We start from the raw sequence: 57,671 nt of genomic DNA on the forward strand, positions 1-57,671 counted from the left end.
TTTCTCAACAAAATCACCTATGAGCAAGAGTGTTAAATCTAACTCTTTATCCAGACTAGCGCAGGCATCGAGGAGAAATTCAATTCCCTTTTTGTCTCGGAATCTACCTGATGAACCAATAACGATACCTGGTAATTCGTTAACTAGAGGTGGGTTAGGGAATTGCTCAAAGTTGATAGGTGCGATGGAATTCCAAAAAGCTGATGATTTTAATTTCACACTCGGAGCAATGACACTAGCTCTTTTTTGCAAGTCCCGACTCACAAATGTTACCCAAGCAGAATTTTCTAAAATCCATGATATCTGAGCATGGTTCTTGGGATTAAAAACATGCTTGTGCAAGTCGCTACCGCGAACGCTATTGATTACCGGAACATCATTTTCTTTTGCTAAAAGTGTTGTTACATACCCTGTTTCATTCATGAAAAAGGCATGAAATAGGTCAAAGTTATATTTTTGATGCAGGCATTTAAGTTGAAAGTAAACATCGCTAAAAAAGTCTTGAATTTCTGTGATATTTTCACGAACAGCTGATTTAATCCGATGTATAAATACGCCATCTTGAAACGTTGTTGTGCAACTTGCTCGTCTACGGCTTCCATCAGAGACTAGCCGTTGTTTCGAGCGGAAAACCGCAACGTGAACTTCATAGCCACTATCAATTAGCATCTTGGCAATTCGATGTACTGATTCACCAACCCCGCCAATATCGGGGGGATATTCGAGTGTAGTAATGCAGATTTTTGGTTTATCCATGATTTTGTTCTCTGTAAATTTATTCGTGCTCCGTTATTTGATTGAATTTAAACGCAGAGGAGCGCGAAGGAACGCAGGGTTTATTTATGTACTAAGCAACTTTTTGTTTAACTGCTAGAGTTTTTAACAAGGCTGCTGTCTTTTCAACTCCGGCGAAGTCAAGGTTGATTTGATTGGGTTGTTCTTCAAGGTAATTGATAATTTTGAAAGCCAAGTAATCGGGTTGCAAATCATTAGGATTGAGTAGTCTAACAATTCCTAAATTGCTTAACTTCTCTGCTCTAATAGTTTGTTCTCTGTCTTGGTTGCCTGTAAAGGGAAGAATTATGGCTCGTACACCTGTGGTTAAAACATTCATTGTGGTGTTATAGCCAGACATACTTATAGAAAGTTCTGCTTTTTTCATGTAACTTAGCAAATATGGTGTATAGCGTCCAATACGAATATTTTTGCTATTTTTTGCCATTGCTTGCAGTTCATTAAATTTGTCTTCTGGCATGAATGGGCCCGTGAAAACTTGAATGTTATGCGGTAATTTTTTTCCAAGCCAAGGAGCTGTTTTCACTACACAATCAAGCAACTCATGACCGAATCTACCACCTCCGACGCTGACTAATATGAGGGGTTTATCAGAGTTAATCAATTCCTTTTCTTCATCGTTAAGTACAGGAGACATTGGAGGTTCTTGTACTACATATCCTGTATAATGTACTGCACACTTGAGGTCACTGACTCTAGAGAAAGTTTCTTCTAGAGGAACAAATTTAGGATCACCGTGAACTAATAACAGGTCAAAGTATTGATTGATTAAGTTGCAAACTTTTTCTTCATGTTTTACCTGTTTCTGTTGTTTAGTAACTACAATATCTCGCAGACTAGAAACAACTTTGGTTGAGCTTGCATTTGATTTTGCTCGTTCTAGCAAGGGAATTAGTTCAAAAGAAAAGCGTCTTCTGCCAAAAGGGAATAGCTCAATCATTAAAATATCAGGCTGGAACTGATCAAATATTTTTAGGAGTTGGTTTTTCCTAATTTCTTTGGCTTCGGTGAGACTAAAAATATCATCTACTACTTGTAGTTCTTCAAATTCTGTGTCGGTTTTAATTGCAGGCAAATTGATAACTTCAATACCAGCAGGAAACTCAAATTCTTTGATTATCTCACCACCATTGATAAAACAAATCTGGAAGTCTTTGGTTAAACCGCGGACAATTTCCATGCTGCGAACTAGATGACCCATGCCCAAAATATGTTGGCAGTAAAACATTAAACGTTTCATGACAATACCTCTGTAAATTTATATTGACTTAAACGATCGCAACTCTTGCTAAATCCCTTAATTGTTCCGGTGGCTGATAGGTTTTGCCAAATGGAACCACGCTCTTTTTTTTTACTAGTAAGGTGGAAATGTATTGGCTAATTTTGGGCAATGCATTCAAATCAATTGCCGGAGTAGAAATATTATGTTGTAGATTATTAAGTTGTTGCAGGAGCGATCGCATTAATATATCTGGAGTCAACTTGTCTGGATGAATAGCTGCCAAAACCCCCAGTTTTGTTAAATGTTCTGCTCGCATCCACTGTTCTTGAGATGGTTTAACTCTAGGTATCACTACTGCTGGTTTACTCACTGAGATAATCTCGCAGGTTGTATTGTAGCCACCCATTGCCACTACTACATCTGCTGCGGCGATGTAGCTCATCAAATCATCGGTAAACTCGCACATATGCACTTGCGGATATGCAGCCGCTTTTTGCTCTAGTGCTACTCGGTCTTTCAAGGGCATTTCTGGGCCACATATAATTAAACTTCGGAGTTTATGAGAGGTAGGCAGCAATGCCAAACTCGATAGATAGGTATCGATTAAGCTGTAGCCATCCTCGCCACCTCCCGGCGTGACTAAAATCAGCTTTTCTTCTGGGCTGAGTTGCAACTCATTACGAACAAGATTTGGACTTTTACGCCCTAGTTCTTTGCGGATATAGCCACAAAATTGTACCTTCTGTGCAACTCTTGGCGGTAGTTGATATTCTTGACGGATATCGAAAATTTCTGGAGTGCCAACGACAAGCACGCGATTATAAAATTTTTCAATCGCTTCGTAGTAACCGTGCTTTTGCCATTCTTGCATTGTCACATCTGGATGATCCAAAATGTCACGCAACAGCAGAAGTAGAGGAGTTTCTGGTAATTCTGCTTTGAGATATTCGATAGCCGTCTTCAATTCATTGCGGATGCCGTAGGGCTTTTTGTCTACCAGAAACACATCCGGTTTAAAATTGGCGATCGCAGATAAAATTAACTCTGAACGCAGTTTCACTGTTTCATCGATTGCTGTCCCCAAATACTTGGCAGACAACTCACCCGATGTTCCCCGATTTATGCAGGGTAGTTTAATGTAATCCAGCCTTCTTGGGAGACGAAAGCTGTGTAACATTGGCGAACCAGAAACAACCAAGATAGAAAGTTCTGGAATCGAATCTAGTAAGTGAGTGCAGATTGCCAGCATTCTGCGAATATTACCGAGACCAAAGCCATCGTGGGAATATACCATCAGTTTCATGGCTAAATGTCCCTCAATTATTCAGTGAATGGATGCCGTAATAATTAAGTTCTCAATCTTCCATGAGTCTTTTATGAAACTTTTATGAGAAAGTTCTCATGATATTTTTTATTCATCGGGCGTCAAAAGGGGCAAGAGAGCAGAGGGGCAATTTATGAATCATTGGTGTCAACTTAAGATGAAAAGCTTGATTGGTAATTGCTTGAAGTATTCTCGTTCACATCTTAAATAAAAGAGGGCTGCCGCCTTCTATTACAGTGAAGGCGGAGCCTCTAAAAAGCATTCCCAGCCGGAGGCTAGGAACGAGATAACGTCAGAATTTGCAAGTTAAGTTGGCACTAATGTTTATAAATTCCCCCTACGACAGATGTGGTTTTTCAAAATATTTTTGGTTAGAAGGAGCGATCGCCCAGACCTGTCCTAAGCTGGCATAAGCTGAATTGGCTGGCCAAGAATTTTCTCGATCATCTCTGATTGCATGGTCTGCAAATATTGGGGCACAAATTCCGACGGTAAAAACTCAAACAGGATGCGATTCTCTACCCAAAACTCGATCGCACTGAATGGGACGCCATCTCCCTGCTTGCGAGTCAGGACGCGCCATCCTTGGCGTTGCCCGATCTGCTCTATCTGCTCTTGAGTGGTGGGAACCGAAATTGCCGCATGGTTAGCCACCAACTTAATAGGTTCAGCGTGGAGTACCTGCGCTGATTCGGCATCAGTACCCGGAACCCACACATCACCTTCTTTAAACACCACAATGTGAGTACCATGCTTGTCAAAGGGCATCACGAGGTAACTACCAGGAGTGAAAAATTTATATACCTTGCCATTCAAAACTTCAGCTAGAGCAGTAGCAACTTGCAATGGATTATGAGCATCGATCGAAATATGCAAGATCATGAGAATAACTCCCTGAAAATAAAAACAAAATCGTGGGTTGTTGATTGAATTTGACCTACACGGCACAGATGAGTGTAAGATTATGACTAAGTGCCGAAGCGATTGCGATCGTGCAGTTCGTCCAAATCGATGATTGGCCCTTTCGGCACAATTCGATTGGGATTAATATCGGTCATACTCATGTAATAGCCGCGCTTGATATAGTCGAGATTGCACGTCACTTTGAACTCAGGGCGCTGATATAGATCCTTTAGATAATTCCAGAGGTTCGGATAGTCGATTATTCGCCGCAAGTTGCACTTAAAGTGACCGTAATACACTGAGTCGAAGCGATACAGTGTTGCAAACATACAAATATCGGCTTCAGTGAGGCGATCGCCACATAAATAGCGCTGCTTGCTCAGAACGGTTTCCCAATGAGCTAAACTTTCAAAGAGTTCTGTTACCGCATCTTCGTAGGCTGCTTGGGAAGTCGCAAAACCAGAGCGATATACACCAGCATTGATGGGCAGATAAATTGCATCGATCGTTTCATCAATCTTCCGTTGTAGGTCGCGTGGGTATAAGTCTACTTTTTGCGTTGCCAATTCCCCAAACTCTACGTCAAGCATCCGCATGATTTCGCGAGATTCATTGTTGACGATTGTTTGAGTTTGCTGATCCCACAACACCGGAACAGTGGCTCGTCCTGTGTATTTGGGATCGGCTTTTAGATAAATCTCTGGCAAATATTGAGCGTGACTCACCGAGTTAGCTATGGCTCCTGGTGGTGCAGAAAATCTCCAGCCTTTGTCGCCCAGAATCACATCAGCAATAGAGACTGAGATTGCATCATTCAATCCTTTGAGTTCTCGCATAATTAAGGTGCGATGCGCCCACGGACACCCCAAGGAAACGTAGAGGTGATAGCGTCCTGCTTCTGCCTTAAACCCGCTAGTTCCATCTGCGGTCACGCGATCGCGAAATGTTGTTGGTATCTCATGGAACTCACCGCTTTGATTCTGCTTATTTTTATCGGTTATCCATTTACCTGCGACCATCATTCCTGATGCCATAATTCTCTCCTAAATGTGATGGTGTAATTGTGCTGCCTTGAAAGTCTAATAGGTGGTGACAGGTCAGATCAGGAATGCCATAGTTAAGCGCGTTCGCGTAGCGTGCCGTAGGCGATCGCAGCAGCTAAAATATTTATCCGCTTGTAAACGAAAATTAACTTTTTTATTTATTTGTGAGAAATCCGGGTTTTGTAGTTGAATAACCTTTCAATCAAACTCTACGAGAAAAACTACATAAGCTTCGTTCTCTTGGACATACATTCATATTAGGATTTCCATCAGAAAGCAACATCTGAAAAAGGTCTTGAATACTTATCAACGAAATATATACATCCCCTCTGACTTTCGTTATCACCATAAGAAAATATTCTTATAACGAAAGTCATAGGCGGCTTTGTTGCATGAATACAGAAAAGGATACACCTAAAAACATCGTGGTGCTGAGTTACCAACTCCAAGACACCAGCATAATTGCTTATTAGCTAGATTACGTGTTGTTAGAAACATCTCAACCGTCGATTAAGGATTTTTCGCATCCTTAAAGAACAATTTTACATATACTATTTACGATAAGTTAGTGGCAAGGCGATTGCCTACGGCACGCTACGCGAACGCTCTTAACCCTGTTTTGTCACAAAAGTTTACTTAGCACTATTTATAACAAATTGCTTGAGCAGGAACGAGCCAAAGGAATACAACGCAAGGATGTACAAGCTGCCTAGGAAAGTTTTTCTGAGATTAATTGAATTAATCTCCTATAAATATAGAAATCTATCAACCAGTCAACTTAATAACACCTTGGCTCACTAGATATTCAAGCTGAGAATGGTGCTGTGTTTCCTCTCGCAGCAACTTGAGTTGTTCATAGCTAATAATGTGTAATCCGGGACGGATAACATAACCGTTAATGGTAATGCTTTGCGGCTGCTGGCTATCGGTGCGATTGTAGGTAATAGAAGGCATATTTGCAACAGGTGAGTTAGAAATGAGCAGTAGAAGAGATTTTGGCTCTAATCATTATTACAGCTTTACACAGGTTCCGTTATAAAAGGTGAATGTAGTATAAATGAGTGCCTAAGCGTACAGGAGATGCTGAAGAGAAGCGATGCTTTTAAGTGAGGGTTTTACGAATAGAGAGGAGCAAAGAATTACGTTACGATAGACTTACACAACAAACCTGCGCTAAGCTGACATGACTTGCAGGCTAGAGATTTGGAATAAATGAGAGGCAAACGTTATAGTAATTCAAAAACAACTAATTAACTCGCAGATTAGGTCAGATCAAGTCTTCTTGATTGACCACGAGAATAATAATCGTGGTTTGACCGACACACATGAGGCGTTAAAGTTAGCTGAAAGCTTAGAGCTTGATTTAGTCCTAGTGTCTGAAGGTAAAGACGCTCCGGTTGCAAAGATTCTTAATTATGGCAAACTTCAATACCAAAAGAAGAAGCGACAGGCACAGAGTGCTAGACCAGTAGTAAAGGAAGTTCGGTTCGGTCTAAACGTGGGTGTTGCTGATTATAAGTTACGTATTGAACAAGCAGTTAGATGGTTGAGTAAAGGCGATTCTGTGAAGTTTGCTGTTCGTTTACGAGGTCGAGAACATCAGTATCGTGAGCAAGCTGGAGAATTACTAGACCGGGTTGTAAATGATCTTAGTCAAGTAGGTAAAGTTCAATCACTTGATAAGCGTTCACTAATCGCTCTAGTCATTCCTGCCTGACATTAACGTGAGTCTCCAAGGGAGGCGCACGTTAACAGTTATCAGTTAACTTTAACAGTTAACTGATAACTGATTTAATGAGTATTAAAAACTCGTCAGCGAGTCCTATTTATCCCAATTCCCAAAATTACAGCTATAAATCATTCCTCGTCTCCCCTGTTCTGCCCTTCTCCTCTACTTCCTGCTCAGTTTCCACGAGTTGTGCTTGAGTGCGACGTAATTCCTCTAATGCCAACTCCAAGCGGTGATTTTTCTCATTTAATTCCCGCGCCCGTTCGCTCGCTTTCTTTTCTAGCACCTGGCTGTATACTTCTAGCTGTTCGTTAGCATCCTTTTGGGTTTTAATGAGTTGTTGAACTTCTTGAATCAAACGATTTAGGGAAGCAGCCAAAATTCCAACTTCATCATTGGTTGTCACAGGTGCTTGCAAATCGAAGTTAGATTCTTCGGTAACTTGTTGAGCAACATGGGTAACTGCTTGGATAGGATAGGCAATGGCGCGACTGGTGTAAATTGCTAATAGTGTGGCGATCGCGATCGATAGTGACAGGCTAGCGCCAATAATATACAGGCGTAATTTCTCTGCTGTTTGTAGTTCCTGTTTTGCTTGCTGATACTCTTGGCCTGTTACTTCAACCAGGCTTGTGATGTCATTGAGAAAATCATCAATTTTGAAAACTGACGAACCATGCATGAAATTAAACAGTTGAGTTTGTGCTGTCTTAATTTCGTTTGGTGATAACTTGCTGGGATTATTATCCTGAAATAAAGCTTCTGTGTGCTGTAAGTAAGCGCTAAAACCATTATGAGTCTGCAACAAACGGTGAATTGCTTTCTGTTCAATTACAGAATCATATATAGCAGATTTTTCAATGCTGTAGTTTGCTCCAAAATCAGACCAAATTTGTCGCGCTTGAGCAACATTTTTAAGCAACTGAGTGTATTTTTCTTGCCATATATTTGGTCTATCCATATAGTAAATTAACTTGTGTTGCTTAGTGCGGACACGAAACACACTAGTTTTGAGTTGATACACCTCATACAACTCTTCAATCGCCGCTTCTTCCCGTTTTTGTGCCTTGGACTTGTAGTGATCCGCAATCAGAAAACCAATAGTAGTTCCCAGTACAGCAATGCTCAAAAGCAGTCCATATCCAATACCGATCTTTTGACCAACCTTCAGGTGGCTAAACCAATGTCTAGAATTGCTTGTATGCAAATCTGAGTTACTTAATGGTTGCAAGCGGTGATTGGATTGTCCTGAAACCAGTTCATCAAAGTTACTGTGCTGTTTCATACTCAACCATGACTCAGATGAATTTGAATTCGTTCCAACAAGTCACTAAAGCGAAATGGCTTGGTAATATAGTCGTCTGCTCCATTTATGAGTGCAGTTGCTCGTTCGTAATTGTCCTTACGGGCTGTGACGATGATAATAGGTAGTGTCTTTCCTTGTCTACGAAGTTCTTTTAATACCGTCCAACCATCCACTAGTGGTAAACCCAGGTCAAGCAGTATCAAATCAAATTCATTATTCTGAGCTAGGAGGAGTGCTTGCTGTCCATCTTCAGCGATGGTGGTTGTGTATCCCTGTCTTTGCAACCCTTTTTCCAGAAAAGCGGAGACTCCTGCTTCGTCTTCAACAATCAAAATTTGATTCATAAGCCGACCTCAGCAGGTGGATTTAAATTAATTCGTAATTCGTAATGACGCTCCTGCGGACGCTCGTTCCTCGCTATCGCTTCGCTAACGCTAACGCTGCGCTAACGTAAGTCGTAAGTTGTAATGGGCTACGCCCCGTTGCGTTAACGTAATTAAGAAAGTTTTTTGTAGATTTGCCCTGCTACAGTATGATAATCATTGATGTAATCGCAAGAAAAGAAACATGAGAAAGTTCTCATCTTCGCAGGCGATAACCCATTCCTCTAACTGTTTCAATCACGTTGCTGCCTAGTTTTTTGCGGAGATAACCGACATAGACATCGACAATATTAGAACCTGGATTATAGTCGTAGCCCCAAACGTAATCTAGTAATTGCTCCCGACTGATAACTTGTCCTGGATGACGGCAAAACATTTCTGCCATTGTAAATTCACGAGCAGGTAATTCTACAAGGCGATCGCCTACTTTTACCTGTCGAGTTCGCAGATCAAGCTCTACTTTACCTGCTTTGAGAACAAACTCTTGGGCATCTCTGATAGGTTTAGCACTTCGTAAACGCACCCTTACCCGCGCTAGAAGTTCTTCAAATCGGAAGGGTTTGGTGACATAATCATCTGCTCCTCCTTCTAATCCAGCAATTTTGTCGTGGATGTCACTCCGAGCAGAAAGGATAATCACAGGTAAATCTTCTCCCTGTCCGCGCAGTTCCTCCAATACCTGAAATCCATCTTTTCCAGGTAATCCCAGATCCAAAATTAGTAAGTCAAAGGTTCCACTCTGTGCTACATCCAGCACATGCAGCCCATCGGCAACAACTGCGGTTGTAAACCCTTGCGATCGCAATCCTTTCTCAAGAAATGAGGCAGTCCTGGGTTCATCTTCAGCGATGAGAATGTTGGGCATGAGCACTTATTTCCTGTGGGGGATCAAGTGGTAAAACGATGGTAAACATCGAACCAGCTCCTAATTGGCTCCGAAGCAATACTTGCCCACCGTGAGCTTCTGCGATCGCTCGCACAATGGATAAACCTAGTCCAGCACCCTCGGAACGACGGCGACTGTTGGTAGTCCGGGCAAAGCGTTCAAAAATACGTTTTTGATCGACAAGGGGAATTCCTTCGCCTGTATCGCGTACCCAGAATCGTACTTTTCCTTTAGCGATCGTAGAACCTATAGAAATAGTATCACTCTCTTCAGTATGCTGAGTTGCATTCTGTGCTAGGTTCATCACAGCCTCAGTAATTCTTTGGCGATCGACTATAATCTGACCCTTTGCCACTGAGTCTAGTTGCCAGTCTCGCTCTGCCAGTGCTTGGGCTTTAGCAAATAACTCTTGGGTTAACTCTGCCACATTCACCGTCGCCAATTGCAAAAAATCCCAGCGTTCTGCTTTTGCCAGCAAAATCATGTCATCGACCAAACGGCTCATCCGGTCTAGTTCTCCGATGACCAGTGTCAAGGTTTCCTCTTGCTCTTGGGGGTCATCTCCCATCAATTCTAGATGTCCGCGAATGATGGTAATGGGAGTCCGCAGCTCGTGTCCAGCGTCGTTGACAAATTCCCGCTGAGTAGCAAAGGCTGCCTCTAGTCTGTCCATCATTTCGTTGAATGTCGTTGCTAGTTCTCCCAGTTCTCCCTGACCTCGCGCAGGCAAGCGCTGAGTCAAATCTGTTTCACTGATGGCATGAGCAGTAGTGGTAATTGTTCGTAAGGGAGCCAGCACCCGCCCCGCAGCTAACCACGCCAGAACTGACGACACCACAAACACTAAGCTGGAAACCTCAATAATTACGGAGACTGATTCCAGTGCCTCTGCACGCTCACCGGCTGCACTATGGGCAATGACAAAGACCCCCTGTGTTTCTCCATTAATTTGAATCGGTTCCACCATGTAAAGAACTTTACTAACATCAGGGTCAGAGAATTCTTTTTCTCCCTGCTCTGGTTGGGTTTGTTTGGCCCATCGTTGCATGAGTGATGATTCCTTCGCCAGTGGTTTGGGGCGTGCTCTGGGACTAGATTTGTAAAACTCACCATCAATAAATGTGATAAAGTAGGATTCATCCTCTGGCAGACGATACAACAGATAAGCTCTCAAAAGCAGCATTAAATCTTCTTTGGAGGCTGGAGGAGCGATTTGTTTTTTTCCAGAGAGCAACCACTTCAACTGCTCTGGACTAATCACTAAGTCTTCTGGATCATCCTCTGTAAGTGCATCGTCTGGAGCAAACGTTTCACCCTTAATCAACGCCTTGAAAGCTGCCATGTCTTCTACCATGTCTTGGCGAACGCGTTCATCAATGCGCTGGTATAGTTGGTAGCGAAATGCAGGAATGGCGATGAGAAACGTGATCACCAAAATCAGCAAATACCAGAATAAAATTCGGGTGCGTGCTTCTCCAAATATTTGCTGCCAACTTACAAACAGCTTAGGTATTTTAATGTTAAATGTGCGATCGCCGCGTCGATATTTTGTTGCACTGCTCATTTTTATTACCTTGGCAAGCAGGAGACAGGAAATGGGAGTCAGGAGATGGGAGCCAGGAGATGGGAGATGGGAGATGGGAGTCAGGAGTCATTAGTCATTAATTATTCTCTCCCCCTGCTTCCCCGGCTTCCCCTGCTCCTGTGCTCTCCCACTCCCCCACTCCTCTTCTAACTCGTCGTTTGCCGTTTAAAAATCACCATCTCAGTTCCGACAACTGGGTTACGAGCAATCAGCCTATTTTGAGAGTCGAGAATTTCTAAATGGGTAAAATCTAGTTCTTGAGAACGCTGTAATATCTCGGTGGCTAGTTTGTTCTGTTGAGATTCTTCGAGAGTATACCAATCGTTGCTAATTTTGAGAGTTAGATTGCTGGTGCGGAAATTGGCTTGAATTGACTTTATCAGACCAGAGGCAAAGCGATCGCTAATTTCTGCTACTTGATTTTCGATGGCTGCAATCAAGGTTTGTTCTGGTGTCAATTCTAAGATTGGTGTCGGCGTTGGCGAGGGAATTGGTTCTGGTTCTGGTTCCGGTAGTGACGGTGGAGTTTCTGGTTCTGGTGAAGGTGTAATTTCTTCTGGTGGCTGTGATGGCTGTGGTTCCGGTGCTGCTGACTCCGGTGGAGTAGTTATTGTAGATGTGGGTACAGGAACTTCTTCAACTGGGGGAACTGTTGCTACTTCAACAGGTTTACTACTAAAGACAGTTGCAGTTGTCCAAACTATCACTACAGCAATAACAGCAACTATGGCTGTCAAACCTGTATCTGATAACTTTGTTGACAAATTTGATGGCAAAAATAAGCGGATTGTCCTTAACAGTCCACCCCACCTCAATTGCAACTGCTGGAAAAAACTAGGCTTTTCTTCAGTACCAGCTGGTGGCGCTGTTTCCAGTTTCTCTACTGTCGCTTCCAAAACCCCAATTGTCCCTCGGAGAATCTGGATAATTTTAGACTTCCAAATTGGTTGAGTTCTCTGGTAGGGTTCTTGAGGAGACTGATTCGCTTCGGTTTCAGGAGACGAAGGCGGTTGTGAATTCTGATTGTCTTGTGACATGGTTTCACCAAAAGCAGCGAATCAAAAACAAATAATGCAAATTATTATAGGTATTGTCTCTACAGCCTTAATGTATCACTTCGTTGCACATTGCTTCGGCTAAACTGACTATTTATTGAATTTGGTGAATTTATGAACATGAAACGCCGTCAATTTTTATTTTTAGGTAGCCTCAGCGCCATTGGGACCGGATTTTTAGGCTGGATGTTGGCTCATCAAAACAGTCAAAGTGCCGATATTACTGATTTAACAGAAATAGCTGCTAACCCACCCAAAAAAGACTTGCTATTGCGTTTCGTGTCTGTGGCAGATACGGGGACTGGGGCTAAAGGACAGTATGCTGTGGCTAGAGCAATGAATTTTTATCACAAGCGAAATCCCTATGATTTAGTAGTTTTAGCTGGAGACAATATTTATAACAACGGTGAAATTGAGAAAATCGGCGCAGTTTTTGAGCGTCCCTATCAAGCTTTGCTCAAGCAAGGTGTGAAATTTCAAGCTTGTTTAGGTAATCACGATATTCGGACTGCTAATGGTGATCCGCAAGTTCGCTATTCTGGCTTTAATATGAATGGACGACGTTACTACACATTTAAACGTGATCGCTTGCAATTTTTTGCTTTAGATACTAACAGTAATGCTGATTGGCAAAATCAATTACCTTGGTTAGAGCAAGAATTAAGTCTGAGTAAAGCAACTTGGAAAGTAGTGTTTGGTCATCATCCGGTTTATTCATCGGGTCACTACGGGGTCAACCAAACTTTTGTTAAAGATTTTACTCCACTGTTTCAAAAATACGGTGTCCAACTTTACATCAATGGTCATGACCACAATTATGAGCGCACTCGTGTTATTGATGGGACAACTTATCTAGTTTGCGGTGCAGGTGCGGGTAGTCGTCCTGTAGGACGTTCAGAATGGACTGAATATTCTACTGAAAACTTGAGTTTTGCTGCGTATGAAGTGTACCCAGATAGAATAGAAATAAACGGTATTGGCACTAATAATCGGATTTTTGATCGAGCTATTATTCAATTGAAATCAGCATGAATCGGCAAGAGCTTCCACTCGCGATCGCCAATATTGTAGAATTGCATCAAGCACCAGATGCCCTATTTTCTGCGCTGTTGCCAGCTGTGGGTGAGTTTTTGCAGTGCGATCGCTGTTTTCTCTACCTACATAATCCCCAAACAAACCTCGGTAGAGTTGCCTTTTGTTGGGTTCGCGCTCCAGATATACCCACCGTCTACAATAAAAATTGGGAAGCGCAACCACCATCTTTACCAAAGGAAGATCCGATGTTTGCCGCTGCGCTGCGTGCTGAACCTTCCATTTTTGTAGAAGACGTTGAAATTGCCGATTCTCAAGTTTTAAATCGGCAATTTGAACAAGAAAATTTTGGGCATCGCGCTCTTATTCATGCTCATATCCGCCAAGATAATCAACTCTGGGGTATTTTACAACCCTGCGTTTTTGGTCATCCGAGAATTTGGACTGAATATGAGCAAGAGGTAGTTAATAATCTTATTCAAAAAATTACACCTTTTGCAGTTTCTTATGTCAAGTCTGCTTTTGATTAGCTCTTACAACTTGGCACAATAAATCAAAAACGTAGACGCGGAGCGGCTTCTTGAAGGTTAACGCCCTCCGGGTGACGCTCCTTCTCCCAGGGGGAGACGTCGCTCTAAGCGTAGCCATGCCGCAGGCTTTACGCTACGCTAACACCAGTCGCCTCCGGCGAGTTTCCCGCCGGAGAGCGCTGGTTCACCAAGTACGCCAAGTACGCCAATAAATAAGAAGAGATGAAAAGAGTTTGGCGCAACGGTATTACTCCTCAATACCTAAAGCCGCTTTGGCATCTGCTACTGTCACCATCAACGTCATCGGGGCGACGGGGGAAGCCGTAAAACCGCACTTTTCATAGAACTGCTTGGCTTCTTCGGAAATGGCATGAACCAGGATGGCACGGATGCCGACAATCTTTGCGGCTTGTAGCGTGCGAAGAACTGCATCCCGTATTAGAGCATAGCCGATTCCTTTGCCCTGCCATTGCTGATCAACAGCAAGCCGCCCAATCACCATCACCGGAATCGGATCAGGCATATTGCGGCGAACTCTACCCGATGCAATGCTGCTCAAAATACTGCCGGTTGCCAGACAATAATATGCAATGACTTTTTCTCCAACCAGCACCACATAAGTTCGGGAAGCATCCCCACCTTCGTTTTTCAGCGCGCGCTTTTTCAACCAGTCATCCAATTCAAGGCTGCCAGAATAAAAATCCTCTAGCTGATGACCTGCGCTGATAGGTTGGGGAGCCTGCATGGGCTGATTGTGTTCGCCTGATGCCGTCACTCCCAAGGTGCTTTGGTGGTTAGCACTTTGCGAAGGTTTTCATTGCTGGAAGGTGGTGTATCAAGAAGTTCCATAAACTGATGAAATTTATCTTCTTCCAGCACAAACAGCCGACGATCCAGCAATACTGCTTCGGCTTCCCGGCACGCTGTTTCCAGCATGAAATCTGAACGGTTCTTGCCCAAAGCCTCGGCAGCATGGTCAATCAAATCCCGCTGCGTCTGATGCGCCCGAATGTTGATGGTTATATTACGGTTGCGATTAGCTGATTCGGAGAATTGCGGTTGCATTGATCATGTCCTTCACTGCCCTTACTATAGACTATACAAGTTTTGTATATACAACGTCAACACAAAACCGAAGATAGACTTGCTCGCCTGATCCATCCAATCCTTTTTTTTGCTAAGGGCTTTGCTCTTGCGCGCGCAAGGTTTCCCTAATGGCTCTGCTTGCCGTATCCCCGTCTTTCGCTTCGCTGTCAGATGGGAGATACCGTTTTGTGCTATAATTACTAACTATTTTTGAAAATACTCATTAATCAACTCTTTGCAATTGCGCTACTCTGGGGTCGATGATTTTTTGCCCCAAACTGGCAAATTTAATCGCCACAGACATCTTATTACCAGTTCCGAAAACGTGAGTTATTTCACCAACACCAAAAGTTTTGTGTAATACTCGATCGCCTACTTGCCAATTTTGGGCTGTACTTTGCTTCCCATTAGGTGCAGATGCAGTTTTGGTATAAGTTTGACGGCTCATCTGTTGAGCAGTTAATAATTCTTCGGGCAATTCGTCAAGAAATTGCGATCGCATTGCAGGTTCACGTGAACCATACAAGCGGCGTTCACGAGCGTGTGATAAATATAACCTTTCTTGAGCGCGAGTAATACCTACATAACACAGGCGGCGTTCTTCTTCCAAAGATGCAGGATCACTCAGGGAACGGTAGCCGGGAAATAGTCCCTGTTCTAATCCCACCAAAAACACTACGGGAAATTCCAGCCCTTTGGAAGCGTGCAAAGTCATTAGTGAAACGGCTGTTTGTCCTTCTTTCAAATTATCCAAATCGGAACTTAGGGCAGCGCTACTGAGAAAGTCTCTTAAGGAAACCTCTTCGTTTTCTTCTTGAAATTGCAGTGCTGCGTTGTAAAGTTCCTGGACGTTTTGTACTCGATCTGTGGCTTCATCTGTGCCTTGATTCATCAAGTCTTGGACGTAACCAGAGTCTTCTAATATTCCTTGCAAAACCTCAGTTACGGGAACCGTGGCGACTTGTCCTTGCCAACGGCTAATCATCTCGGCAAAGCTATTCACAGCTTTAGTTGCTCGTCCAGCTAATGTATTAACTGATGTTTCATCGCTAAGTATTTCCCACAAGGTTGTTCCTAATTGCTGGGCGGCGTTCACCAAAGCGTCAATCGTGGTTTTGCCAATTCCTCGCCGGGGAGTATTGATAACTCGCAATAAACTAACTGTATCAGCTGGGTTAGCGATCGCTCTTAAATAAGCGATGACATCTTTAATTTCTTTGCGATCGTAAAACTTCATTCCTCCCACAACTGTGTAAGGAATTTGATATTTTACTAATAATTCTTCAAACGGGCGAGATTGGGCGTTTGTTCGATAAAGTATGGCAAAACTACCCCAGTTTAATTCTGGGTTTTGGTGTTCTAAAGTGCGAATTTGACGAATTACAAAGTCGGCTTCTTCTAGTTCATTATCGGCTTTGTGGGAATAAATTTCCTCACCCGCCCCACGTGTAGGTTTGAGAACTTTATCAATTCGTTGGGTATTATTTTCAATTAGTTCGTTAGCCGCTTGTAAAATATTTTCACAAGAGCGATAGTTTTCCTCAAGTTTTACCATCGTGCGGGTATCATCATCTGGCAAACCATCGCCAAAGTCGTTTTGGAATTCCAGCAAAATGGTGAAATCTGCCATTCTAAAACTATAAATAGACTGATCCGCATCACCTACAACAAAAACTGAGCGATTCTGCCATTCCCATTCGCTCTTTCTGTCTTCACCATTTGTCACCAACAAGCGGATCAAGTCGTACTGAGTGCGGTTAGTATCTTGATATTCATCTACAAGGATATGGCCAAATTTGCGATGCCAGTAACCTAATACATGCTCGTTTTGTTGAAACAGTTTAGTTGGTGTGAGAATTAAATCATCAAAATCAAGTGCGTTATTTTCTGCTAACTTATCTTGATATAAGCTGTAAACTTCAGAAATTACTCGTCCGCGATAATTGGGTTGTTCTCGCTCAAATTCTTGGGGTGATAAACCTTGGTTTTTAGCGTTACTAATTGCGTAGCGGACAGAACGAGCCTCGAACTTTTTATCGTCTAAATTTAGCTGTTTATTGACGATTTCTTTAACCAAGCTTATAACATCAGATTCATCAAAGATAGAAAAATTACGATTCCAGCGGCGTCCTTTTTCGTCTTCGTATTTGTCGATATCAAAGCGGAGAATCCGAGAAAATAGACTGTGGAAAGTACCACACCACAAATCTTTGATAGTAGTTTTGTAAACTTGCGATCGCAGTTTAGTTTGTTCATATTCTGGCAACAAATCTAACCGCTGACCGTGTTCTTTCATTGCCAATTGTTCAGCAAACAGCCTTTGAATCCGCTCTTTCATTTCCCGTGCAGCTTTGTTGGTGAACGTCACCGCCAGGATATTTTCTGGATTCACTCGGTGTTTAAGAATTAGGTTGGCAATGCGATAAGTTAGCGCTCGTGTTTTACCGGAACCTGCACCAGCAACAACTAGCAATGGGCCGCAGTAGTGTTCGACGGCTTGGCGTTGGCTAGGGTTAAGGTGACTGAGAAAGTCAATGGTTGTTGTCATAGATGTGAAAAAGCGATGTCTGTCTTGAAAAGTGACGCTCCTGCGGACGCTCGTTCCTCGCTATCGCTTCGCTAACGCTAGCGCTGCGCTAACAGAGACGCTCGCAGACTCGCACTCCGCAAGCTAACGGCGGAAGCCGCAGCTCCGACGCCAGTTGCTTTAAGCCGGGGAATCCGTCCAACGCACTGGCTCGACTTTGCGCTATGACTGACGGGCTACGCCTACGCCTGGCGTCACATCAATAGAGAGTTGCTATTGCCCAGGTTACAATATCCTAACGAAACTTGGTCAATAAAGATAATGTGGCAATATTGTGAACCAGAATGGTACTCTATCATGATTTATATAGAAGCAACAAAAAGCTGTGCTATCAGTCAAAGGTACATTTCAAAACGGTGTGGTTCATCCTAGCGAACCAATTGAAGGGCGTGAGGGGGAGTCAGTTATAATCAATCGTATTTGTAGAAGAAGAATACACACCTGAGCCAGCAACGCAGGAAGATTCAGATTGGGATAAGCTCAGACAGTTGATTAAAAACTGTGCAGTTGACATAGATATTGACGATTTGGCGCACCAGCATGATCATTATCTCTTCTATTTTTTGTACATAGTGTAAATATTTACTTATTACTAATTCCTTGAGTTGTGCAAAAACATCAATATCGGAAGATGAAAATTGGTTGTGCTTTTTTCCTCTTCCGTTACTGGGGTGCTTATTCTTAGAGGCATCCCTTTATTTTTTGTCCGGCTTTTTAAGTCCCCTCGCTCATCTTTACTCTAAAGTCGAGTTAGAGAAGTCGGTAATTTTATTTTTGCAATTTATATCTGTAATTATGTCACAAGATAGATGGAATTATGTACGCATCAGTATGATGAAAGTTAGATGCTAAACACATCAGAAAAATAAAAAATATCCTAATGTTTTGTAAACACATAACACAATGATTGATAAAAATGACCTTCATTCTGGATTAAAAGCTAGACAAAAAATTGTTGGTGTTTTTAAGAAAGTAAGCTGGCTTTGTTTTTGGTTACAGTTAGTTTTGGCTGCTGTAAGTATTTTAATTCTATTGTTTGCGATCGCTGACCCGAATTTCAATATTAATCTCAAATCTGGGCTAGGGATGCTTTCTACTGTTGGTGGAATAGGTGCATTAGGTTTGGGCGTTTACTGGACTTTTCACTACACTCGTCTTGCACAACGTTTACAAGTATCCGAACCAGGTATTTATCCTAGTCGCAAGGAAGTAGTTCGAGATTTACACATTGGAATTACTATTCATTTCGTCGGGGTGTTACTAACTTTAATTGCAACGCAAGTAATTGTTGGGGCACTTTTAGTCAAAGTAATAACTCTCTCTCCAGGAATGACTATTTATCAATCTCGTCAGCTTATTGAGCCGCTTGATATCTTTGTAATTCAAGCTAGTATTTTGATGAATACTGCTCTATTTATAGGAATTGGCTGTGCATTTTGGTTACTCAAGCAAGTCAATCAGGCACAAACATGATAGCAAAAACATGGGTAATTAAACACTAATTATTAACTTATTAAATCTTTCTACAGTTTCATAAAAACTGGAAATAGTTTGCTGATCATTAAAAGGGCATTTTCTAGTCTTTATCTCAACACGTAAGTCCTCATGGCTAAAATTACGAATTACGTTAGCGTTGGCGTTGGCGAAGCCTCTCGTAGAGAAGCCTCTCATAGAGAAGCGGTAGCGAGTCTTGCCTACGGCACGCCAAAGGCGAACGAGCGTCCGTAGGAGAGTCATTACGAATTACGAATTACGTTAGCGCAGCGTTAGCGTTAGCGAAGCGATAGCGAGGAACGAGCGTCCGCAGGAGCGTCATTACGAATTACGAATTACGAATTACGAATTACAAATTACAAATTACAAATTACAAATTACGCCTTTATTCTTGCACAGTCATTGGTAGGCGAACAGTAAAAATAGAGCCAACTCCCGGCTGACTTTTGACAATAATCTCACCCCCCATCATCTGACAGAAGTGGCGGCTAATTGCTAAACCTAGTCCAGTACCACCATACTTTTTCGTAGTTGAGGTATCCCCTTGGGTAAATGGTTGAAATAATTGTCGCTGTTGATTGTGAGACATACCTATACCTGTATCGCTGACGGTGAAAGTAATGATGCCAAAAGGAGCCTCTGGTAGTAAGTCTTCTTTTTCGCTCTTGACTGTCAGCATTACCTTGCCGTTGGTGGTAAATTTAGCAGCATTGCTCAGTAAATTTAACAACACCTGCCGCATCCTAGTTTGATCAGCGTACATAGTACCAAGTCGCTCATCAAAATCCACTTCTAAGACATTGGCATTTTTTTCTATAGCCGGCTTGACTGTGAGGACGACATTATGAATCAGTGTTGCAATCTCAAACGTCTCAGGATAGAGAGTCATTTTCCCCGCTTCAATTTTTGACAAGTCGAGGATGTCATTAATTAGTTCCAGTAATTGTCTACCAGCAGAGTTGATTGTTTCTAAGTCTGTGATAAAGTCTCCCGATAAACCGAGATCGGTTGCGTCGTCTTCTAGAAGTTGGCTTAAACCAATCACCGCATTCAACGGCGTGCGTAACTCGTGACTGACATTTGCCAAAAATCTGCTTTTGGCTTTGCTAGCTGCTTCAGCTAATTCTTTGGCGTGTTGTAATTCTTTAGTTCGCTCAGATACCCGCTCAATTAGACGATTCAGAGATTTTGCTAATAACCCAATTTCATCTTCTGTGGTAACAGGAGCTCGCAAATCAAAATTAGATTTCCTCGCCACCTGCTCAGCCACTTGAGTTACAGTGATTACTGGTTCTGCGATCGCCCGACTAGTCCGCCAAGCTACAATGGCTGCGATCGCCACTGACACCACCATACTCACCATCACAATTAATCTTTCAACTATTTTTGCCTGCTCAAGAGCTTTTTGCCTTCCCTGCTCTTGTTCTTCAGCAGTTTGCAGGATATTAGTCAATTTTGCCGAAAGCTGCTCTAACTGCATGGCTGTTTGACCACGCATAATTTTTAACAACTGCTCCCGTGCAAAATAAATCTGCTCTGGCTGCACTTGCTGATGATCAATTTTCTGTAAAACAGCCTCGATTTGATCAACGTATAATTTTAAGTTAGTCGCGTTATCCTGCAATAAAGTCTGTAACGTAGAGCTGGTTGCAGCTAATCTCCGGGGCTTGCTGTCGATAAACCCAGAAATTTCTGGCTCTAATTGTTTAGCTCTTTCAAAACTTTTGATAAATTCAGCTTTTTTGCTTTGCAGCTGCTTTGAATCTTCTAACACAGCAACCAAGTTAGAGCTGTGCAATTGTGCCCCTACTATTGCATCTTGATAATTTCTCAGGAGTTGTCCTTGCTCATGGGCTTGATTTAATTGTACGACTTCTCGTCCCCGATAGTAGTTGGCAATTACCAACCCAGTCAGTGATCCGAAAAATCCAATGCCAATTGCTACAAAGTACCCATAGCCAATTTTTTGATGGATGCGCCAAGAACTGGCTTTGAGTTTCCCTCGTGAGGGAAATTCTATAGTCGGGAGTTCGTCTGTTGATAGCTCTTCCGCTGACACTTTTTTGCTTTCTGAACTGCTGTCAAAAGGGTTTGGCTTTTGAGTTGGCATCCCTCAAATCTCCTTGCCCTCCCGCAAAAATTACCAAATTAGCTTAGCTGTGCAATCACTTCAATTGGTGATTAACATCTACATTATCTACTTTTATAGCAAGCGCAAATCATTGCTTACTAGATAATTGGCATGACCTTTATCATATTTAAATGGTTTTGTTCGCAATTTTAGGAAGCACACTTGCTGGCGGCGAACAGAATTCACTGCTTTAGGCAACTACATAGTTACATACAGTAGAGACTCTCCTGAAACTGTCTCCTCCTTGGCACTTTCTTTAATATGCAGTTGATAACAGTGAGTTTTCTCCATTGAGAATGACACTAATCTACTTTACTGCTTCTTTATAAAACTAATCCGATCAGGAAAAAAAGACAAGGGTTAAGCGCATCCCACCCCTAAAAGGGCTTGTCATTACCCATATTTTTGTAACAGTCATGTCGCGTTGACCGACATCCTGCCCATAACTGAAGTTCTGAGCTAATAGCTTAAGTCCAGCTTGGGGGACTGAAATTTTCCCTTTAACAGAGTTTATCTAGCGATCGCCATGATTTGTAGCATACTGTTAGCGTAGCCCGTGCTGAAGCGCGGATAGCTATGGTTTAGCCCGTGTGCTGAGTATAAGCCTAATTACTTCATTAGATTTAAAAGATATTGGTAATGACCAGGACTAGGGTGTGAGGCGTCATCATACGTTTTTTTGTTTAGATTACAGGCAAGCTAGTCTTTAGTCTTCAGCAAGGCAGTATCATATACCATAAAAATTTTTTAAAGTCTAGTGTATATGAGTACAGAAAAACTTTCATTACGTATTAATATCAATACGAATAAGTTAATTGGCGAACCAGGCTTAAGATAGCTTTAATATCGGATAAAATCAGCTTTTAGGCTTGTATAAATGAGAGGTGAACTGATTTTCGCCTAATTTCTACTGCGATGAGTACGATTATGAGCAATTGACACCGTATGAGATAATCACAACCTGAGGATTACAGTTGATTCCCAAGAAACCGAACTCAGAAAGCTAATTTTAATACATTCTGCCGCCTTCTGACTTCTATCCTCCTACTGGCTTTCTACCTTGTAGTTGATGCAGTGGAGGTTGCGGGACAATTATGGTTATAGGACACTATAACCTTTTTGTACCCCAAACCCAGTTGTACTGATGCACAAGTGCATTGCCTAATCAACGGCTTTTTGGTTGTAATTATCCAGATTAGAGAAACTCAACTGTCAAAATTATGGAAGTGAAAATGCAAGAACCGGAATTTACAGAAACCAAGTCAAAAGAGGCAACAGTGCCAGAGATTAACAACCAAACGGGAACCATTACTAAAGTTCAGGCTTCCGCGCCTCAAGATGAATGGCTAAAATACGGTGAACAAATTTCTAGATTTTTGGCGACACTGCCCGAATACCTAGGAGCTTTCTTTAATCAATACAAGCAGCCCCTAATTAGCGTTGGGTTAATTGTGGGAGCGATTGTCGCAGTTAAGGTGCTGTTGGCAATATTGGATGCTTTGAATGATATCCCCTTGGTAGCTCCTACTTTCGAGTTGATTGGTATTGGTTACTCTGCGTGGTTTGTTTACCGCTATTTACTCAAAGCCTCAACCAGGAAAGAGTTGACTAGTGAAATTACAACCCTCAAATCACAAGTTGTCGGCAAAATACCAGAAGTCTAATTTCTGGCTCATGCAGTACAGAGCGCTATTTTAATCTCTAATGCGTTTTTTGATTGCTGCTATTTAGTAAAACACAAGTGTGAAAGTGGTCAAGAGAATTCAAAATCTTGACCACTTTTACTATCAAGCTTACTAAGGCGATTCTGAAGATACGTTACCTTCAGGGTTCTCCTTTGGAGTCTGCGAGAGTCCTTCTCGTTTTCTGTTGTCAACACTACGCGGAGCTTGCTGTACTGTAGGATTACGAGATGTTGCACGGAGCTTGTCTCGTAGGGGTATAGATATGTTTGGCGATCGCACAATGCTTTGAGATGGAATTGTGTCTAATTTCCCTAGGTGTACCAAAGCTTGATGAACCATCGCCGCTACTTCAGCCCGGCTAGCTTCTTTGTTGGGAGCCAGGATTTGTGAGTCTGGGTAGTTAATTACAAGACGATTTGCTGTAGCAGCTGCTATTTTGCCAACAGCATATTGTGGAATATTTTTGGCATCTTTATAACTACTCAAAACCTGATTTGGGGAAGCGGGTGTTTTTAAGTTCAACCCACTAGCCAGAGCAACTAAAACTTGCGCCCGCGAGATCTTTTGTTGTGGTTTAAAGGTTTTATTCGGGTAGCCTTTCAAAAATCCGGTACTGAGGGCTTGGTCAATTGCTGGATTTGCCCAAAATTTTACTGGTACATCTCTAAATGCTGTTGTGGTTTTACTCAGTTTTTGGTCAAAAGCTTTTTGCAGTATGGCAGCAAATTCAGCGCGGTTTACAGGCTGATTTGGTCTAAAAGAATAATCGGGAAACCCCTTGAGGATACCACGAGAAGAAAGAACGTTGATAAAACGCCGACCCCAAAAGTTTTCAGGCACATCGTTAAATGCAATTGGCGGCGGAATAGTTGATTTTTTCTCTGCCGGAGTTACTAATGGCAATGCTGCTGCTATGACTGGTGGCTCAAAGCTTTTTGAGGGAAACACAGGCGTCTTTCCCTGTGGGGATTGAGTTGGCGTTACGTTAATGGATGGCCACATCAAGGGAGGAGGAGCCGCGCTATCAGTTAGGGATGAAGTTGTGTTGGGTTCAACAACAGCACCGGGTAGAGGTGACGGTGAGCCTTGGAAGTTGGGAGCTGTATTTGGTTCTATGGGCGTAGAAGAGGGCAAAACTTGATTTGGCTGAATGCTTTTAGTTGGCGTAGGTGAAGGCGACAACAGCCTGTTTAAGTTCCAACTAGAATCCTTACGGGAAGATGACCAAAACAAAATCACTCCAATAGTGGCAAAAGCAACCAGAATGGCTATAAATTCATCAAAGCCAAGGGCAGTTCTTTGGGATGACTCCGATTCGGACGGAGGTCTATTTGTCATCGTAATTACCCTGGTAGCAGTAAATGTGTCTAAACAAATTAAGCCATAGATGACTCTTTTACACCACCCCCCTCTTTTGTCCTCACCGATTGCTGACTGAAATTTTAAAACGCGATCGCGGTGCGGTAATTTTGTATATTCTTACTAATTTAGAACACTCATTCTCCAACCAAACCACTTATTTGAGTGGTAGTAAATCTCAAAGTACCCGTAGTAAGCTGGGAATACTGTCTATCGCTTCTAGACTCTGAATTTCTGCTAAAGCTTGGCGAAAGTTTCCTTCTCGGACATCGTGAGTAACAACCACAATCTCTGCTAGCTCTCCCTGAAAACCAGTTTGGACAATTGACTCTAAGCTAACGTTATAGTTGCCGAAGCAAGTACCTAATTTACCGATAACTCCAGGTTGATCTTTTGTGAGGAAACGGGCGTAAAACCGAGTTACCAGTTCTGCCATTGGCGCAATTTGACAGTATTCTTGATGCCCACAAGCTAATAAGAGATTTGGATCTACTGTCTTAGTTTTAAGAACAGCAACTAGATTTAAAATATCAGATGATACTGCACTGGCGGTTGCACCAGCACCAGCACCAGGCCCGAAAAACATCACTTGTCCAATGGGTTCCCCTTCGACAAGAATGGCGTTATAAACGCCGTTAATGCTAGCCAATGGATGTGCTTTAGGTACTAAGGTAGGATGCACTCTGACGGAGAGGGAGGATGAAAAAGATGAGATATTGCGTTTAGCGATCGCCAACAATTTAATCACAAATCCTAATTTTTCAGCATAGGCAATATCTGTCTTGCTGACTTGCCGAATGCCTTCACAATAGACATCTTGCAGGTTGATGCGTCCATCAAAGCCTAATGATGCCAGGATGGCAATTTTATCTGCTGCGTCTAAGCCCTCAACATCGGCGGTGGGATCAGCCTCCGCATAACCCAACTGTTGAGCATCAGCCAAGACATCGCTGAAGTTGCTGCCTTCTGTTTGCATCCGCGTCAGGATGTAATTAGTCGTACCGTTAACGATGCCAGTAATCGCGTTAATCCGGTTAACACTTAAGGACTGCTTTAGGGGTTGAATCACTGGGATACCACCACCTACAGCGGCTTCTAGCATGACGTAGACCCCGGCTTGATTAGCAGCAGTAAAGATTTCCGCGCCAAAGCGGGCGATCGCAGCTTTGTTAGCGGTAACTACATGTTTGCCATTATTGAGAGCTTTGAGAATCAGCGATCGCGCTGGTTCTAGCCCACCCATGACTTCCACAACTATATCTACCGCCGGGTCATTGACAATAGCTTCTAAATCTGTAGTTAGTACTTCTGTAGATAATTCTACTGCGCGGTGTTTATGGAGCGATCGTACTCCCACCCGATATATTTCTATTTCCTGCAACAAAGGGTGACGCCCAGCCCCATCTTGCAATAACTGCACTGTACCTGTTCCTACAGTGCCTAATCCTAATATTCCTAGCTTCACGCCCACAAATTTTGCACCCAATTTCACAAATTTAGTGCTGAGTGCTGAGTTTTGAAGTGCTGAGTAGTTACAAGTACTTAGTACATTACCTCTGAGAACTTAGAGCTCTTTCCTCAGCCAAAACAAGTGCTGAGTTGCCAACTAGTTATCAATACTTAGTACTTTAACTTTCAGAACTTAGAACTCTTTCCCCAGCCGTTCATATAAAACAATTGTAGGGTGAGCAACGCCCACCCTACAAACTCAGAACTCAGAACTCAGCACTCCGCACTTAGTAAGTTTCTACGTGCCAGCGATGGGCTTTCTTGAGTTCTTTCTGGTAATCACTCCAGGTTACACCTTCTTTAGCGGCAGCAGCAGTCAATGCTGCATCGATACCATCTTCCATACCCCGTAAACCGCAGATGTATGTGTGGGTTTTTTCATCTTTAATTAACTGCCACAATTCATCTGCATGTTCTGCTACGCGGTCTTGGATATACATTCTGCCGCCTTGGGGGTTTTTCTGTTCACGGCTAATAGCGTAAGTAAGGCGGAAGTTATCAGGATATTTTTGTTGAATTTCTTCCAGTTCTTCCTTATATAAAATATTTGGGGTTGTCGGCACACCAAATATTAACCAAGAAAATCCCTTAAATTGGTATTCTGGGTTAGCTGCTCTTTCTGCATCTTTAAACTGCCGCCATAGGTAAGCCCGCATAGGCGCAATACCTGTTCCAGTTGCCATCATGATCACTTTGGCATCGGGGTCTTGGGGTAACAACATTTCCTTACCCACCGGCCCTGTAATTTTTACATCTGCTCCTGGTTCGAGAAAACACAGGTGAGTAGAGCAAACACCATAGACTGTTTCGTTGGTTTCTGGGTGCTTATACTCTAATTGGCGGACGCACAATGATACTGTCTTATCATCAACATCATCGCCATGACGAGTTGAGGCAATTGAGTACAGTCTGAGTTTTTCAGGCTTGCCGTTTTTGTCCACTCCTGGCGGAATAATACCGATACTTTGACCTTCTATGTACTTCAAATCTCCGCCGGAAATGTCAAACTTGAGGTGCTGAACAATACCAATCCCACCTTCTTTGACTAACGGTTCATTAGATACTACCTTGCCAATATACGGAGCATTGGGACGGTAAATGTTGACAGGAACGTCACCGTGGGCGTCTTTTTTGGCTTTCGCTTGAGTCATGGTGTTGCCTTTTTTGTCCTTGTTCTTGGGCTGTTCTTCAACAGGTGATTGAGCGAAGCCTTTCACTTCACTGTTAGTATTCACAGGTGTGGCTTTACCATTCCCCTCACTGTTAGCAGTCTCCCCAGATGTGGCTAACTCGCTTACTTCGCTGTTAGCATTTCCAAATGAGGCTTTTCCATTGACCGATTCTAGACCAGTTAATGGTTGGATGCTAACAATTTTGCCGCCTAGGCGAGTGATCCGTCGCATTTCTTGATTCATGCGGTTATAAGGCACTCTGATGAACACACTGCCACTTTTACGAATTGGGTAGTTCGTTTGATCAGTTTCTTCGCTCTGACGCAGACCCACCACTTCGTACACGAAGACACGGCTACCTAATTCTTTATTGGCAGCACCCTCAACAGCACCTTGATTGTACATTCGTTCTACCACTCCGATATTTACTTAACCGTTTTTCAAAAAACTATTCCCATCCCATGCCAGCTTTAGTTTACCGGATTTTCGTTTCACAAAACTGGCTCCCTGGAAAAACGGCATCATTAAATAATGCCTTGCTAAGTACACTCACCAAAGACATGCAGGCATTGCAAAAAACACACCTGTTCACCTTCTAAGGTAAAGGATAAGTCTTCTGGAGAATGTTAATAATGAGTCAATTTAATCTTTTTTTCGTTAACTACGACTTCCATCAAGAGATAACTTTTTAACTACCCAACTGGTAAATTGCAATGGCAGACATTGTAGGAGAACCGCTTTGATTGACAGAACCCGCCCTTCATTGTGCCTCCAAAGACTGTCGTTGTACTTACCTAATTTGGACGCTTGTATTCGGAGGATGCCAATCCCAGAAAGTTTTCTGCCGATTGGTTCTACTTTCTCAACTGTAGTAGCTTCCCACAATGTTATTAGCTATGTTTGTATCCTGCTCATGGTCAATTACACGACCAGAAAAACCCAGCTAGAAACATGATGATAGAAGGAAGCGTCATCTAAGCAACTATAATAAGTTTTACTTGATGTGAAAAATCTGTCAACCTCTATTACTACCTTGTCATATTGCTCATACTTAGATTTGAGCAGATCTAAAGATTCAATCACAACAGTGTCATTCATCTAACTTAAGAGTTCATTCCTTAGATAGATTCTAGATTTTGATATCTTAAGTTTTGGGCGATCGCCAATTAAATTTTTGAAGCAGCAAAAAAGTTGCTGCCGGAAAAATTATACCTTACGGACTTGATTTATAGAGTTACAATCCAGTAATGGGGATCGCCACATCAATTACAGGTGATAATGTTCGCTATTTTAAAATTAACAACTAAATTATCAAAATGATTAGCGAACCACATAGATTATTCCTGACAGCAAATATTGTATGGAATACCCCCTTCTGTTAAAATTAAATGTACCACTAGGATTAAATACTTACCAGCACCGAATTTCAGAACTAGTCTGACGAGTAACAAGTATTACTTTGTTGTCTACCCGTCTGATGTCTCATCGCCGTGCTGGATAGAAAGAACGCAGGACAAACCAAAGGGGTAAACTCCTGGCTTCAAAATCTGCTGTGTGAAAAATTATTGATTGACACAACTTTAGTATTTTTAGAGGAGATTTATGACAAGTAAGCCGGAACGCGTGGTACTGATTGGAGTAGCAGGAGACTCTGGGTGTGGTAAATCTACGTTTTTGCGTCGTTTGATAGACTTGTTTGGTGAAGATTTAATGACAGTCATCTGCTTGGATGACTATCATTCTCTTGATCGCAAACAGCGCAAAGAAACAGGGATAACTGCACTCGACCCTAGGGCGAACAATTTTGACTTAATGTATGAGCAAATTAAAGCGCTCAAAGATGGTCAAGCGATTGATAAGCCGATTTACAACCACGAAACCGGCTTGATTGATCCGCCAGAGCGGGTGGAACCGAATCATATTTTGGTTATTGAAGGGCTACATCCTTTATATGATGAACGGGTGCGATCGCTTATTGACTTTAGCGTTTATTTTGATATTAGCGATGAAGTCAAAATTGCCTGGAAAATCCAGCGAGATATGGCTGAACGCGGTCATCGTTACGAAGATGTCCTAGCTCAAATCAATTCCCGTAAACCTGACTTTGATAAATTTATCGAACCACAAAGAGAATTTGCTGATGTGGTTCTTCAGGTATTACCTACAAACTTGATTAAAAACGATACAGAACGCAAAGTCTTACGAGTGCGTATGCTCCAGCGGGAAGGTAAGGAAGGCTTTGAGCCAACCTACCTCTTTGATGAAGGCTCAACAATTAATTGGACTCCCTGCGGACGCAAATTAACCTGTTCCTACCCTGGTATGCAACTGTACTACGGTTCAGATGTCTATTATGGCCGCTATGTCTCAGTACTAGAGGTAGATGGTCAATTTGACAACCTCGAAGAAATAATTTATATCGAAAATCATCTCAGCAATACATCCACCAAATATGAAGGTGAGATGACTCACTTGTTACTCCAGCACCGTGAGTATCCAGGCTCCAATAATGGTACTGGTTTGTTCCAAGTGCTTACAGGTTTAAAAATGCGTGCTGCTTATGAGCGGTTAACAGCTAAAGAAGCAAAGTTAGCAGTTCAAGTTTAAAGCAGCAGTGTTTGTGTCAAAGTTTATGGGGTTACTTATGAGTATCCCCATTTTTTTGTTATTAAATACATTTACAGCGAATTACATCTGGGTAGATTTGTAGTGGGGGCATTACAATACCCACCCTACTGTGGTCTATTCATCAAAAACCCGCTGTAAATCACAAAAAAATTACCATAAATATTATCCTTTTTACAGATACTTAGCTATGATTAGTGGTTTTTTTGAAGATAAGAACACACTAACTACTGAATGTGTCAATATTGTTATGATTCCATAAATAAGTAACTGACCTAAATATCCACATTTAGTCAGCGAAAAAACTCTTAGAGGAGGAATTGCCCTTGTCTCGTCGATATCTATTTACCTCTGAATCAGTCACCGAAGGTCATCCAGATAAAATTTGCGATCAGATTTCTGATACTATTCTCGATGCCTTACTAACACAAGACCCCAGCAGCCGTGTAGCGGCTGAAGTAGTAGTTAATACTGGCTTAGTGCTAATTACAGGTGAAATTACTACCAAAGCAAATGTGAATTACGTCAATCTTGCCCGCAAGAAGATTGCTGAGATTGGCTATACCGATGCCGATAATGGCTTTTCTGCTAACAGTACCAGTGTTTTAGTAGCTTTAGACGAACAATCACCTGATATTGCTCAAGGTGTCAACACCGCTCAAGAAACCCGCGAGCAGGATAGTGATGAACTATTCGATAAAATTGGTGCGGGCGACCAAGGGATAATGTTCGGCTTTGCCAGCAATGAAACACCAGAACTAATGCCCTTGCCCATCTGTCTTGCCCACCGCATTGCTCGCCGACTAGCAGCAGTCCGCAAAACAGGGGAATTGCCATACTTGCGCCCCGATGGCAAAACACAAGTAACAGTGGTCTATGAAGATGGACGCCCGGTAGGTATTGATACTATCCTGATTTCCACTCAGCATACAGCGAGTATTGGGGAAATAAAGGATGAGGCAGCAGTGCAAGCCAAGATTAAACAAGACCTCTGGTCAGCGGTGGTCGAACCTGTTTTTGGTGATATTGACATTAAGCCGAGTCAGGAAACTCATTTTTTAGTTAACCCCACAGGCAAATTTGTCGTTGGTGGCCCGCAGGGAGACTCTGGTCTGACAGGACGGAAAATAATTGTTGATACCTACGGTGGTTATTCACGGCATGGTGGCGGCGCTTTTTCTGGCAAAGACCCCACCAAGGTAGACCGTTCTGCTGCTTATGCTGCTCGTTATGTGGCAAAAAATGTTGTTGCTGCTGGGTTGGCAGATAAATGTGAAGTCCAGTTAAGTTATGCCATTGGTGTAGCGCGACCGATGAGCATTTTACTGGAAACCTTTGGTACTGGCAAAGTAGATGATGAAACCTTGCTGGAATTAGTTAAGCAGAACTTTGAACTGCGACCGGCGGGAATTATCCATACCTTCAATTTACGCAACGTACCAAGTGAACGAGGCGGACGTTTTTATCAGGACGTCGCGGCTTACGGTCATTTTGGGCGGACGGATTTAGACTTGCCTTGGGAACGCACCGATAAGGCAGAATTGTTGAAAAAAGCGGTAAATGAGTCTTTTTCAGTAGCGATCGCTCAAGCACTCACTTAAAATTATCCGCTACTGCAAAATCCTAGCATATATATGTGAGGGTATTGGCAACTTAACAACTTGTCTACGCCCTCATTTTTTTGTAGCTAACGGAATATTTGAAAGTGGGTAAATACAGAGATATGACAATCGCACCTTGGGAATAACTTCACCTATGCTATTTAGATTAAATTTTCTAGTTTTAGAGGCATAGTAGCGTTCCTCTTTTTCATAACCGAGATATACCTTTTGCTAGAAGAATAACTACCTTTTTATAGTTAGGGTTTATTTATGTTCAAAATAGCTAATTGGCTGAAAAATAGGTAAAGTCTTACTAAATTTTATTACTGCTTATAGCTCCATTCGCTTGATGAATCGCAGCTAAAAACTAAGCTTGACTTTTCGTAGCAGTAGATGAATTTTGAGTAAGCCAATTATCTACGCCAAAATTGAGAAAAGCATCAACCAACAATTAATGGAGTATTTGCATGACAAGTTTGATTTCTAGGACAACTACTTATATTAGTTCCTTGCTGAAGGGACTTCAAGTAAAACGTTTTTTTGCTGTTGTCTTAGTTGGTTTTTTACTGCTGACAACAAATGCTACTCCTGGGCGTGATAACACAGGCTTAAAAGAAAGAGTTCGTGAACAAGTAGAGCAAAATGATGCCCAAAGACCAAAAACAGTAGGGCAATGGAATAAAGAAGCTCGTGAAACAGAAGGCTCTCCTGGTGAACGTCTTCAGAAAATTGGACAAGAATCAGCAGAGGCCCTTAAAGAATTTGGTTCGGGCTACGTAGAGGGTGCTCAAGAAACTGCTAGTGATGTAGGCGATAGTGCAGCACAAGCAGGCAAAAATATCTCTAACAAAGTTCGCTAAATGCTTTTAGTCTGTCAAAATAGCTTTGGCAGACTACTAAAAATAATCTTCAATATTTCCGTGTTTTGAGTCTTTCAAAAAGCTAAGTTCTCCACTTAAAAGACTAAAAGCTAGATATAGTAAAATTATTATGAATATATTACAATACAGTTCAATTAATAAAATTAACTAAAATTTAACTTTAATAAGAAACCCCCTACCTTAATGATGTGAAGTCCAAAAGGTAGAGGATTTGATTTGTCTTGATGTTTTTGTAGGAGAGGTTTAGGGATAACGCTTGTAAACAAATAGTTTCTCTGGTTTAAAACCTGCTAAAACTATTGTTTTGGTTATTTTAACCGCCTACTTAGATGAGCCTAGTCCCAATCTGGAATCTGTGCATCTTCACCACCAACACCGATTCCAGTGTTATATATTTCAGCATCAGTAATATTAAGATTTTCCATCGATGCTTGATACACATTGGAATCATAAATCTTAGCGCGAGTAAAATTTACCCCGTTAAGATTGGCTTGCTTCAGGTTCACATTGGTTACATGAGCCGATGTTAAGTTAGCGCCTGCCAAGTTAGCACCAGTTAAGTCAGCACCTTCGAGGTTTGCGTCTGTAAGGTTGGCTCCTTGAAGATTCGCTCCTCGCAAGTCAACACCAATTAAATGAGCACCACTGAGGTTAACTCCTGATAAATTGCACTGAATACATTCCCTAGTTGAAAACAGCTTTTGTAAGTCCTGCGGATTTTCAGCTCTAACTGCGCTAGCGAAAAAGAGGGGAGTTGCTAAGGCTAGAGGTGCTAATAGCTGGAGTTTCATAATATTTCCCCCTTGATTATCAAGTTGCGTCCGTTCTTTCCCTCACAGCCCTATTATCTCATTAAATTCCTTGGGGACACAGATTGACCTCGGAAGCTTATTATGATATGTGACAGCTATATTGATGATGCCAAAAAAAGTATTGATTCTGTTTTTGGGCTATTTATCAGCGATAAAGCTTGAAAAACAGCCACCATTAAATCACTGTTAAATCTTTTTTATAGGTTGCACTACTCAGCTTGATTTAGCTAAAGCTAATGAGTATTTTTACTTGAGCAATTACCCATTTGGTATAGCAGCAACCACAAATAACTAAGTCGTTAGAAATTCTCGTATATACTGATTAACCAACTCAGGCTGTTCTTGTTGCACCCAATGGCTACAATTGGGTAGATACTTAATTTGAAAGTCTTTAACATAAGCTTCAGTGCCGTAAGTTAGCTCTTTACCAAGTGCGGTATCTTTTTCTCCCCAAATCATCAGGGTTGGTACTTCTAAAACGCGCCAGTTTTGATTGAGCATTCTCTGTTGAAAAATATTGCGGTAATAGTTCAACATTCCTGTGAGAGCACCACGTTTGGCAGCAGCATTTTTATAAGCGTCAATATCCGCTTGAGTGAAAGCATTTTTGTTAACTGCCATACCTTTAAAAGCGGTTTCAATTGCTTGGTAGTCTGAAGATTGTAGGAATAATTCCGGTAGTAACGGTAATTGAAATAGGAAGATGTAGAAACTACGTAGCAACTGTTGAGGAGTGCGTAAACCTTGAGCAAATTTAGCCGGATGAGGCAGATTGAGTATAATTAAGCGCTCTACCATACTTGGATAATTGTAAGCGAAATTCCAGGCGATCGCACCACCCCAATCATGTCCAACTAAAACACAATTCTGGTAGTCATTACCTCTAATTACTCCCTCAATATCTTTAACAAATTCATCCATGATATAAGCTGATTGCTCTTTTGGCTTATCACTGTCGTTGTAGCCACGTAAGTCAAGAGCGACAACTTTAAAGTCTTTAGCAAATTCTGTTATTTGATGCCGCCATGAGTACCAAAACTCAGGAAAACCATGTAACATCAGCATCAAAGGCCCTTCACCCTGGGTGACATAATGTAGTTTCACCCCATTCGTAGTTATATATTCGTGTTTCCAAGAAGATTCATTTACAAACACCATTAATACTACTCCATCTGTAGAAAAAATTATTAAAGCATACAATAGATAATTTTAATTATTGTGTCTTTTTGAATGCCATAACATCTATTAGCAGAAAGCATTATGGCGGTAATTTTTTATATTAAAGTATCTGCATAACTCTCCCTTAGATAGATGTAGATTTTCGATAAATATTGCTAAAAAAAATATCATGACTTCATCCAACTACCATGACAAAACAGCTGACACACTACCCTTCAATATGGGTTGAGCGACTAGCACGACTCGGTTATGCTTCCAAAGGAGTAGTTTATGGTATTGTCGGATTATTAGCAGCACAGGCAGCTTTTGGTACAGGTGGTCGAACGACCGATACCAGAGGTGCTCTACAAACACTTTTAACTCAACCATTTGGTAAATTATTGCTGACTCTGATCGCAATTGGTTTAATTGGATATGTACTTTGGCGATTTGTGCAAGCAATAAAAGACCCAGAAAATAAAGGTACAGATGCAAAAGGATTAGCTCAGCGAATTGGTTATGCAATCAATGGTTTGATATACGCTGGTTTAGCGGTTAGTGCTGTGCAACTTATCCAAGGTTCAGGCGGTAATAGTAATAGTAATTCCACCGACGATTGGACGGCTCGCTTACTTTCTCAACCCTTTGGCCAATGGTTGGTGGGAACTATCGGGGCATTTATAATTGGTATGGGTTTCTATCAGTTTTATAAAGCCTTTACTGCCAAGTTTCGCAAAGAACTCAATTTAACCGAATTAAGCCAGACAGAACGCAAGTGGGTAATGGGTATTTGCAGATTTGGTTTGCTGGCAAGGGGCGTTGTGTTTTGCATCATTGGCTGGTTTTTGATTCAAGCCGCAAGACAATTTGATGCTAGCGCTGCTGGAGGTTTGGCTGAGGCATTACAGACTTTGGCACAACAACCTTACGGTTCATGGCTTTTGGGCATTGTCGCCTTTGGTTTAGTTGCCTACGGGATTTATCTGCTAATTCAAGCGCGATATAGTCAGCTGTTCACGGGTTGAAAGTAGCAATATTTCACGGCAAGCTGCTACGTATCTATACACACTGTTTTTAGATATGTAAGTTGGTTATGGCAGAAATACGCGGTGTCTGGCTTACCACTACTGATAGTAAAGTTCTTAGGTCAAAGCAACGCATTGCCGAGGCGATGGACTTTCTGGCTGAGACGGGCTTTAATGCAGTTTTTCCCGTTGTTTGGAACAAGGCAGTAACTTTGTATCCTAGTCAAACAATGCAGCGGACTTTTGGGGTGGAAATTGACCCTCTGTGCGTAGGTCGTGACCCGTTAGATGAAGTTATATTAGAGGCGCGGCGAGTTGGCCTGAAAGTTATCCCTTGGTTTGAATACGGCTTTGCTAGTTCATATAACTTGAATGGTGGTACACTTTTGCAGAAAAAACTGGAGTGGGCTGCCCGTGACTGCAAAGGTAATTTATTGAAGAAAAACGGTTTCGAGTGGTTGAATGCCCTCGACGTCCAAGTGCAAGAATTTCTGTTGAACTTGGTGCTGGAAGTTGTGAAAAATTACGATATTGATGGTATCCAAGGTGACGATCGCTTTCCTGCATTACCATGTGAAGGTGGCTATGATCAGGTAACTATCACACGCTATCGCCAGCAGTTTAATCACAATCCACCACAAAACCCTAAAGATTGGCAATGGTTACAATGGCGTGCAAACATTCTCACTGACTTCTTGGCGCGTCTATACCAGGAGGTGAAAGCGGTTAATCATAACTTACTGGTGTCAATGGCTCCTAATATACATGATTGGGCGTTTAAAGAATATCTGCAAGACTCACCCACATGGCTTAAGCGGGGACTAGTCGATATTATCCATCCGCAGATTTATCGTCGTGATTTTAGAAGTTATCAGGCGATCGCTGATAAACTAGTAAACCAGCAGTTCACAAATGTGACGTTGCCAAAGTTAGCGCCAGGAATTCTGATAAAACTTGGCTCTTACTGCATTAGTCCTGAATATCTAGTACAGGCAATTGAATACAACCGCCAACTTGGCATTCAAGGAGAAGTATTATTTTTTTACGAAGGTTTGCGAGACAATAACAATACCCTGGCTAAAGTTTTACGAAGTGGCCCCTATACTAAGTCTGCGTCATTTCCAAGTTTGTCATATTTAAGTGGAGATGGTGTTAGCAATAACAGGTCATCTTCAATTTGGCAGGAAGTGGAGAAATTGCTAAGAAATATTTTTTAAGGAAAAAAGGCGTGGAATATCAATTGCAAATAGAACGAGTAATAAAAACTCTTAAACAGGACTTACCAACACTTTTTCAAAAAGATATCTCATATAATATCTATACACAAGATATCTACTTTCAAGACCCGGTAAACAAATTCAAATACAAATTCAACTATCGCATTATATTTTGGACTTTGCGATTTCACGCTCGGCTATTTTTTAATCAAATTTATTTTGATGTACATGAAATTTCTCAGTCAGCCGAAGACACCATTTTAGCAAAGTGGACAGTTCGTGGAGTTTTACGTGTTCCTTGGAAAGCAGGTGTGTTTTTTAATGGATACTCGACTTATAAACTCAACCGGAACGGTTTGATATACGAGCATATTGACACTTGGGATCGTAAACCGGGGAAGATTTTAAAGCAGTTTTTTATGAAGGGAGGAGAAAGCTAATTAGCTACTATATATTTCTCTTATCTTAATTTAAATCTAAGCTTATGTAAAGTTTTTCTTAAACAGGCAAAGCCAATAAAAATTTTTGTAAAAATCATCAATTTTAGGACAAAACTTACTTAATTAAGTCCTAAAAAATGTCTATATAACTAGTTTTTATATAGTAAAAGCTTTACATCTTAATTATTTTTTTATGATAATTTTACATATAATCTCTTTAAATTTTGATTAATAATGTAAAAATTTAAAAGTAAAATTAAATGGTTTTAATGATTACAAAGACGCTATATCGTCTAAAATCGAGCTTCCTCAGTCTAAAATTTTAAGTTAATTAAAAAATTAGTATTTACCGGGTAATGTCCTCAAAAATACCTCATAATGACTGACAGTACTGACCTAATTCATGGTAAGTAGAAAATTCCTAACGAAAAAAGTAAGTTGTGATAAGCATCTTTCTCTTTTCCTCCTGTTCCTTCTCTTTATTCCCAAATCAATTTCAAGACTTCCAATGAAAATTGAGAATACTGGTAGGGAATATATGTAAATGGTAAAACACAAATTACATCCTGATTACAAAAACAAGATAATGGCTAAAATAGTAATTTCCGACTTACACCCTATTGATGTAAACCCATTTATACATGATCTAGTTTCAGAACAAATAGAGGACTTATTAGGGGGCGATATCAATGTTCAGATAATCGCTATCAATTACGGCTTTAATCCCTTAATCAACATAATTGAAGGGCCGTATAGCGTTTATGATAATAGAACTGACGGTACGGACTATTCAAGACAACTAGCAGTCGGTTCTCTTTTTAATGATTCGTAACTGATAGAGTTGTGTTGCAAAAATTCAAGGTTGAGCAAAAATGAGTTGTAAAACTAAGTTTAGTTATCTCCATGATATTATTAGCTTAAATTCCAGTTTCTAAATTTGCTCGGATTGAGTTTTTTGGGTTTGTGAGCTATCTTCTGGAGAAGATTCAGTGTAGTTTATTGCTAGCTCATTAGCTGCACTATGTTTTAGATCTTCTGCTGCTTCCTGAATATCTTTGGCGGAACTTTGAAAATCTTCTCCTGCTTCCTGAATGTCTTTAGCAGAATGCTGAAAATCTTTTCCTGCTCCCTGAATTTCTTGGGCAGAATGCTGAAAATTTTCCCCTGCTTCTTGAAGCTTACTTACGGTTTCTGATGGCATTACAACGCCTTCCGCTCGCTGGATAATATCATCAGCAAGCCGTTCGCTAAAACCAACTACAAATGCAATTGAAAAGAAGAAATAATACTTGATATCAGTATTTTCTGGCTCTTGAGATGACTTAGGAACTTGTATAGTTGAAATAATATTAGAGTTAATAATTGTAAAAACTAAGATGCCAAATGCTGTTCCAATCAAAGGTTTAGCAAAGCCAACTAAAATAGGAGCAACCGAGCCTTTATAATCAGTATCTTGATATTTTTTCAGCCTAATTAAGATGCTAATTATACTGCCGAAGGTTCCAGCAAAGCCAGCTACCATTACCAAAGTAGATCTTTCAAAGAATAGTTGTATTTGACTTGGTTTAACTTTTGCTTTTTCATCTAGAATATTAGAGGATTTTGGCACAGCATTACTATTATTCAATGCCTCTGTCAGTAAGTCTATCTGAGTAAGTGTTGTTACCAAAACTGTGATTACAAAAACTCCTGGAATTACAATCGAATAGATTGGCATTGCTATTGCAAGTCCCAGCAAAATTTTGGTCGGTGCTGACCATTCTCGAACAGCTTGCTTGAAAAAATTTTTTATCAAACCTAGAAATGTTTTACTGTTAATAAAATATTCAATATCGTGTCTTATATTTTTAGCAAGAACTATTTTTTCTTGCTTCATCATTAGCAGAAAATACAAAGCTACTTTAGCTGATTTGAGTTTTGATTGTAGAGTGATACATTCAGCTATACTCTTAGGTTTGCTCTTTTGAACTTTTAAAATGTATTCCCCAAAGCGCTGTAAAAGTGATATTTGACTGGCAATTTCTTCCTGAATATTCTCTTTTAAATTTTGTAACTCTACTTGTTGAAGTTTATTTTGTACTTCTTCAAGCAATTGATAAATTTCTTGTTGTAAGTCTTTAAGGATACTTTGACATTGCTCCTGAATATCTTTGCGATTCATAAGTCTATTTTCTCTTGAGATATTTATGATATGCTTAGCTTGATGTAATGTTTTCAGTCAATAATGTAAATAACTTGAACAATAACCGAATTCTTATTTTTAAAATTAAGTTATAGTGATTTATATTTACTTAAATAAAATATTAACTTCAATTTCATGTTTCTCAAGTTTAAGAACTCATATTAAAACTAATATTAAAACTCATATTAAAGTTTATATATTTTATGTATTGACGAAAGAAATTAAGTAATAATCTTAGAGATTTAGTTTTATATTATACTGTATAAACATACGTGTAGGTTTCTTAGATAGCTATTAGAAATTGGAAGTAATTAAGCGATCGCTCTCAAGAATCTTTAGTTAAAAGCAATTCCAGCGATATCTAGTGATTAGGTGCGTAGGCGAAGTCCGTCGTAGACATTGCCTACACAGTTTCCTTGCGATCGCGCAATATCTCCACTTATATTATTCGTTGGTAGCCTTCATCGTCCACTTGGCTAAAGTTCTCAAAGAGAGCCGGAAAAATGACCTTTACTTTTAACTCAGAAATTTACAGCTAATTGCTATCTCGATATCAACCTCGAATTATCAAAACAGAAGAGAAAAACGAGAATTTTTTAGAAATTGTTGAAGAACTACTTTCTCGTTCTTATCTGAAATCTCAAGAAGATATTTTATTGAAATTATTGACAAAACTGATTGAGGATTTTGAAGAAAAACATTATCAAAGAAATTCCTCAAAACCTCACTTAAAACTCAAGCATTTAATCGAAGCTCAGAGTTTGGAACAAGCTGTTTTAGTCGAAATTCTTGGTTCGAGCGAGATTGTCGATAAAGTTATTAATGGTGAGTTAAAAATTTCTCGACAACAAGCTGAAGCTTTAGGGAAGTTGTTTCATGTTGATGCGAGCTTGTTTATTTTCAGATTAAGCGATCGCTTTTTTATGTTATTATTTATACTGACAAAATAAAGAGACGGCGAAGATGGTGAAGGATAGTTCAAAAGTCAGCCTAGATGCACTCATAGCAAGAGAAGCATTTGAAGTCCAAGGGCAGCAAGGTCAAAACATAGGCAGAAATATTCCTATGATATCGGTTCGTGATTTAGAAAAAAATTCTTTTTTTTATCCTTTTTTACGCAAACCTGATTTTCAAAGAGAAACTAATGAGTGGGAAGCTGAAAAAATATGTGAGTTTATAGAAAGTTTTTTAGATGGCGATTTAATACCATCGGTCATTCTTTGGAGAAGTTCTAGCAGTTATTATTTTGTAATTGATGGTTCACATCGACTTAGTTCTTTAATAGCCTGGATCAATGATGACTATGGTGACGGCAAGATTTCCAAAGAATTTTATGATGGAGACATTACAGAAGAACAAAAAAGTGCTGCTCAGGAAGTAAAGAAACTAATTAAACAAAGGATAGGTGCATACAAGGATTATCAATCATTCACACAGCAGCGAGGACAATTAGATCAAAAACTTATTGAAAGAGCAAGAAATTTAGGAGCTTTAGGTATCCAGCTTCAATGGGTTGAAGGTGATTCAGAAAAAGCAGAAGCGTCTTTCTTTAAAATTAATCAAAAAGCAGCGCCAATTGGTGAAACCGAAATGCGTTTATTAAAAGCACGTAAGACACCTAATGGTGTTGCTGCTCGTGCAATTATGAGAAGTGGTAATGGTCACAAATATTGGTCAGACTTCTCACAAGACAAGCAGGATGAGATTGAACAACTAGCCCAAGATATACATCAACTTCTTTTTGAACCTAAACTAAAAAATCCTATTAAAACTTTAGACGTACCGCTAGTAGGGAATCTATCAACTGCTGAAAAACTTGAAGTTATATTAGAGTTTGTAAATATGGTTAATGGGATAGAAATTGATGATCAATTAGGAGATGATCCAACAGGAGATAAAACTGTAGAACTGCTAAAAAGTTGTAAAAAGGTAGTCCAGAGGATAAATAGCAATCATCCTTCATCTTTGGGCCTTCATCCTATCATATATGTTTACACTAGTGCCGGAAAGCCGAAAATTGGCTCATTTTATGGTATTGTTACCTTCATATTACATTTAGAAAAAGCTAAATATTTTACTAATTTTATAGAAGTACGAAAAGATTTTGAATGGGTGATTTGGCAAGATGATATGGTTCCACAGATTGTCATTAAAAATGGAAATGCAGTCAAAGCAAGAGGGAAAGTTAAAGATTTTTATATAAAAATTATTGATAAATTATCACAAGAAATAGATAAGAAAAATGTCATCAAGGATATCATAGCTGAAAAATATTTTGGTTCTTTAAAAGCTAGAACAAAAGGTAATACAAATGAAACCGAAAGTAAAGAATTCTCACGAGAGACCAAAGCTGCTGCTTTTATCAGAGATGCTTTACCTGGTTCTCCACGATGTAAAATCTGTGGTGGCTATCTCCCCAGTCGTCTTAACTCTATAGACCACATTAAAAGAAAAGCTGACGGTGGTTTGGGTACTTTAGATAATGCACAGTTAACTCATCCATACTGTAATACAACATTCAAAAATTAGATTCAAAAATTAGATATTCCTAAAATCTAGATAAAATTAGATGTAGGGTACTTTACTAGGAAGTCTATTGTACTGTTTTTAACTATCTTCAATGTGATTGGTGAAACGTAACGCTCCTTATTACTTTTTCATTGCTGGATACTGCTGCAAAACCTGCTGTAAATATTGCCCAGTATAAGACTTGGGATTAGCTGCAACTTCCTCCGGTGTGCCTACAGCAATTAATTCTCCGCCTTTATCGCCACCTTCTGGCCCCAAATCTATCACCCAATCAGCACAACGAATTACATCTAAGTTGTGTTCAATTACTAATATTGAATTGCCTTTATCTACCAACCGTTGCAATACATCTAATAATTTGTGGACATCGTAAAAAGATAAACCTGTTGTCGGTTCATCTATTAAATAAAGTGTCTTACCTGTGGCGCGTCGAGATAGTTCTGTTGCTAATTTCACCCGCTGTGCTTCACCACCAGATAAGGTAGTCGCAGGTTGACCAAGTTTAATATAACCTAAGCCCACATCAAATAAAGTTTGCAAGCGGGCGACAGCTTTAGGTATGTTTTGAAAAAACTCTAAACTCTCCTCAACTGTCATGTTGAGAACATCAGAAATGGACTTGTCTTTGTACTTTACCTGCAAAGTTTCACGGTTGTATCTTGCACCTTTACAAATCTCGCATTGCACGTAAACATCAGGTAGAAAGTTCATTTCAATAACATTTACACCCTGTCCGCTACAAGCTTCGCAACGTCCACCTTTAACGTTGAAGGAAAATTGTCCAGGTTTATAACCCCTAGCTTTGGCTTCTACCGTTTGGGAAAACACATCCCGTACAGCATCAAAAATGCCTGTGTAAGTTGCAGGGTTAGAACGCGGTGTACGGCCAATGGGGGATTGGTCTATAACGATCGCCTTATCAATAGCATTTAATCCCTGTATCTTATCTAACTCTTTGGGTAAGGGAACTTTCTTAGTTAGGTGGTGTTGCAGAGATGGGTAAAGTAATTCGTTAATTAGGGTAGATTTGCCAGAACCAGAAACACCAGTAACGGCGACAAGTTTACCTAGTGGGATTTCTACATCGATATTTTTTAGATTGTTGCGATTGGCACTTTTGATTACTAAACTGCGGCCATTTCCTTCTCGGCGTTTGCTTGGTGTGGTGATTACCCGTCGTCCTGATAAATATGCACCAGTTAAGGAATCTTCTGCTGCTAGCAACGCCTGAAAATCACCTTGAGCAATAATATTTCCGCCGTGAATTCCTGCACCAGGGCCAATATCAACTATGTGATTAGCTGCGCGAATTGTCTCTTCATCGTGCTCGACAACAATTAATGTATTACCTAAATCACGCAACTTTGTTAAGGTTTTGAGCAACCGTCCATTATCTCGTTGATGCAAACCAATACTTGGTTCATCTAAAACGTAGAGAACTCCTGTTAAACCAGAACCAATTTGTGTTGCTAAACGAATTCTTTGTGCTTCGCCACCCGAAAGCGTCATTGCTGGACGGTCAAGGGTGAGGTAATCTAATCCTACATCTAGCAAAAATTGCAATCTAGCTTTGATTTCTCTAAGTACTAAATCAGCAATTTGTAACTGCCGATCGCTTAACTTGAACTGATCAATTCTCTCCCGACAATCCCGAATTGAAACCCCAGTCAACTCTAAAATTCCATATTGTCCCAACTTCACCGCCAAGGCTTCTGGTTTTAACCGTTTACCGCCACACACCTCACAGGGCTGATCAACTAAATAATCCTCTAGCTTTTGCTTAATTATCTCGGAAGCACCCTCATACTGTCTTTGCAGTATGGGAATTACCCCTTTAAAATTCTGTTTCTTATCTCCCTCTTTGGTTGGTTCTCCATACAAAACTATCTGCTGCTGTTCTACTGTCAGCTTGCTCCAAATAGCCTGTAACTCAAACCCATAAGCCTGTCCCAAACTGTAGAGCAATTCCAGATAGTAAGAATTATCCTTTTCTGACCAAGGCGCGATCGCAGCATACAATGGTGATTCTGGGTCAGGTACTACCAAATCAGGCGAAAATCTTTTTAAAGTCCCGATCCCATGACAATGAGGACACGCCCCATAAGGTGAATTAAACGAGAACAATCGCGGCGATAATTCTTCCATTACCGCCCCATGTTCTGGACAAGCAAAATTTTCCGAGAATACTAATTCTTCTTCTTTATCATTTGTTGTTTGCTCCTGATTATCACCAATGACAATGGTAGCAATCCCACCTGATTGCTTGAGACACGTAGAAAGGGAATCGACTAAACGCTCTTGAATACCAGGTTTTTTTACCAAGCGGTCAATTACAACTTCGATAGTGTGAGTAAAATTTTTATCTAATTCAATCGAATCGGACAGTTCTCGCACTTCGCCATTGACGCGCACACGGACAAAGCCTTGAGATGCCAAACTCGATAACAGCTTGCGGTGAGTGCCTTTTTTACCTCTGACAACGGGGGCGAGGATTTGGAAGCGGGTGCGATCGCTCAATTCCATAATCCGATCAACCATCTCATCAATTGTCTGGGGTGAGATACAGCGATCGCAAATTGGACAATGGGGTTCACCAGCGCGACCAAACAACAGCCGCAGATAGTCATAAATCTCCGTTACTGTGCCAACAGTGGAACGGGGATTATGAGAAGTTGACTTTTGATCAATGGAAATCGCTGGACTTAAGCCTTCAATCGCCTCCACATCCGGCTTATCCAATTGTCCTAAAAATTGCCGCGCGTAGGCGCTGAGGGATTCCACATAGCGCCGCTGACCTTCAGCGAAAATGGTATCAAAAGCTAAAGAAGACTTACCCGAACCAGAAACGCCAGTAAACACAATTAGGCGATCGCGCGGTAATTCCAAGTCAATATTTTTCAGATTATGCTGCCTAGCACCCCGAATCCGAATGGTATTCTGGCTGTTATGGTTGGGGTAGGGAAGATGTCCATTTAGAAGAGAAGTCTGAGGGTCGGTTTCCTCCGATCGGAACTTCGGGGATTCGGCTAGCTTTGGATCTGACATATCGGCAGGCTGATGGTGAGAGGCGGCGTGAAACAGTCCTTAATAATACTATCTTTATTACGGTTATGGTAGAACAATCGTACTGTTTTTAGTGGCGATCGCTCCAAATTCATGCCGCAGACATCCTCCTGTATCTGCTAATTTGGAAGCATTACGACTAAACATCCTTCTAAGGGCGAAGCTATGGTATCTCAAATCCAACCGCAGACCCAGCCAGAGGTCATATACCCAGATTGTGACGGACAACCAGTGGCAAATAATACTATACAGTTTCGCTGGATAGTCGAGATTCAGCAGAATTTAGATTGGCTATTTGCTGAAGATCCCAACGTGTTTGTCGCAGGGGATTTGTTTTGGTATCCCCTTGAGGGACGTAACACCATTGTCAACGCCCCAGATGTCATGGTGGTATTAGGTAGACCAAAAGGCGATCGCCTCTCCTACATGCAATGGAAAGAAGGGGAAATTGCACCGCAAGTGGTATTTGAAATACTCTCTCCCAGCAACACACCAAATGAAATGGACAAAAAATTACTTTTCTACGATCGCTACGGAGTAGAAGAGTACTACATTTACGATCCTGACAAAAATAACTTACGGGGTTGGCTGCGTGGTGAAGACGGCTTAGATGTCATTGCTCAAATGGCAGATTGGGTAAGTCCTCAGTTGAAAATTCGGTTTGCTTTATCACCAGAGAGTTTGGATTTATATCGCCCTGACGGAGAACGTTTTTTGACCTATAAAGAAATTTCCCAAACGCTAGAACAAGAACGACAACGCGCCGAACAAGAACGACAACGCGCTGAACAAGCAGAACAAGCTAGAAGGGACGCCGTACCTCGATTATTGCAAATGAGTTTAAATGTAGAGCAGATTGCCCAAGCATTGGGCTTGTCAGTAGAAGAGGTGCAAGCGATCGCTCAAGAGTAATTCTCTAAGTAACAAGACATAAATAAATTCAAGTTCGTAGTTAGACGCATTGTCAACTAAAGAAAGTAGCAATAAATATCTTTGCAGTAAGTAAATCCGACATCAGAACTCGGAACTTCGTGCTCAGAACTCGGAACTTCGTGCTCAGAACTCGAAACTTCATGCTCAGAACTCGAAACTTTATGCTCAGAACTCGGAACTTCGTGCTCAGAACTCGGAGCTTTGTGTTCAGAACTCGGAACTTTGTGCCCAGAACTCGGAACTTCGTGCTCAGAACTCGGAACTTCGTGCTCAGAACTCGGAACTTCATGCTCAGAGAATAACTTGAACCATTTGTCTGTACCTTTTAGTTGAATGGTACTCGAATCAACAAATCCTTTGGTAGAGACGTTGCATTGCAACGTCTCTAGAGTCCAATTGATTGTAGGCCACTACAGTTAGTTATGCTTGAACTTCGCGCAGCCGACGTTCTAGAAAGCGGCGTTCGCTTTCATTAGTGACCAGCACAAGCGCGATCGCGTAGCTCTGTGCAGCTTCTACTGAGGCTCCCATGCGGCGCAGCAGATCGGCACGCGCGGCGTGAAATAGGTGATAGCCATCAAGTTGGGGGGCAAGCCTATCGATGAGTTCGAGCGCCGTCTGAGGACTGTCTATCATTGAGATCGCCACCACCCGGTTCAGCGAAACAATCGGCGAGGGCTGCAAGCGTTCGAGCAAATCGTAGAGGTGGACAATTTGTAACCAGTCCGTCTCTTGTGCCCGTGCCGCCTGACAATGTAGTGCTGCGATCGCCGCTTGCAAGGCAAATGGACTAGTTCCGCCACGCAATGCCTCCTCGACCAACGGCAGGGCCTCGGTAATCTGCTGTCGGTTCCAGCGACGACGATCTTGATCTTCGAGCAGCACAAGATCGCCAACTTCATCAAGACGAGCATCGCGCCGCGAGTCGTGCAGCAACATGAGCGCAACCAGCGCCGTCACTTGGGCTGGCGGCTGTGGTGTCATCAACGCCCTCACGAGGCGACCCAACCGGATGGCTTCTGTACAGAGGTCGGCTCTCACCATTGCCTCGCCCCTTGTTGCCGCGTAGCCTTCGTTAAAAATGAGATAGATCACCGTCAGGACTGCTTCCACCCGCGGCGGCAGATCGGTTGTATCCGGCACTCTGTAAGGAATACCCGCGTCACGAATCTTGCGCTTGGCACGCACCAGGCGTTGTGCCATTGTCGCCGTGGGTACAAGAAACGCCCGTGCGATTTCATCCGTCTCAAGTCCGCCTAGCATCCGCAGCGTCAGAGCAACCTGAGCCTCGATCGCCAGCGCTGGGTGGCAGCAAGTGAATATCAATCGTAGGCGATCGTCTGGAATTTCATCGGTGTCGTAGGTTGGCTCCTCGGTCGTTGGGATTAGCCCGGATGCAGCGTACCATTCCAGTTTTTCCGTCAGCCGTGTCCGGCGTCGGAGGCGATCAATGGCTTTGTATCGGGCTGTTTTGATAATCCACGCACGGGGAAGATTTGGAACGCCCGTGGACTGCCACTGATTTAATGCAGCTGTAAAGGCTTCCTGTGCCGCCTCTTCAGCCACATCGAAATCCCCAACCAACCGGATCAAGGTGGCAACAATCCGACCCCACTCAGTCCGATAAACCGAGGCGATCGCTTGGGTTACATCTGATTCTGCATTTGAAGCCATAGCTGACAAGAAAAAATTTTCTGACGAGGTGTCGATTTAAGCGATCGCCGTTCGACTTACTCACAAAGGGAAATAACACAGATAAGCTGTTATGCATTTAAATTGCACATTACCTTGACAGTCAACAGTCAACAGTTAACAGTTAACAACTACGCCGTTCGACTTACTCACAAAGAAAAATAACACAGATAAGCTGTCATGCATTTAAATTGCACATTACCTTGATAGTCAACAGTCAACAGTCAACAACTACGCCGTTCGACTTACTCACAAAGGGAAATAACGGAATGAAATATTTGCTGCTGATTTACCTGGAGGAAAATGCTCTGAGCGAAACCGAGCGGGAGGACTGTTATGTGAAATCCGCGCAGCTCGCCCAGCAACTCAACTCGAATGGGCAGTATCTAGCAACCGCCCCGCTTCACCCTGTCGCCACTGCAACCAGCGTCCGAGTGCGTGATGGCAAACCGCTTGTTACCGACGGCCCGTTTGCAGAAACGCGCGAACAATTGGGCGGGTTTTTTCTAATCAATGCCCAAGATCTCGACGGGGCGATCGCGATCGCTGCCCGGATTCCCGCAGTGCAAGTCGGCACTGTCGAAATTCGCCCAGTGATTGAAGTCGCAGGCTTGCCAGAGCATTAGGTTTTTCAAACCAAAAGGAGATACTTGAATGACAGCTAAAAGCACGATAACACTCAACGAAGCTGAGATTCGCCAACTGATTGCCGATCAACAAAGTGCCATTTGCGCTAAAGATGTTGATCAGATCATGTCCCACTATGCAACTGAGGTCATCATCTTTGATGTAAAACCCCCGTTCCAAATCAAGGGGAAAGGTGCTTTCCGTCAAGTCTGGGAAGAGTGTTTGCCTTATTTCCCGGACTCCTTTGAGATAGAAACACGAGATCTCAACATCACTGTCAGTGACAACTTGGCGGTTGCACATTGGCTCTCGCACTTCACAGCAATGGAACCACACCATCCGGCAATGCAGACGTGGATGCGGATTACTGCTGTCTGCCAGCGCAATCAAGGCGAATGGCAGATCTTACATCAACATATCTCTGTTCCATTTAATCCACAGACCTCTCAAGCCGTATTCACGCTAAACCCATAACCCAATTAAAAGAGCACACCATGAAAATCAATCCTTATCTCTTTTTCAACGGCAACTGTGAGGCAGCGTTCAAGTTCTATGAACAATGTCTGGGCGGGAAAATCGTCATGATGCTCACTCACGGAGATGCCCCCACAGCAGAACATGTACCCGCCCAATGGCACGACAAAATCATGCATGTCTGCCTTGATCTAGGCGATCGATTATTGATGGGGTCTGACAGTCCGCCAGAACACTTTGAAACACCCCAAGGCTTCTACGTGCAGATCAGCGTTGACGAGCCAGCAAAGGCAGAACGCATCTTTCACGCCCTAGCAGAAAACGGAAAAGTAAAGATGCCGATCAGTCAAACCTTCTGGTCTGTCCGCTTTGGGATGTTGGTTGATCAATTCGGCATTCCGTGGATGGTTAACTGCGAGAAGGCTGTTTGACCTTCTTAATTACGAATTCCGGGCATCTTTCTCAGACTCAAACCTTAGTGCTTTTTCGCTAATCTTCACTGTGCAATGATTCAAAAGGATACTCCATGAGTACTAAAATTTTCGTCAATCTGCCAGTCAAAAATCTCAATCAATCCATCGAGTTTTTTACTCAACTTGGCTTCGAGTTTAATCCTCAATTCACTGACGAAACTGCCACCTGCATGATTGTGTCCGAAGACATCTTCGTCATGCTCTTGACGCATGAGAAGTTTAAAACGTTTACTCCCAAAGAAATTTGTGATGCCACAAAAAGCACAGAAGTGCTTGTATGTTTATCTTCTGATAGCCGAGAACAAGTCGATAAAATGGTTCGCAAGGCGATCGCAGCTGGTGGAACAATCTACAATGAACCGCAAGACCACGGTTTCATGTATGGACATGGATTTGCTGACTTAGATGGGCATATTTGGGAAATTATCTATATGGAGCCAAGTGCAATTAGCCAAGGTTGAAAATGCTCCCGACATCAATACTTTTCGGTTCAAGGAGAAAGGGGAAAGGGTTAAATTCACTCTTTCCGCTTTTCCCCTTAACCTTTGCCCAGACCAGAGGCGAAGAATGCTTATCCGAAAAGTATTACTCCCGACATGATGCGTTTACAAGGCGTTGAGCAGTGATTTATACTCCGGTATGACAAATTTTGACTACTCGCTTTTGGCATTGAAGCTTTTGGCAGTACTCGGCTGTGGGTTAATGGCTGGAGTTTTCTTCGCCTTCTCAACTTTCGTGATGAACGCCCTTGCCCGACTCCAGCCGGCGCAGGGCATTGCTGCCATGCAATCCATCAATATCGCGGCGATCAATCCGCTATTTATGACGGTGCTATTTGGAACGGCTGCGGCTTGCATTCTTCTGGTTATCTTCTCACTATTAAGGTGGCATCAACCCGGTGCTGCCTACTTGCTCCTCGGCAGCCTGCTCTATATCGTTGGCACATTAGGCGTGACTATCGTGTTCAATGTGCCACTCAATGATGCGCTGGCGAAAGTCGAGCCGGATAGCACCATCGGTCAAAGTTTATGGTCTAGCTACCTTACCAACTGGACAATCTGGAATCACATTCGGACGGCAGCAGCACTTGTGGCTGCCGCATCGTTCACCATCGCGCTCTGCTATCGAGCTGTGCAATCATAGTGTTGTTGGTAGAGCTAAAGCGATCGCTCATCTAGTCCGCAGCTATTAAAATGCTCATGACAACTATGTTCAAGGGTTCATGGCTAAGTTCCTGGCTCAGTCATCCACTGGACAAGTTGGATGACAACACCATTCGGATCGGTAACTTGAAAGAACCGTTCACCCCAGGGTTCAGTTTCGATCGCAGTCGTAATCGTCACTCCTTCGGCTTGCAATCGTGTGTATTCGCGATCAATATCGTCTACCACAAAGGCAATGAGCAAACCATCTGCTCGATGTCCGCGCATGTGGATCGGCTTAAAAGTTTCTAATCCAGTTTGGAGAAAAATCAAGTTGAACCCAGCGTCCTGTCGAGAGAGCGACACAAAGCCATTGGCTGACATGTCTTCGTTGAAGCCGAAATGTTGTTTGACGAATGTGGCAGATGCTATGACATCATCGACGTTGAGCGAAATCGCTGAAGCAGTAATCTGCATATATTCTCCTCAAAACACTAGCTTTATGACAAATCAGGTTTCTGATTATGGCGCATCAATCTTAATATCCGATTTTTTCCGAGCAATTTGAGTCTAAGCCGATACCTTGGCATTTTTTAGCTTCCAGTATTTGCCTAACTGCACCACCAGGCTGAGAAATCATCAAAGTTGTCCCCACCGCAGTCAGCATAATAATAGTGGCTAGCCCCAGCATAGTAGTTCTTTGTCTACGTTTTATTGCAGCGACTAAATTATCTACGCCAGTACCAGCACCCATTACCTGAATTGGCTTTAGTGCTTCCAAAGCAACAGATGCATTAGCATAGCGACGTTTTTGGTTAGGTTCTACCATTTTTATCAACCACGACTCAAAACGCGGATTGATTTGAGGAACTAATTTCTGGAAACTAAAGCGATAGTTATCATCAATTAATTTACCAATATCAACAGAACGGGTATTAGTAAGTAAACAAATCAGCGTTGCTCCTAAACTATATAAGTCTGACGCCTCAGTGAGGGCGTGACCAAACTGTTCTTCCGGTGGCATGAAACCTGGGGTTCCTGCTACGAAGCTACTAAGAGCTATTTTTGCACCCTGTATCCTAGCCAATCCAAAATCAACCAGGTAAGCATTCAGTTGCTCATCAACTAAAATATTCTCTGGTTTGATATCTCGATGGATAATTGGGTTAACTTGCTTTTGCAGGTAAACCAAAATTTCTAAGATTGAAAGAGCAATTTGCTTGATTTCTTCAGGATGAAAGCTACGCCTTAATCCTAAAGATGGAGCCTTTTTATACTCCTGCACCATATAAAAAATCCCTGATGTTTCAAAGGAATCTATATAGCGAGGAATGCGGGAATGATTTAATTTTTTAAGGATTTCAATTTCCCGCTCGTAAGCTTTTACTCCTGACCAGTCAGTAACCGCACTACTAAACCGGAACTCTTTAATTACCACCTGTTGATTACAGTTGAGGGCATTAGCCAAGTAAGTAATGCGTCCTCCTTCACGATTACGTCCTAGTTCACGAATCACTTGATAGCCTAGCTGGGAAAAATTTGGATGGTGACTTGAGGGAATTATCCCTTTATATTCATTACGCAGATCAAGCTCCATTACGTACACCACATGAGTTTGATTTTGTCAAGGTGCAATTAAAAATAAGAGGCACTCACCCAAATTGTTAGCTGTACTTTTACACTGCCCGCACCAAAGCGTATGGCTCAAGTTTCTTCTTAGTGTCTTGCATTTTAATACGGTTCGGATCAGCACTCTTCCATCTCTGTTATGGTCTGAGAAAATGGTAAAGGGTAGAATTCAAACTTTTCTACTTTAACCAAACCGTATTGTCTTGTATCTAGTAGTCTGCCAAAGAAACTTTGGTGAGTAGGTAAAGGAAAAAGGTTTATTTCTCCTATCTCTTTAACTTTTTCCTAATCTACACGTCTCAATGTTTGTGTAGTGAACCACTAGGCGAGAATTTATGGACTTTGTGCTAGCCAAGCAACAATCTGGGCATTTACAACATCTGGAACTTCATCGTGGGGACAATGACCGGCGTTGGGAATGGGAACAATTTTGATTTCTTTGCCATTCTTACGCGCCTCCTCGTAAATCTTTGCCCCGGTAATCGGTGTCCAAGGATCATCAGCACCCCAAATTACTAATAAGGGACGTTCGACTTTGGGCAATAGTTCCACTGGAGTTGGGCCTGGAGGTGCTGTGAGAATGGAGGCGAAAACTTGTTGCGCTCCCGGATCGCAAGCGGGAGTATAAAGTAAATCAACTAATTCATCAGTAACGGCTGTGCGATCGCGGTAAACTTGGTAGAGAGTACGGCGAATTTGGTCTTTTTGACGAATGCGATTAAAGACAAATTTGCCTGTAAGAGGCGATCGCACAAACCTGTTAAAAGCTCCCATCACAATACGTAGTGGTGGATTCAATTCGTGGGGGCGATGACTCAACCCACCCGCAACGTTAATTAAAACACCACCAGCAGCAATTTCTGGATGTTCTACCAGCACTATCAAGCTTAAAAGTGCGCCGATGGAGTTACCAATAAATACAGCCGGTTCTTGAATGTGTTCTGTCCAAAAATCTTTCAGCAGTTCAACCCAAACTTCCACGCTGTAATTAATTGGCGCTTTATCAGAACCACCAAAACCCAAAAGGTCTATGGCAAAAACCCGGTAGCCAGCATTTGCTAAAGCAGGAATATTTTTGCGCCAGTGTCCAATGGAAGCACCAAAGCCGTGAACCAGTACTAGAGGGCGTCCTGTACCCATAACGGTATACTGAATTTTGTGCCCCTGCCAAGTCCAAAAGAATTTTTCAAAGGCATCTTGTGTTGCTGTCTGCTGAGTAGTTACAGTCATTATTAAGATTAATAAAGTGTTTCTTAAATATAGTAATGTTCTCTGACCTCAAAGAACTCTGATTAAAATGGTATTTTTGAACCAGTCCCAGTTGAGTTTAGGTCTTTGCGCTATGACTCTTTCTGCCAACCAACTCAAAACCGAGGTTATCTACCCCGACTCTGATGGTACACCGATGGCGGAAAGTGATCCAGCACGCGATTATCTAATTTACGGTGTAGAATCCCTAGACATTTATTTTCAAGACCGAGATGACATCTACGTATCAGGGAACCTGTTCCTTTACTACAAAAACGGCATTCCTAGTGCTGTGGTAGCTCCTGATGTTTTTGTGGTGTTTGGAGTAGAAAAAAAGAAGCGCCTCAGCTACAAGGTTTGGCAAGAAGAGGATAAAGTCCCTAGTTTTGTTTTAGAAGTTACTTCTTTAACCACCCAAGAGAACGACGAAGAGGATAAACCAAAGAAATACGCACTCCTAGGTGTGCAAGAGTATTTTCAGTATGACCCAACTGGAGATTACCTGAGTCCACAACTGAAGGGTTCGAGTTTAGTTGAAGGCAAATATCAACCTATTGCAGCAAAACTTTTACCTGATGGAGTTACGTCAATTCATAGTGAAGTATTAGGTTTAGACCTCAGACTGTTTGACGGAGAATTGCGGTTTTTTGAACCCCAAACTGGGAAAAAACTCTTAAGTCACAAAGAAACGGAACAAGCAAGACAAGCCGCAGAGCAAGCCCGACGGGATGCAATACCTCGATTATTAGAGTTAGGCTTGAGTGTGGAACAGGTTGCAAGTTCTCTTAGCTTACCTGTGGATGAGGTGAGACGCTTTATTCAAGAGTGATAGCAAATATCTTTGTAAGCAAAATTTATTAAAGGATTAAAAACGGGCGATGTCTACGATGGTTACTGAGCCAAGTCGTACTCCTACGCATTTTTGGGGCATTGTCTAAATATTCAAACTCAAAAATTAGTATAAACTTTTATTAGAAACTCAGTACCATCCTCATTGTACCAACAAAAATATCACCATTCGCATCGTTATGATTAGAATTTGCAATAAAAATTGCACCTGGTATTAGCTTAATATTGTTATTTAAGGGATACTCATAAAAAGCTTCAAAATGTAATCCCGTTCCTGTGTCTTCTCGTGCTGCGATCGCATTATGAATGACTTTTGGTGGCATGCCAAAACCTAAGCCGCCAATAGCACTTTTCTTAAATAAATCAGGAAAAGCAAAATTCACAGCGTAGTTGATAATATCAGCATTACCCTGCACACCGTCCACTCGTTCAGCATTAGTATATCCAAACCACCCGCTCACAGCCAGCTGAGGAAATATCTTCCACAAACCGCTAATAGCATAAGAATTAGAAACGAGCGGCACACCTAAGCCAAAAGGGAGATTGGAGAAAGTACTACCTGTTCGATGCGCTAAATCACCGTTATCAGAATAGTTGCGTACATACAACAATCCCAGTTCAGCGTTTGAAAATGGTTTATAGGAAAGCTGTACCAATCCACTATAAGTACCGTTAAATAAACCAGCAGCACCAGTAGCAATGTTGGCATTTTGTGCTAGATAACCTAAATCTAATCTGAGAGATTCATTAGGTTTATAAACAGCTGCCAAACCACTACCTGTAGTATTCCCAATGCGGTATATGGGATTACGTTCTAAAAAGCGTGAAGGAGAACCTTTTGCACCTCCAAAACTAGCAAAATATGGATTAATTACTGTGGCGTAATAATGATGCGAGGCAGCGTTAGCGTAAAGATAAACTTGAAAGTTTTCGCCTGCGGGAAACCGATATTCGAGTAAGTTGAGAGCAAGATTATTATCTGTATTTCCAACTTCAAATGATTGTCGCGTCATATTTGTACCAGTAACACCATTGAAATTTGGTACTCTATTTGAAGCTTGTAAACGTACTATTAGTCTATCTCTGCCTGTAAAGCTAGTAAGTAAATTAATTCGAGCACGGTAGTTAAATGCTAAATTAGAATCAATTGTGGTATTTGGGTTGTTATCAGCACTATCCCCTATTGCATCACTAGCAGCAAGAACCACAGAAACATTTAATTGAGTTGTAGTTGAAAATTGATTCGCTGTTATTTCTGCACTTTGCGCTTCTAAATTATCTAACCGATTTTGTAGAGTAATTAATTCAACAGCAAATTCGTCTTTTAAACGTCGGATAGTAGAAAGTTCAATAGAAGTAAGTAGAGTAGCTTGATTTTCTATTAGTTGATTAACTTCGTCTAAACAAGCGTTCAGTGCAGTAGCAAACTCGTAACGCGTGAACCGATAGTGAGTTGCATAGGCATTTTTAGGATATCCAGCAGTACAACCATACCGTTGAACCAAGGATTGCAACTCTTGAAATGCCCAATCGGTAGATTGTACATCTGAAAGTTCAGAAACAGAGGTAGTTGGAATTTCTGTTTGCTCCTCAAGCTCTAGTTGCGTAAATGTTCTATCTTGTTGAGCCTCTGACGCCAACACAGAATTTGCAAAAACTACGATAAAACTAAAAATCGCCGTGTAAGTATACAGCAAATTTGCCGAAAATATAGACATTTATTGTTTTACTTATAACAACATTTTTCCCAACTTAGTTTAAATCAGAAGTCTATCTATAGTAGTACTCACTTTGGTAAAAAAGTACGTTTTTTCACTTTTTAGTAGATAGATATATTCCATTAGTAGGATGTGAATACTAGTTAAATGTATTAATTTATATTGCGGTATACTGGCAAAACAAACTGTAAAACTAACACAAAGAGTATTGTCTCTAAGCATTTACATTTCTCAGGTATTGTAATTCTGCCCAGTCTTCTCATATCAAGAATTAAAGGAAAGATGCCGTGAAAGCAAGAAGCTTATTCATTGGTTGTGCTTTGTTAGTGAGTATGACCTTTCCTAGTAGCGCCCAAAAACCGCAGCAACAAAGAATAGAACGCGTTGAAGGCTATCTTGCGACGCCTGAGCAATTGGAATTTAAAGAATCACTCTTACAACAACTTAAAATGCCTGCGGGATTTCGCATTAGCGTGTTTGCTAAAGACTTGGGCAACCCTCGAAAGTTGGCAGTTGGTGGTGATGGTACTGTCTACGTTACTCGCCGCGAACAAGGTGATATATTGGCACTGCGCGATCGCAATAATGATGGACGTGTTGATAACATACAGACCGTTGCATCAGGTCATAAGTATGTCAACGGCATTACAATTCGTCAAAATCGTCTTTATTTTGTCACAGACAGACAACTATACGCCGCAGACATAGGAAAAGACGGTAATCTAGGCAAACCACAGGTTTTGATTGATAACTTACCTGATGCAGGACAACACCCAAATCGGACGATCGCCTTTGGCCCTGATGGGATGCTTTATATCAGTGTGGGTAGTACTTGCAATGCCTGTGACGAGACAAATGACGAAAGCGCCACCCTACTACGGGCACAACCTGACGGTAGTAAGCGGACGATTTATGCTCAGGGTTTACGCAATACTATAGGTTTTGCTTGGCATCCCCAAACTAAGGAATTGTGGGGTTTAGATCATGGTTCGGACTGGCGCGGTAATGATCAACCACCAGAAGAATTGAATCGAATTGTACAGGGTGCAGATTACGGTTGGCCATTTTGTTGGGGCGATCGCCGTCCAGATGTATATTTATCATCAGACCCACAAGGTAAAACTAAGGAAGAATACTGCGCTAAAACCCAACCACCAGCGCTAACTTATACAGCACACAGTGCGCCATTGGATTTTGTTTTTTATACTGCATCTCAATTTCCTCAACAATACCGTAACGACGCTTTTGTAACTATGCGCGGCTCGTGGAATCGCAAACCTCCCGCAGGTTATAAGATAGTGCGGATACGTTATCAAAATGGCAAACCAGCGGCATTTGAGGATTTCATCACAGGATTTTTGAACCCTCAAGCAACGGCACAGTTTGGCCGACCTGTAGGTCTTGCGGTAGTACCCGACGGTTCGCTATTGTTCACGGATGATACTAACGGTGTCATTTACAGAGTGTCGTACGCTGCTCCTAATAAATAACATCTGATACCGATTCAATTAATGATTGCAACAAACCCTTTGGTAGAGACGTTGCATTGCAACGTCTCTACAGCATTGCTCCTCTGCGTGTTAGCAAGGCGGGGCGTAGCCCGATAAATCATCCCGCAAATATGCAACACCAGAAAGCTGACACGGTTGATAATGAAGATAGGCGTTATCTTCACAAAAGTTATGTACTTAACTTGGCTAGACAGCAACTCTTGGCTACTTGAAATCGGTGGGAAACGGATACTAATTGATCCTTGGCTGGTTGGTTCGTTAATTTTCAGCAATTTAGATTGGCTATTTAAAGGCTCTCGACCTCAAGAACGCCCAATACCAGAGAATATTGATCTGATTCTGCTGTCTCAAGGTTTGGAAGATCATACTCACCCTCCAACACTCAAGCAGCTTGATCGCACCATCAAGGTTATAGCTTCTCCCAGCGCTGCTAAGGTAGTGAAGCAATTAGGTTACACCCAGGTAACGACTCTGGCTCATGGTGAAACTTTCACTTTAGATGAGCTTGAAATCAAGGCTACTCCTGGTTCTCCCATTGGCCCCACTTTAGTGGAAAATGGCTATCTGCTCAAAGAGTTGGAGAGTGGTTTAACAGTCTACTACGAACCTCACGGCTATCATTCCCCACAAGTTAAGCAAGCTGCACCAGTAGATGTGGTGATTACGCCGTTTGTTGATATGACTCTGCCTTTACTTGGGCCGATTATTCAAGGAAAGAATAGTATTTTAGAACTGGCAAAATCATTACAACCTCAAATAATTCTACCTACTGCGGCTGGTGGAGATGTAATTTTTGAGGGATTGCTGATGAAACTTGTTCAGACGAAGGGAAGTGCTGAGGAACTTCGTACGTTACTAGAGAAAAACAATATTTCGACCAAAGTAATGGAACCGACACCAGGCGATCGCATAGAGCTACCATTAGAAAAGCGAGCATTAGCAACCTGAATTTTAGACCATTTTGGTAGCTTCAACTTCCAATATGACCATAGAAACATGAGCAAGATTCTCACTATCTAATGGGTA

Annotated in this window: 53 protein-coding genes (2 of these 53 running past the window's edge); 24 read left to right on the forward strand and 29 right to left on the reverse strand. The window is 41.7% G+C overall.

The window, feature by feature from the left end:
- The 6 genes from FNW02_RS10850 to FNW02_RS10875 all read right to left on the reverse strand — a co-directional run.
- A protein-coding gene (locus FNW02_RS10850; RefSeq protein ID WP_191757555.1) for a glycosyltransferase crosses the window boundary here: on the reverse strand, positions 1 to 756 show its 5' portion. Its footprint begins 456 nt before the window's first position; the window shows 756 of its 1,212 coding nt (coding positions 1-756); it begins with the start codon at positions 754 to 756; its stop codon lies off the left edge, out of view.
- A 91-nt stretch (positions 757 to 847) separates the two neighbouring features.
- On the reverse strand, positions 848 to 2,035 hold the full coding sequence (locus FNW02_RS10855) for a glycosyltransferase family protein (RefSeq protein ID WP_191757556.1): 1,188 nt from the start codon (positions 2,033 to 2,035) through the stop codon (positions 848 to 850).
- 28 nt (positions 2,036 to 2,063) lie between these two features.
- A complete protein-coding gene (locus tag FNW02_RS10860; RefSeq protein ID WP_191757557.1) occupies positions 2,064 to 3,320 on the reverse strand; it encodes a glycosyltransferase family protein in 1,257 nt (418 codons plus the stop codon).
- A 420-nt stretch (positions 3,321 to 3,740) separates the two neighbouring features.
- The gene (locus tag FNW02_RS10865; RefSeq protein WP_191757558.1) at positions 3,741 to 4,223 is read right to left on the reverse strand and encodes a hypothetical protein; all 483 of its coding nucleotides are present in this window, start codon (positions 4,221 to 4,223) and stop codon (positions 3,741 to 3,743) included.
- Positions 4,224 to 4,309: 86 nt separating this feature from the next.
- Positions 4,310 to 5,278 (reverse strand): glutathione S-transferase family protein, encoded by a 969-nt coding sequence (locus FNW02_RS10870; protein WP_191757559.1) that lies wholly within the window; start codon positions 5,276 to 5,278, stop codon positions 4,310 to 4,312.
- Positions 5,279 to 6,052: 774 nt separating this feature from the next.
- The gene (locus FNW02_RS10875) at positions 6,053 to 6,241 is read right to left on the reverse strand and encodes a hypothetical protein (RefSeq protein ID WP_191757560.1); all 189 of its coding nucleotides are present in this window, start codon (positions 6,239 to 6,241) and stop codon (positions 6,053 to 6,055) included.
- A 295-nt stretch (positions 6,242 to 6,536) separates the two neighbouring features.
- Here FNW02_RS10875 and infC point away from each other — a divergent pair, with 295 nt between their 5' ends.
- The gene (gene infC / locus FNW02_RS10880) at positions 6,537 to 7,004 is read left to right on the forward strand and encodes a translation initiation factor IF-3 (protein WP_348535391.1); all 468 of its coding nucleotides are present in this window, start codon (positions 6,537 to 6,539) and stop codon (positions 7,002 to 7,004) included.
- Between the two features lie 133 nt (positions 7,005 to 7,137).
- On the opposite strand, the gene FNW02_RS10885 is transcribed toward infC, so the two are convergent.
- From FNW02_RS10885 to FNW02_RS10905, 5 genes are all read right to left on the reverse strand, one after another.
- Positions 7,138 to 8,301, reverse strand: a complete 1,164-nt coding sequence (locus FNW02_RS10885; RefSeq protein WP_191757561.1) for a HAMP domain-containing protein — start codon at positions 8,299 to 8,301, stop codon at positions 7,138 to 7,140.
- Between the two features lie 2 nt (positions 8,302 to 8,303).
- On the reverse strand, positions 8,304 to 8,666 hold the full coding sequence (locus tag FNW02_RS10890; RefSeq protein ID WP_191757562.1) for a response regulator transcription factor: 363 nt from the start codon (positions 8,664 to 8,666) through the stop codon (positions 8,304 to 8,306).
- A 235-nt stretch (positions 8,667 to 8,901) separates the two neighbouring features.
- Positions 8,902 to 9,570: a response regulator transcription factor gene (locus FNW02_RS10895; protein WP_191757563.1), complete on the reverse strand. Its 669-nt coding sequence runs from the start codon at positions 9,568 to 9,570 to the stop codon at positions 8,902 to 8,904.
- Positions 9,548 to 11,155, reverse strand: a complete 1,608-nt coding sequence (locus FNW02_RS10900; RefSeq protein ID WP_191757564.1) for a sensor histidine kinase — start codon at positions 11,153 to 11,155, stop codon at positions 9,548 to 9,550. The genes FNW02_RS10895 and FNW02_RS10900 overlap by 23 nt, the downstream gene beginning before the upstream one ends.
- Positions 11,156 to 11,322: 167 nt before the next feature.
- Positions 11,323 to 12,213 carry a hypothetical protein gene (locus FNW02_RS10905; protein ID WP_191757565.1) on the reverse strand — a complete coding sequence of 297 codons (891 nt, stop codon included), beginning with the start codon at positions 12,211 to 12,213 and terminating at the stop codon, positions 11,323 to 11,325.
- Between the two features lie 132 nt (positions 12,214 to 12,345).
- On the opposite strand from FNW02_RS10905, the gene FNW02_RS10910 reads away from it, so the two are divergent.
- Positions 12,346 to 13,263 carry a metallophosphoesterase family protein gene (locus FNW02_RS10910; RefSeq protein ID WP_191757566.1) on the forward strand — a complete coding sequence of 306 codons (918 nt, stop codon included), beginning with the start codon at positions 12,346 to 12,348 and terminating at the stop codon, positions 13,261 to 13,263.
- On the forward strand, positions 13,260 to 13,793 hold the full coding sequence (locus FNW02_RS10915; RefSeq protein ID WP_191757567.1) for a GAF domain-containing protein: 534 nt from the start codon (positions 13,260 to 13,262) through the stop codon (positions 13,791 to 13,793). Before FNW02_RS10910 ends, FNW02_RS10915 begins: the two co-directional genes overlap by 4 nt.
- A gap of 247 nt (positions 13,794 to 14,040) precedes the next feature.
- On the opposite strand, the gene FNW02_RS10920 is transcribed toward FNW02_RS10915, so the two are convergent.
- From FNW02_RS10920 to pcrA, 3 genes are all read right to left on the reverse strand, one after another.
- Positions 14,041 to 14,568, reverse strand: a complete 528-nt coding sequence (locus tag FNW02_RS10920) for a GNAT family N-acetyltransferase (RefSeq protein ID WP_348535387.1) — start codon at positions 14,566 to 14,568, stop codon at positions 14,041 to 14,043.
- Positions 14,565 to 14,858 carry a type II toxin-antitoxin system TacA family antitoxin gene (locus FNW02_RS10925; protein ID WP_191757568.1) on the reverse strand — a complete coding sequence of 98 codons (294 nt, stop codon included), beginning with the start codon at positions 14,856 to 14,858 and terminating at the stop codon, positions 14,565 to 14,567. The genes FNW02_RS10920 and FNW02_RS10925 overlap by 4 nt, the downstream gene beginning before the upstream one ends.
- A 244-nt stretch (positions 14,859 to 15,102) precedes the next feature.
- Complete coding sequence (gene pcrA / locus FNW02_RS10930) at positions 15,103 to 17,427, reverse strand: DNA helicase PcrA (protein ID WP_191757569.1); 2,325 nt, start codon at positions 17,425 to 17,427, stop codon at positions 15,103 to 15,105.
- 942 nt (positions 17,428 to 18,369) lie between these two features.
- Here pcrA and FNW02_RS10935 point away from each other — a divergent pair.
- The gene (locus FNW02_RS10935) at positions 18,370 to 18,939 is read left to right on the forward strand and encodes a DUF3611 family protein (RefSeq protein ID WP_191757570.1); all 570 of its coding nucleotides are present in this window, start codon (positions 18,370 to 18,372) and stop codon (positions 18,937 to 18,939) included.
- 132 nt (positions 18,940 to 19,071) lie between these two features.
- The gene (locus FNW02_RS39525) at positions 19,072 to 19,194 is read left to right on the forward strand and encodes a hypothetical protein (RefSeq protein WP_263627729.1); all 123 of its coding nucleotides are present in this window, start codon (positions 19,072 to 19,074) and stop codon (positions 19,192 to 19,194) included.
- Positions 19,195 to 19,345: 151 nt separating this feature from the next.
- On the opposite strand, the gene FNW02_RS10940 is transcribed toward FNW02_RS39525, so the two are convergent.
- Positions 19,346 to 21,070, reverse strand: a complete 1,725-nt coding sequence (locus FNW02_RS10940; RefSeq protein WP_191757571.1) for a sensor histidine kinase — start codon at positions 21,068 to 21,070, stop codon at positions 19,346 to 19,348.
- A 1,241-nt stretch (positions 21,071 to 22,311) separates the two neighbouring features.
- Here FNW02_RS10940 and FNW02_RS10945 point away from each other — a divergent pair.
- Positions 22,312 to 22,755 carry a CAAD domain-containing protein gene (locus FNW02_RS10945; protein WP_191757572.1) on the forward strand — a complete coding sequence of 148 codons (444 nt, stop codon included), beginning with the start codon at positions 22,312 to 22,314 and terminating at the stop codon, positions 22,753 to 22,755.
- Between the two features lie 132 nt (positions 22,756 to 22,887).
- Here FNW02_RS10945 and FNW02_RS10950 read toward each other — a convergent pair whose 3' ends face one another.
- From FNW02_RS10950 to FNW02_RS10965, 4 genes are all read right to left on the reverse strand, one after another.
- Positions 22,888 to 24,114, reverse strand: coding sequence for an S-layer homology domain-containing protein (locus tag FNW02_RS10950; protein ID WP_191757573.1), 1,227 nt, complete (start codon positions 24,112 to 24,114; stop codon positions 22,888 to 22,890).
- Positions 24,115 to 24,313: 199 nt separating this feature from the next.
- Positions 24,314 to 25,606: a homoserine dehydrogenase gene (locus FNW02_RS10955; RefSeq protein WP_191757630.1), complete on the reverse strand. Its 1,293-nt coding sequence runs from the start codon at positions 25,604 to 25,606 to the stop codon at positions 24,314 to 24,316.
- Between the two features lie 265 nt (positions 25,607 to 25,871).
- On the reverse strand, positions 25,872 to 27,221 hold the full coding sequence (gene petH, locus FNW02_RS10960) for a ferredoxin--NADP reductase (RefSeq protein WP_191757574.1): 1,350 nt from the start codon (positions 27,219 to 27,221) through the stop codon (positions 25,872 to 25,874).
- 252 nt (positions 27,222 to 27,473) lie between these two features.
- Positions 27,474 to 27,701, reverse strand: a complete 228-nt coding sequence (locus tag FNW02_RS10965; RefSeq protein ID WP_191757575.1) for a hypothetical protein — start codon at positions 27,699 to 27,701, stop codon at positions 27,474 to 27,476.
- A gap of 717 nt (positions 27,702 to 28,418) precedes the next feature.
- Here FNW02_RS10965 and FNW02_RS10970 point away from each other — a divergent pair.
- From FNW02_RS10970 to FNW02_RS10980, 3 genes are all read left to right on the forward strand, one after another.
- On the forward strand, positions 28,419 to 29,423 hold the full coding sequence (locus FNW02_RS10970; protein ID WP_191757576.1) for a phosphoribulokinase: 1,005 nt from the start codon (positions 28,419 to 28,421) through the stop codon (positions 29,421 to 29,423).
- A gap of 344 nt (positions 29,424 to 29,767) precedes the next feature.
- Positions 29,768 to 31,042 carry a methionine adenosyltransferase gene (metK, locus tag FNW02_RS10975; RefSeq protein ID WP_191757577.1) on the forward strand — a complete coding sequence of 425 codons (1,275 nt, stop codon included), beginning with the start codon at positions 29,768 to 29,770 and terminating at the stop codon, positions 31,040 to 31,042.
- 467 nt (positions 31,043 to 31,509) lie between these two features.
- Positions 31,510 to 31,902, forward strand: a complete 393-nt coding sequence (locus FNW02_RS10980) for a hypothetical protein (protein ID WP_191757578.1) — start codon at positions 31,510 to 31,512, stop codon at positions 31,900 to 31,902.
- A 356-nt stretch (positions 31,903 to 32,258) separates the two neighbouring features.
- Here FNW02_RS10980 and FNW02_RS10985 read toward each other — a convergent pair whose 3' ends face one another.
- Positions 32,259 to 32,714 (reverse strand): pentapeptide repeat-containing protein, encoded by a 456-nt coding sequence (locus FNW02_RS10985; RefSeq protein WP_191757579.1) that lies wholly within the window; start codon positions 32,712 to 32,714, stop codon positions 32,259 to 32,261.
- 312 nt (positions 32,715 to 33,026) lie between these two features.
- Positions 33,027 to 33,893 carry an alpha/beta fold hydrolase gene (locus FNW02_RS10990; protein WP_225225567.1) on the reverse strand — a complete coding sequence of 289 codons (867 nt, stop codon included), beginning with the start codon at positions 33,891 to 33,893 and terminating at the stop codon, positions 33,027 to 33,029.
- Between the two features lie 209 nt (positions 33,894 to 34,102).
- Between FNW02_RS10990 and FNW02_RS10995 the strand changes: the two genes are divergently transcribed.
- The 4 genes from FNW02_RS10995 to FNW02_RS11010 all read left to right on the forward strand — a co-directional run bounded on the left by FNW02_RS10995 (position 34,103) and on the right by FNW02_RS11010 (position 37,407).
- Positions 34,103 to 34,918, forward strand: a complete 816-nt coding sequence (locus FNW02_RS10995; RefSeq protein WP_191757580.1) for a DUF1206 domain-containing protein — start codon at positions 34,103 to 34,105, stop codon at positions 34,916 to 34,918.
- Between the two features lie 62 nt (positions 34,919 to 34,980).
- Positions 34,981 to 36,135, forward strand: a complete 1,155-nt coding sequence (locus tag FNW02_RS11000) for a glycoside hydrolase family 10 protein (protein WP_191757581.1) — start codon at positions 34,981 to 34,983, stop codon at positions 36,133 to 36,135.
- A gap of 11 nt (positions 36,136 to 36,146) precedes the next feature.
- Complete coding sequence (locus FNW02_RS11005; protein WP_191757582.1) at positions 36,147 to 36,575, forward strand: DUF2358 domain-containing protein; 429 nt, start codon at positions 36,147 to 36,149, stop codon at positions 36,573 to 36,575.
- A 544-nt stretch (positions 36,576 to 37,119) separates the two neighbouring features.
- Complete coding sequence (locus FNW02_RS11010; RefSeq protein WP_191757583.1) at positions 37,120 to 37,407, forward strand: hypothetical protein; 288 nt, start codon at positions 37,120 to 37,122, stop codon at positions 37,405 to 37,407.
- 99 nt (positions 37,408 to 37,506) lie between these two features.
- Here FNW02_RS11010 and FNW02_RS11015 read toward each other — a convergent pair whose 3' ends face one another.
- The gene (locus FNW02_RS11015; protein WP_191757584.1) at positions 37,507 to 38,736 is read right to left on the reverse strand and encodes a hypothetical protein; all 1,230 of its coding nucleotides are present in this window, start codon (positions 38,734 to 38,736) and stop codon (positions 37,507 to 37,509) included.
- Positions 38,737 to 39,296: 560 nt separating this feature from the next.
- On the opposite strand from FNW02_RS11015, the gene FNW02_RS11020 reads away from it, so the two are divergent.
- Both FNW02_RS11020 and FNW02_RS11025 read left to right on the forward strand, forming a co-directional pair.
- Entirely contained in the window at positions 39,297 to 39,707 is a 411-nt protein-coding gene (locus FNW02_RS11020) for a helix-turn-helix domain-containing protein (protein WP_225225569.1), read from the forward strand.
- Between the two features lie 13 nt (positions 39,708 to 39,720).
- The gene (locus tag FNW02_RS11025; protein WP_191757585.1) at positions 39,721 to 41,286 is read left to right on the forward strand and encodes an HNH endonuclease family protein; all 1,566 of its coding nucleotides are present in this window, start codon (positions 39,721 to 39,723) and stop codon (positions 41,284 to 41,286) included.
- A gap of 120 nt (positions 41,287 to 41,406) precedes the next feature.
- Here FNW02_RS11025 and uvrA read toward each other — a convergent pair whose 3' ends face one another.
- Positions 41,407 to 44,331: an excinuclease ABC subunit UvrA gene (gene uvrA / locus FNW02_RS11030; RefSeq protein WP_225225570.1), complete on the reverse strand. Its 2,925-nt coding sequence runs from the start codon at positions 44,329 to 44,331 to the stop codon at positions 41,407 to 41,409.
- 183 nt (positions 44,332 to 44,514) lie between these two features.
- Here uvrA and FNW02_RS11035 point away from each other — a divergent pair, with 183 nt between their 5' ends.
- A complete protein-coding gene (locus FNW02_RS11035) occupies positions 44,515 to 45,261 on the forward strand; it encodes a Uma2 family endonuclease (RefSeq protein ID WP_191757586.1) in 747 nt (248 codons plus the stop codon).
- 441 nt (positions 45,262 to 45,702) lie between these two features.
- On the opposite strand, the gene FNW02_RS11040 is transcribed toward FNW02_RS11035, so the two are convergent.
- The gene (locus FNW02_RS11040; protein WP_191757587.1) at positions 45,703 to 46,956 is read right to left on the reverse strand and encodes an RNA polymerase sigma factor; all 1,254 of its coding nucleotides are present in this window, start codon (positions 46,954 to 46,956) and stop codon (positions 45,703 to 45,705) included.
- Between the two features lie 209 nt (positions 46,957 to 47,165).
- Between FNW02_RS11040 and FNW02_RS11045 the strand changes: the two genes are divergently transcribed.
- The 5 genes from FNW02_RS11045 to FNW02_RS11065 all read left to right on the forward strand — a co-directional run bounded on the left by FNW02_RS11045 (position 47,166) and on the right by FNW02_RS11065 (position 49,691).
- On the forward strand, positions 47,166 to 47,600 hold the full coding sequence (locus FNW02_RS11045; RefSeq protein WP_225225571.1) for a YciI family protein: 435 nt from the start codon (positions 47,166 to 47,168) through the stop codon (positions 47,598 to 47,600).
- A 28-nt stretch (positions 47,601 to 47,628) separates the two neighbouring features.
- The gene (locus FNW02_RS11050) at positions 47,629 to 48,075 is read left to right on the forward strand and encodes a YybH family protein (RefSeq protein WP_191757588.1); all 447 of its coding nucleotides are present in this window, start codon (positions 47,629 to 47,631) and stop codon (positions 48,073 to 48,075) included.
- A gap of 20 nt (positions 48,076 to 48,095) precedes the next feature.
- A complete protein-coding gene (locus FNW02_RS11055) occupies positions 48,096 to 48,506 on the forward strand; it encodes a VOC family protein (RefSeq protein ID WP_191757589.1) in 411 nt (136 codons plus the stop codon).
- Positions 48,507 to 48,601: 95 nt separating this feature from the next.
- The gene (locus tag FNW02_RS11060) at positions 48,602 to 49,009 is read left to right on the forward strand and encodes a VOC family protein (RefSeq protein ID WP_191757590.1); all 408 of its coding nucleotides are present in this window, start codon (positions 48,602 to 48,604) and stop codon (positions 49,007 to 49,009) included.
- Positions 49,010 to 49,187: 178 nt separating this feature from the next.
- Entirely contained in the window at positions 49,188 to 49,691 is a 504-nt protein-coding gene (locus FNW02_RS11065; protein WP_191757591.1) for an anthrone oxygenase family protein, read from the forward strand.
- Between the two features lie 83 nt (positions 49,692 to 49,774).
- Here FNW02_RS11065 and FNW02_RS11070 read toward each other — a convergent pair whose 3' ends face one another.
- The 3 genes from FNW02_RS11070 to FNW02_RS11080 form a co-directional block, all read right to left on the reverse strand.
- Positions 49,775 to 50,167 (reverse strand): VOC family protein, encoded by a 393-nt coding sequence (locus FNW02_RS11070; RefSeq protein WP_191757592.1) that lies wholly within the window; start codon positions 50,165 to 50,167, stop codon positions 49,775 to 49,777.
- Between the two features lie 61 nt (positions 50,168 to 50,228).
- Positions 50,229 to 51,287, reverse strand: a complete 1,059-nt coding sequence (locus FNW02_RS11075; protein ID WP_191757593.1) for a serine/threonine protein kinase — start codon at positions 51,285 to 51,287, stop codon at positions 50,229 to 50,231.
- A gap of 365 nt (positions 51,288 to 51,652) precedes the next feature.
- Positions 51,653 to 52,549 (reverse strand): alpha/beta fold hydrolase, encoded by an 897-nt coding sequence (locus FNW02_RS11080; protein ID WP_191757594.1) that lies wholly within the window; start codon positions 52,547 to 52,549, stop codon positions 51,653 to 51,655.
- A gap of 112 nt (positions 52,550 to 52,661) precedes the next feature.
- Between FNW02_RS11080 and FNW02_RS11085 the strand changes: the two genes are divergently transcribed.
- A complete protein-coding gene (locus tag FNW02_RS11085; RefSeq protein ID WP_191757595.1) occupies positions 52,662 to 53,396 on the forward strand; it encodes a Uma2 family endonuclease in 735 nt (244 codons plus the stop codon).
- Between the two features lie 142 nt (positions 53,397 to 53,538).
- Here the strand turns inward: FNW02_RS11085 and FNW02_RS11090 are convergent, their stop codons facing one another.
- Complete coding sequence (locus FNW02_RS11090; RefSeq protein WP_191757596.1) at positions 53,539 to 55,134, reverse strand: iron uptake porin; 1,596 nt, start codon at positions 55,132 to 55,134, stop codon at positions 53,539 to 53,541.
- Positions 55,135 to 55,421: 287 nt separating this feature from the next.
- Here FNW02_RS11090 and FNW02_RS11095 point away from each other — a divergent pair, with 287 nt between their 5' ends.
- Complete coding sequence (locus FNW02_RS11095; protein WP_348535389.1) at positions 55,422 to 56,624, forward strand: PQQ-dependent sugar dehydrogenase; 1,203 nt, start codon at positions 55,422 to 55,424, stop codon at positions 56,622 to 56,624.
- 192 nt (positions 56,625 to 56,816) lie between these two features.
- Positions 56,817 to 57,593: an MBL fold metallo-hydrolase gene (locus FNW02_RS11100; RefSeq protein WP_191757597.1), complete on the forward strand. Its 777-nt coding sequence runs from the start codon at positions 56,817 to 56,819 to the stop codon at positions 57,591 to 57,593.
- 3 nt (positions 57,594 to 57,596) lie between these two features.
- Here FNW02_RS11100 and FNW02_RS11105 read toward each other — a convergent pair whose 3' ends face one another.
- Positions 57,597 to 57,671: the 3' end of a class I SAM-dependent methyltransferase gene (locus FNW02_RS11105; protein WP_191757598.1), read on the reverse strand. 720 nt of this gene lie beyond the right edge of the window; the window shows 75 of its 795 coding nt (coding positions 721-795); the start codon falls outside the window, past its right edge; its stop codon occupies positions 57,597 to 57,599.

Source organism: Komarekiella delphini-convector SJRDD-AB1 (assembly GCF_014831675.1).
Classification (GTDB): Bacteria; Cyanobacteriota; Cyanobacteriia; order Cyanobacteriales; family Nostocaceae; genus Komarekiella.

What these genes read in the sequence shown, in the direction of transcription:
- FNW02_RS10855 (WP_191757556.1), bottom strand. Translation starts at nt 2,035, where the DNA reads ATGAAACGTTTAATGTTTTACTGCCAACATATTTTGGGCATGGGTCAT.
- FNW02_RS10860 (WP_191757557.1), bottom strand. Translation starts at nt 3,320, where the DNA reads ATGAAACTGATGGTATATTCCCACGATGGCTTTGGTCTCGGTAATATT.
- FNW02_RS10865 (WP_191757558.1), bottom strand. Translation starts at nt 4,223, where the DNA reads ATGATCTTGCATATTTCGATCGATGCTCATAATCCATTGCAAGTTGCT.
- FNW02_RS10870 (WP_191757559.1), bottom strand. Translation starts at nt 5,278, where the DNA reads ATGGCATCAGGAATGATGGTCGCAGGTAAATGGATAACCGATAAAAAT.
- FNW02_RS10875 (WP_191757560.1), bottom strand. Translation starts at nt 6,241, where the DNA reads ATGCCTTCTATTACCTACAATCGCACCGATAGCCAGCAGCCGCAAAGC.
- FNW02_RS10885 (WP_191757561.1), bottom strand. Translation starts at nt 8,301, where the DNA reads ATGAAACAGCACAGTAACTTTGATGAACTGGTTTCAGGACAATCCAAT.
- FNW02_RS10890 (WP_191757562.1), bottom strand. Translation starts at nt 8,666, where the DNA reads ATGAATCAAATTTTGATTGTTGAAGACGAAGCAGGAGTCTCCGCTTTT.
- FNW02_RS10895 (WP_191757563.1), bottom strand. Translation starts at nt 9,570, where the DNA reads ATGCCCAACATTCTCATCGCTGAAGATGAACCCAGGACTGCCTCATTT.
- FNW02_RS10900 (WP_191757564.1), bottom strand. Translation starts at nt 11,155, where the DNA reads ATGAGCAGTGCAACAAAATATCGACGCGGCGATCGCACATTTAACATT.
- FNW02_RS10905 (WP_191757565.1), bottom strand. Translation starts at nt 12,213, where the DNA reads ATGTCACAAGACAATCAGAATTCACAACCGCCTTCGTCTCCTGAAACC.
- FNW02_RS10910 (WP_191757566.1), top strand. Translation starts at nt 12,346, where the DNA reads ATGAACATGAAACGCCGTCAATTTTTATTTTTAGGTAGCCTCAGCGCC.
- FNW02_RS10915 (WP_191757567.1), top strand. Translation starts at nt 13,260, where the DNA reads ATGAATCGGCAAGAGCTTCCACTCGCGATCGCCAATATTGTAGAATTG.
- FNW02_RS10925 (WP_191757568.1), bottom strand. Translation starts at nt 14,858, where the DNA reads ATGCAACCGCAATTCTCCGAATCAGCTAATCGCAACCGTAATATAACC.
- pcrA (WP_191757569.1), bottom strand. Translation starts at nt 17,427, where the DNA reads ATGACAACAACCATTGACTTTCTCAGTCACCTTAACCCTAGCCAACGC.
- FNW02_RS10935 (WP_191757570.1), top strand. Translation starts at nt 18,370, where the DNA reads ATGATTGATAAAAATGACCTTCATTCTGGATTAAAAGCTAGACAAAAA.
- FNW02_RS39525 (WP_263627729.1), top strand. Translation starts at nt 19,072, where the DNA reads ATGGCTAAAATTACGAATTACGTTAGCGTTGGCGTTGGCGAAGCCTCT.
- FNW02_RS10940 (WP_191757571.1), bottom strand. Translation starts at nt 21,070, where the DNA reads ATGCCAACTCAAAAGCCAAACCCTTTTGACAGCAGTTCAGAAAGCAAA.
- FNW02_RS10945 (WP_191757572.1), top strand. Translation starts at nt 22,312, where the DNA reads ATGGAAGTGAAAATGCAAGAACCGGAATTTACAGAAACCAAGTCAAAA.
- FNW02_RS10950 (WP_191757573.1), bottom strand. Translation starts at nt 24,114, where the DNA reads ATGACAAATAGACCTCCGTCCGAATCGGAGTCATCCCAAAGAACTGCC.
- petH (WP_191757574.1), bottom strand. Translation starts at nt 27,221, where the DNA reads ATGTACAATCAAGGTGCTGTTGAGGGTGCTGCCAATAAAGAATTAGGT.
- FNW02_RS10970 (WP_191757576.1), top strand. Translation starts at nt 28,419, where the DNA reads ATGACAAGTAAGCCGGAACGCGTGGTACTGATTGGAGTAGCAGGAGAC.
- FNW02_RS10980 (WP_191757578.1), top strand. Translation starts at nt 31,510, where the DNA reads ATGACAAGTTTGATTTCTAGGACAACTACTTATATTAGTTCCTTGCTG.
- FNW02_RS10985 (WP_191757579.1), bottom strand. Translation starts at nt 32,714, where the DNA reads ATGAAACTCCAGCTATTAGCACCTCTAGCCTTAGCAACTCCCCTCTTT.
- FNW02_RS10990 (WP_225225567.1), bottom strand. Translation starts at nt 33,893, where the DNA reads ATGGTGTTTGTAAATGAATCTTCTTGGAAACACGAATATATAACTACG.
- FNW02_RS10995 (WP_191757580.1), top strand. Translation starts at nt 34,103, where the DNA reads ATGACAAAACAGCTGACACACTACCCTTCAATATGGGTTGAGCGACTA.
- FNW02_RS11010 (WP_191757583.1), top strand. Translation starts at nt 37,120, where the DNA reads ATGGTAAAACACAAATTACATCCTGATTACAAAAACAAGATAATGGCT.
- FNW02_RS11015 (WP_191757584.1), bottom strand. Translation starts at nt 38,736, where the DNA reads ATGAATCGCAAAGATATTCAGGAGCAATGTCAAAGTATCCTTAAAGAC.
- FNW02_RS11025 (WP_191757585.1), top strand. Translation starts at nt 39,721, where the DNA reads ATGGTGAAGGATAGTTCAAAAGTCAGCCTAGATGCACTCATAGCAAGA.
- uvrA (WP_225225570.1), bottom strand. Translation starts at nt 44,331, where the DNA reads ATGTCAGATCCAAAGCTAGCCGAATCCCCGAAGTTCCGATCGGAGGAA.
- FNW02_RS11035 (WP_191757586.1), top strand. Translation starts at nt 44,515, where the DNA reads ATGGTATCTCAAATCCAACCGCAGACCCAGCCAGAGGTCATATACCCA.
- FNW02_RS11040 (WP_191757587.1), bottom strand. Translation starts at nt 46,956, where the DNA reads ATGGCTTCAAATGCAGAATCAGATGTAACCCAAGCGATCGCCTCGGTT.
- FNW02_RS11050 (WP_191757588.1), top strand. Translation starts at nt 47,629, where the DNA reads ATGACAGCTAAAAGCACGATAACACTCAACGAAGCTGAGATTCGCCAA.
- FNW02_RS11055 (WP_191757589.1), top strand. Translation starts at nt 48,096, where the DNA reads ATGAAAATCAATCCTTATCTCTTTTTCAACGGCAACTGTGAGGCAGCG.
- FNW02_RS11060 (WP_191757590.1), top strand. Translation starts at nt 48,602, where the DNA reads ATGAGTACTAAAATTTTCGTCAATCTGCCAGTCAAAAATCTCAATCAA.
- FNW02_RS11065 (WP_191757591.1), top strand. Translation starts at nt 49,188, where the DNA reads ATGACAAATTTTGACTACTCGCTTTTGGCATTGAAGCTTTTGGCAGTA.
- FNW02_RS11070 (WP_191757592.1), bottom strand. Translation starts at nt 50,167, where the DNA reads ATGCAGATTACTGCTTCAGCGATTTCGCTCAACGTCGATGATGTCATA.
- FNW02_RS11075 (WP_191757593.1), bottom strand. Translation starts at nt 51,287, where the DNA reads ATGGAGCTTGATCTGCGTAATGAATATAAAGGGATAATTCCCTCAAGT.
- FNW02_RS11080 (WP_191757594.1), bottom strand. Translation starts at nt 52,549, where the DNA reads ATGACTGTAACTACTCAGCAGACAGCAACACAAGATGCCTTTGAAAAA.
- FNW02_RS11085 (WP_191757595.1), top strand. Translation starts at nt 52,662, where the DNA reads ATGACTCTTTCTGCCAACCAACTCAAAACCGAGGTTATCTACCCCGAC.
- FNW02_RS11090 (WP_191757596.1), bottom strand. Translation starts at nt 55,134, where the DNA reads ATGTCTATATTTTCGGCAAATTTGCTGTATACTTACACGGCGATTTTT.
- FNW02_RS11100 (WP_191757597.1), top strand. Translation starts at nt 56,817, where the DNA reads ATGTACTTAACTTGGCTAGACAGCAACTCTTGGCTACTTGAAATCGGT.